Origin of the sequence: Methylobacterium sp. 391_Methyba4 (assembly GCF_029691625.1) — a bacterium.
Taxonomy (GTDB): domain Bacteria; phylum Pseudomonadota; class Alphaproteobacteria; order Rhizobiales; family Beijerinckiaceae; genus Methylobacterium; species Methylobacterium fujisawaense.
In genome coordinates this window covers 5,543,387-5,600,876 of sequence record NZ_CP121475.1, presented here as the reverse complement: position 1 = coordinate 5,600,876, position 57,490 = coordinate 5,543,387, and the positions used below count along the sequence as shown (strand labels likewise).

General features: G+C 68.7%; 47 protein-coding genes, 1 tRNA gene and 4 pseudogenes (2 of these 52 cut by a window edge). 34 read left to right on the top strand and 18 right to left on the bottom strand.

Features of this window, described 5'->3' with window-relative positions:
* The 3 genes and pseudogenes from P9K36_RS26330 to P9K36_RS26320 all read left to right on the top strand — a co-directional run.
* Positions 1–127, top strand: the 3' end of a protein-coding gene (locus P9K36_RS26330) for a hypothetical protein (protein ID WP_148311267.1). Its footprint begins 161 nt before the window's first position; only the last 127 of its 288 coding nucleotides appear in the window; its start codon lies off the left edge, out of view; its stop codon occupies positions 125–127.
* A gap of 132 nt (positions 128–259) precedes the next feature.
* A pseudogene (locus tag P9K36_RS26325) lies at positions 260–400 on the top strand (IS3 family transposase); the annotation flags it as partial.
* 372 nt (positions 401–772) lie between these two features.
* The gene (locus P9K36_RS26320; protein ID WP_335645394.1) at positions 773–1,666 is read left to right on the top strand and encodes a helix-turn-helix domain-containing protein; all 894 of its coding nucleotides are present in this window, start codon (positions 773–775) and stop codon (positions 1,664–1,666) included.
* 353 nt (positions 1,667–2,019) lie between these two features.
* Here P9K36_RS26320 and P9K36_RS26315 read toward each other — a convergent pair whose 3' ends face one another.
* Entirely contained in the window at positions 2,020–8,223 is a 6,204-nt protein-coding gene (locus P9K36_RS26315; protein ID WP_278306227.1) for an autotransporter-associated beta strand repeat-containing protein, read from the bottom strand.
* 788 nt (positions 8,224–9,011) lie between these two features.
* On the opposite strand from P9K36_RS26315, the gene P9K36_RS26310 reads away from it, so the two are divergent.
* From P9K36_RS26310 to P9K36_RS26300, 3 genes are all read left to right on the top strand, one after another.
* Positions 9,012–9,953, top strand: coding sequence for an AraC family transcriptional regulator (locus tag P9K36_RS26310; RefSeq protein ID WP_236961866.1), 942 nt, complete (start codon positions 9,012–9,014; stop codon positions 9,951–9,953).
* A 232-nt stretch (positions 9,954–10,185) separates the two neighbouring features.
* Entirely contained in the window at positions 10,186–10,644 is a 459-nt protein-coding gene (locus P9K36_RS26305) for an AAA family ATPase (protein WP_043759802.1), read from the top strand.
* A 16-nt stretch (positions 10,645–10,660) separates the two neighbouring features.
* On the top strand, positions 10,661–11,371 hold the full coding sequence (locus P9K36_RS26300) for a metallophosphoesterase (RefSeq protein WP_043759801.1): 711 nt from the start codon (positions 10,661–10,663) through the stop codon (positions 11,369–11,371).
* A gap of 12 nt (positions 11,372–11,383) precedes the next feature.
* Here the strand turns inward: P9K36_RS26300 and P9K36_RS26295 are convergent, their stop codons facing one another.
* Positions 11,384–11,698, bottom strand: a complete 315-nt coding sequence (locus P9K36_RS26295) for a hypothetical protein (protein ID WP_043759799.1) — start codon at positions 11,696–11,698, stop codon at positions 11,384–11,386.
* A 166-nt stretch (positions 11,699–11,864) separates the two neighbouring features.
* Positions 11,865–13,877, bottom strand: a complete 2,013-nt coding sequence (locus tag P9K36_RS26290) for a HAMP domain-containing methyl-accepting chemotaxis protein (protein ID WP_244447699.1) — start codon at positions 13,875–13,877, stop codon at positions 11,865–11,867.
* Positions 13,878–14,123: 246 nt separating this feature from the next.
* On the opposite strand from P9K36_RS26290, the gene P9K36_RS26285 reads away from it, so the two are divergent.
* Complete coding sequence (locus P9K36_RS26285) at positions 14,124–14,693, top strand: DUF1440 domain-containing protein (RefSeq protein WP_053609338.1); 570 nt, start codon at positions 14,124–14,126, stop codon at positions 14,691–14,693.
* Here P9K36_RS26285 and P9K36_RS26280 read toward each other — a convergent pair.
* Positions 14,642–14,954, bottom strand: a pseudogene (locus tag P9K36_RS26280) (IS481 family transposase); the annotation flags it as partial. The gene P9K36_RS26285 and the pseudogene P9K36_RS26280 overlap by 52 nt on opposite strands.
* A gap of 251 nt (positions 14,955–15,205) precedes the next feature.
* On the opposite strand from P9K36_RS26280, the gene P9K36_RS26275 reads away from it, so the two are divergent.
* The 4 genes from P9K36_RS26275 to P9K36_RS26260 all read left to right on the top strand — a co-directional run bounded on the left by P9K36_RS26275 (position 15,206) and on the right by P9K36_RS26260 (position 20,154).
* Positions 15,206–16,807 (top strand): sigma 54-interacting transcriptional regulator, encoded by a 1,602-nt coding sequence (locus P9K36_RS26275; RefSeq protein WP_278307329.1) that lies wholly within the window; start codon positions 15,206–15,208, stop codon positions 16,805–16,807.
* Between the two features lie 209 nt (positions 16,808–17,016).
* Complete coding sequence (locus tag P9K36_RS26270; RefSeq protein WP_278306226.1) at positions 17,017–17,568, top strand: OsmC family protein; 552 nt, start codon at positions 17,017–17,019, stop codon at positions 17,566–17,568.
* Between the two features lie 58 nt (positions 17,569–17,626).
* Complete coding sequence (locus P9K36_RS26265) at positions 17,627–18,823, top strand: acyl-CoA dehydrogenase family protein (RefSeq protein ID WP_278306225.1); 1,197 nt, start codon at positions 17,627–17,629, stop codon at positions 18,821–18,823.
* Entirely contained in the window at positions 18,820–20,154 is a 1,335-nt protein-coding gene (locus P9K36_RS26260) for an FAD-dependent oxidoreductase (RefSeq protein WP_278306224.1), read from the top strand. The genes P9K36_RS26265 and P9K36_RS26260 overlap by 4 nt, the downstream gene beginning before the upstream one ends.
* On the opposite strand, the gene P9K36_RS26255 is transcribed toward P9K36_RS26260, so the two are convergent.
* Positions 20,132–20,767, bottom strand: coding sequence for a hypothetical protein (locus P9K36_RS26255; RefSeq protein WP_278306223.1), 636 nt, complete (start codon positions 20,765–20,767; stop codon positions 20,132–20,134). The genes P9K36_RS26260 and P9K36_RS26255 overlap by 23 nt on opposite strands.
* Before the next feature lie 194 nt (positions 20,768–20,961).
* On the opposite strand from P9K36_RS26255, the gene P9K36_RS26250 reads away from it, so the two are divergent.
* From P9K36_RS26250 to P9K36_RS26235, 4 genes and pseudogenes are all read left to right on the top strand, one after another.
* Complete coding sequence (locus P9K36_RS26250; protein ID WP_043379219.1) at positions 20,962–22,317, top strand: CmpA/NrtA family ABC transporter substrate-binding protein; 1,356 nt, start codon at positions 20,962–20,964, stop codon at positions 22,315–22,317.
* Between the two features lie 3 nt (positions 22,318–22,320).
* Positions 22,321–23,160, top strand: a complete 840-nt coding sequence (gene ntrB / locus P9K36_RS26245) for a nitrate ABC transporter permease (RefSeq protein ID WP_043759789.1) — start codon at positions 22,321–22,323, stop codon at positions 23,158–23,160.
* An 8-nt stretch (positions 23,161–23,168) separates the two neighbouring features.
* A complete protein-coding gene (locus tag P9K36_RS26240; RefSeq protein ID WP_043759788.1) occupies positions 23,169–24,149 on the top strand; it encodes an ABC transporter ATP-binding protein in 981 nt (326 codons plus the stop codon).
* Positions 24,150–24,273: 124 nt separating this feature from the next.
* Positions 24,274–24,555: pseudogene (locus tag P9K36_RS26235) on the top strand (cyanase); the annotation flags it as partial.
* A gap of 77 nt (positions 24,556–24,632) precedes the next feature.
* Here the strand turns inward: P9K36_RS26235 and P9K36_RS26230 are convergent.
* Positions 24,633–25,538, bottom strand: coding sequence for an AraC family transcriptional regulator (locus tag P9K36_RS26230; protein ID WP_043759786.1), 906 nt, complete (start codon positions 25,536–25,538; stop codon positions 24,633–24,635).
* An 85-nt stretch (positions 25,539–25,623) separates the two neighbouring features.
* Between P9K36_RS26230 and P9K36_RS26225 the strand changes: the two genes are divergently transcribed.
* From P9K36_RS26225 to P9K36_RS26145, 17 genes are all read left to right on the top strand, one after another.
* Entirely contained in the window at positions 25,624–26,946 is a 1,323-nt protein-coding gene (locus P9K36_RS26225; protein WP_236952753.1) for an NADH:flavin oxidoreductase/NADH oxidase, read from the top strand.
* Between the two features lie 43 nt (positions 26,947–26,989).
* On the top strand, positions 26,990–27,253 hold the full coding sequence (locus P9K36_RS26220; protein ID WP_043379227.1) for a DUF485 domain-containing protein: 264 nt from the start codon (positions 26,990–26,992) through the stop codon (positions 27,251–27,253).
* 12 nt (positions 27,254–27,265) lie between these two features.
* Positions 27,266–28,852 (top strand): cation/acetate symporter ActP, encoded by a 1,587-nt coding sequence (locus P9K36_RS26215; protein WP_111473522.1) that lies wholly within the window; start codon positions 27,266–27,268, stop codon positions 28,850–28,852.
* Between the two features lie 1,437 nt (positions 28,853–30,289).
* On the top strand, positions 30,290–30,475 hold the full coding sequence (locus P9K36_RS26210) for a hypothetical protein (protein ID WP_124262961.1): 186 nt from the start codon (positions 30,290–30,292) through the stop codon (positions 30,473–30,475).
* Positions 30,476–30,522: 47 nt separating this feature from the next.
* Positions 30,523–31,929 carry an LLM class flavin-dependent oxidoreductase gene (locus P9K36_RS26205; RefSeq protein ID WP_075381105.1) on the top strand — a complete coding sequence of 469 codons (1,407 nt, stop codon included), beginning with the start codon at positions 30,523–30,525 and terminating at the stop codon, positions 31,927–31,929.
* 8 nt (positions 31,930–31,937) lie between these two features.
* Positions 31,938–32,708 carry an ABC transporter ATP-binding protein gene (locus P9K36_RS26200; protein WP_043759779.1) on the top strand — a complete coding sequence of 257 codons (771 nt, stop codon included), beginning with the start codon at positions 31,938–31,940 and terminating at the stop codon, positions 32,706–32,708.
* Positions 32,709–32,718: 10 nt separating this feature from the next.
* The gene (locus tag P9K36_RS26195) at positions 32,719–33,600 is read left to right on the top strand and encodes a branched-chain amino acid ABC transporter permease (RefSeq protein ID WP_043759777.1); all 882 of its coding nucleotides are present in this window, start codon (positions 32,719–32,721) and stop codon (positions 33,598–33,600) included.
* 4 nt (positions 33,601–33,604) lie between these two features.
* Positions 33,605–34,693: a branched-chain amino acid ABC transporter permease gene (locus P9K36_RS26190; RefSeq protein WP_043379245.1), complete on the top strand. Its 1,089-nt coding sequence runs from the start codon at positions 33,605–33,607 to the stop codon at positions 34,691–34,693.
* Positions 34,690–36,045, top strand: coding sequence for an ABC transporter substrate-binding protein (locus tag P9K36_RS26185; RefSeq protein WP_043759775.1), 1,356 nt, complete (start codon positions 34,690–34,692; stop codon positions 36,043–36,045). Before P9K36_RS26190 ends, P9K36_RS26185 begins: the two co-directional genes overlap by 4 nt.
* A complete protein-coding gene (locus P9K36_RS26180; protein WP_043379252.1) occupies positions 36,042–36,812 on the top strand; it encodes an ABC transporter ATP-binding protein in 771 nt (256 codons plus the stop codon). The genes P9K36_RS26185 and P9K36_RS26180 overlap by 4 nt, the downstream gene beginning before the upstream one ends.
* A gap of 43 nt (positions 36,813–36,855) precedes the next feature.
* Positions 36,856–38,112: an acyl-CoA dehydrogenase family protein gene (locus tag P9K36_RS26175; protein WP_043759773.1), complete on the top strand. Its 1,257-nt coding sequence runs from the start codon at positions 36,856–36,858 to the stop codon at positions 38,110–38,112.
* Complete coding sequence (locus tag P9K36_RS26170) at positions 38,112–38,279, top strand: hypothetical protein (protein WP_158498470.1); 168 nt, start codon at positions 38,112–38,114, stop codon at positions 38,277–38,279. The genes P9K36_RS26175 and P9K36_RS26170 overlap by 1 nt, the downstream gene beginning before the upstream one ends.
* Positions 38,280–38,541: 262 nt before the next feature.
* The gene (locus P9K36_RS26165) at positions 38,542–39,438 is read left to right on the top strand and encodes a LysR family transcriptional regulator (RefSeq protein ID WP_043379259.1); all 897 of its coding nucleotides are present in this window, start codon (positions 38,542–38,544) and stop codon (positions 39,436–39,438) included.
* A 163-nt stretch (positions 39,439–39,601) separates the two neighbouring features.
* Complete coding sequence (locus P9K36_RS26160; protein WP_043759770.1) at positions 39,602–40,327, top strand: PIG-L deacetylase family protein; 726 nt, start codon at positions 39,602–39,604, stop codon at positions 40,325–40,327.
* Positions 40,324–41,013 carry a 4-carboxy-4-hydroxy-2-oxoadipate aldolase/oxaloacetate decarboxylase gene (locus tag P9K36_RS26155; protein ID WP_043379263.1) on the top strand — a complete coding sequence of 230 codons (690 nt, stop codon included), beginning with the start codon at positions 40,324–40,326 and terminating at the stop codon, positions 41,011–41,013. Before P9K36_RS26160 ends, P9K36_RS26155 begins: the two co-directional genes overlap by 4 nt.
* A gap of 82 nt (positions 41,014–41,095) precedes the next feature.
* The gene (locus P9K36_RS26150; protein ID WP_236961874.1) at positions 41,096–42,424 is read left to right on the top strand and encodes an MFS transporter; all 1,329 of its coding nucleotides are present in this window, start codon (positions 41,096–41,098) and stop codon (positions 42,422–42,424) included.
* A gap of 41 nt (positions 42,425–42,465) precedes the next feature.
* Complete coding sequence (locus tag P9K36_RS26145; RefSeq protein WP_111473524.1) at positions 42,466–43,923, top strand: MmgE/PrpD family protein; 1,458 nt, start codon at positions 42,466–42,468, stop codon at positions 43,921–43,923.
* Here the strand turns inward: P9K36_RS26145 and P9K36_RS26140 are convergent.
* From P9K36_RS26140 to P9K36_RS26110, 7 genes and pseudogenes are all read right to left on the bottom strand, one after another.
* Entirely contained in the window at positions 43,883–44,122 is a 240-nt protein-coding gene (locus P9K36_RS26140) for an integrase core domain-containing protein (protein ID WP_278306222.1), read from the bottom strand. The two genes, P9K36_RS26145 and P9K36_RS26140, sit on opposite strands and share 41 nt — an antisense overlap.
* A 73-nt stretch (positions 44,123–44,195) precedes the next feature.
* A pseudogene (locus tag P9K36_RS26135) lies at positions 44,196–44,452 on the bottom strand (transposase); the annotation flags it as partial.
* 323 nt (positions 44,453–44,775) lie between these two features.
* Positions 44,776–44,852 (bottom strand) — tRNA-Arg (locus tag P9K36_RS26130).
* Positions 44,853–44,977: 125 nt separating this feature from the next.
* Positions 44,978–45,718, bottom strand: coding sequence for a nucleotidyltransferase family protein (locus tag P9K36_RS26125; protein ID WP_043379300.1), 741 nt, complete (start codon positions 45,716–45,718; stop codon positions 44,978–44,980).
* Positions 45,719–45,737: 19 nt separating this feature from the next.
* Positions 45,738–47,300, bottom strand: a complete 1,563-nt coding sequence (gene tsaE / locus P9K36_RS26120; protein WP_236961877.1) for a tRNA (adenosine(37)-N6)-threonylcarbamoyltransferase complex ATPase subunit type 1 TsaE — start codon at positions 47,298–47,300, stop codon at positions 45,738–45,740.
* A 177-nt stretch (positions 47,301–47,477) separates the two neighbouring features.
* Positions 47,478–48,761, bottom strand: a complete 1,284-nt coding sequence (locus tag P9K36_RS26115; RefSeq protein ID WP_278306221.1) for an EAL domain-containing protein — start codon at positions 48,759–48,761, stop codon at positions 47,478–47,480.
* A gap of 85 nt (positions 48,762–48,846) precedes the next feature.
* Entirely contained in the window at positions 48,847–50,712 is a 1,866-nt protein-coding gene (locus tag P9K36_RS26110) for a sigma 54-interacting transcriptional regulator (protein ID WP_052083925.1), read from the bottom strand.
* Positions 50,713–51,048: 336 nt separating this feature from the next.
* Here P9K36_RS26110 and cynS point away from each other — a divergent pair, with 336 nt between their 5' ends.
* Positions 51,049–51,537, top strand: coding sequence for a cyanase (cynS, locus tag P9K36_RS26105; protein ID WP_051044981.1), 489 nt, complete (start codon positions 51,049–51,051; stop codon positions 51,535–51,537).
* Between the two features lie 504 nt (positions 51,538–52,041).
* Positions 52,042–52,314 carry a hypothetical protein gene (locus P9K36_RS26100; RefSeq protein ID WP_043354893.1) on the top strand — a complete coding sequence of 91 codons (273 nt, stop codon included), beginning with the start codon at positions 52,042–52,044 and terminating at the stop codon, positions 52,312–52,314.
* A gap of 235 nt (positions 52,315–52,549) precedes the next feature.
* Here P9K36_RS26100 and P9K36_RS26095 read toward each other — a convergent pair whose 3' ends face one another.
* The 5 genes from P9K36_RS26095 to P9K36_RS26075 all read right to left on the bottom strand — a co-directional run.
* Entirely contained in the window at positions 52,550–55,822 is a 3,273-nt protein-coding gene (locus P9K36_RS26095; protein WP_043379305.1) for an efflux RND transporter permease subunit, read from the bottom strand.
* A gap of 341 nt (positions 55,823–56,163) precedes the next feature.
* Positions 56,164–56,598 (bottom strand): tellurite resistance TerB family protein, encoded by a 435-nt coding sequence (locus P9K36_RS26090; protein ID WP_043354888.1) that lies wholly within the window; start codon positions 56,596–56,598, stop codon positions 56,164–56,166.
* 93 nt (positions 56,599–56,691) lie between these two features.
* The gene (locus P9K36_RS26085; protein ID WP_043354886.1) at positions 56,692–56,892 is read right to left on the bottom strand and encodes a DUF3606 domain-containing protein; all 201 of its coding nucleotides are present in this window, start codon (positions 56,890–56,892) and stop codon (positions 56,692–56,694) included.
* A gap of 76 nt (positions 56,893–56,968) precedes the next feature.
* Positions 56,969–57,190, bottom strand: coding sequence for a YbdD/YjiX family protein (locus tag P9K36_RS26080; protein ID WP_043354884.1), 222 nt, complete (start codon positions 57,188–57,190; stop codon positions 56,969–56,971).
* A gap of 10 nt (positions 57,191–57,200) precedes the next feature.
* Positions 57,201–57,490, bottom strand: the 3' end of a protein-coding gene (locus tag P9K36_RS26075; RefSeq protein ID WP_043759762.1) for a carbon starvation CstA family protein. 1,771 nt of this gene lie beyond the right edge of the window; the window shows 290 of its 2,061 coding nt (coding positions 1,772–2,061); its start codon lies off the right edge, out of view; it ends in the stop codon at positions 57,201–57,203.

Here is a 57,490-nt window from a genome sequence, read left to right as displayed (position 1 = left end):
GGTAACCGCTGTTCTGCTGTCCCCTTTGTTTTTGATACCCATAACGCAAACCGATGAATTTCTGGCGCCCGTCATAAATTGGGTCAGGCGCGGGTTTCACGGCAATCCTTCCGACAACCCGCATTGACCAAGTAAAAAATTTCCAAAACTTGTTGCGCATTGGGGTAATTGGAATTTGATTTTGCGACCGTGAATAAATTATTGCGGCCAACAGTATATTCTATGAAGAGTGCGGATTGCGAACGACGCCGGCAGGCGGTGGCGGGATACCGACAACCGCGTCCGGCCGCATTCGTCCTCGGGCTACCGACCACCTGCGCCTGTCACCGTCCCGGATCTGGCCTTCCGGCTTCCCATGGCCCCGGCCCTGCAGCAGCCTCTCAATCAGCCTGGTCAATAATACTGGTCAACTCAGCGTCTATCGCACAATTAGATCGTATCTTCTAACAGTTCACGTTTAATGGAGATCACTTTTAGCGCTTAATAAAAGTCTTTAGTTTATAAAACTATTGACCGACCGCCTCACAACCTCAGCGATCATAGAAAAGGTATATTTGCCGATAACTCACTCTTAGATTTGTTTTTGGCTGAGATTTGTTAGATTTTGACATTACGCCATTTCCATACCATAAGCCACATTGCATCAGAGTTCGTCGAGAATTCATGCATTACTAGTGATGGTATATTTAAATATAGACAAAAATACATGCGGACACTATTTTCAACGGAGAAATTTCATCCTCGCGACAGATTTAGAAGCTGGCGCGATGCCATGTCTGACATGCGCGTGCCGGCCGAGCAGAAGCGCCTGACCGACGATCCATTCGATGCCAAGATAGAAGTTGCTACCGTCGGCTCGATCGAAGCGATACGCACCTCCCATGGCGCTTTACGCGCTGAGGCGACGCCCGACCTGGTCAGGAATCATGGCCAGGAGAATGCTGTCGGAATATTCTTCCGGCAGGCAGGAATTGCAAAGACCGGTCAATCCGACAGGACCTCGGTGCAACGGCCCGGCGATCTCATGGTGCTCGACTGTCGTCCGGCGGCGCAGGAATACAGCTCGGGCAGCCAGATGCTCACCCTCCACATCCCCCGCGAGCGGCTCGAGTCTGTCCTCGGTCCAGCTCGGCTCTACAGCGGGCTGACCATCGGTGCAGACCTCGGCAGCACCGCCTTGGCGACAGGCTTCCTCACTGAGCTGATGCGTGTCAGTGATAGCCTCACCCCGGCCGTGGCAGACCGCATGTCGGCCATCGGCATCGACCTGATCGCGGCCAGCATCGCCGAGCGCTTGGCACAGGAGGTGTCTCGCCCCTTGCATGAAACAGTCACGGTCCAGCGCGCCAAGACCTATGTCGAGGCTAATCTGGGTGACCCCGACTTCGGACCTCCTGAACTCGCCGCGGCTGTCGGCGTCTCGCTGCGCCGGCTACAGGAGATGTTTCATGAACGTGGCAGGCACGTGTCCGACTACATCTGGGAGCGCCGTCTTCTGAGGGCCGGGCACCAGCTGAGCAATATCGAGCATGGCCATCTGCCGATCGGCACAGTCGCGTATAGCTGCGGCTTCTCCAGCCAGGCCCACTTCTCCCGCCGCTTCAAAGCGCATCACGGCATGACGCCGAGCGAGTTCCGGCAGGCTGCTCTTGAGGTGGCCCGGTAAGGGCCCTCATCCGTTGACGATCCGGTCCTGGGTGGCGGTGGGAGCATCCCCGGCGCGCAGGTCGGGAAGGTCCGGTAGGCGCGATTCTCTGAACATGGAAAACCCGACGCGTTACTCCGACGCACACGGATGCGTCTCCAGCGGCTCGACGAGGGCTCGCCCAAAGGTCGGGAAAACGGTCGTCTTTCGAAGATGCAGTCGGATAGGACAATGTCGGCTTGGGGTGACGGCTGTGCGGGAACGCGTTTTGGTGTGTCGGTACGGAGTTGTGACAGCGCGCGCGGTGCCGCGTGCTCTTACGTCCCGTCGGCCCTCGACAGGTCGCCCACAGGCGCAGCCCGGGCCCAGCCGGCTCACCAGCGGTAGGAGAGGCTGCCCTTGACGGCATGGTCCTGCGCCCGCCGCCCGATCTGGCCGTCATAGGCCAAGCCCAGCCGCGCGCCCGGCGCTATTTCCCAGTCCAGCCCAGCCGACACCACCGCCGCGTCCTCGGCCAGCGGCCCACCCCCCGTGCGGAACGCTGTGCCCCCACCCCGGAACGCCAGCAGCGCTGCCGGCGCCACAGTCCCGAATGCCCGCCGGTAGCCGATCAGGCCCCGCGCCACGAGCGGACCTGCGCCTCCGAACAGGTCCGCCACAATCGCCTGCGCCTGCGCTCCCGCCGTGACTGTCTCCACCCCGTAGCTCCGGCCGAACACCGCCAGCGCCGCCGAACCGCCCGTTTCGGTCAAGCCGTCCTGGTGCAGCCGCAGCATCGCGACGCCCACGAACGGCTCGACGGAGCGCGCCGCTCCGCCCATCCGGTAGCCGACTTCGCTGAAGCTCTGCAGCGTCGTGCCCCCGGCCCGGCCCGTGATCGCCTGCGAAAAGCCCGGAAACAACACCGTCCGGTGGGTGTCGAGTGCGTCGCTGCCGGTGGTGGCCGTTGTGGTCACGGTCGGCCCGGCGCCGTTCAGGGCCTGGGCGAGGTTGCCCTGGTTGAGCGTGGTGGCCACGCTGGTGAGCGGCGCCGTCTGAGCGAAGCCCAGCGACACGCTGTGGCCGTCGTAGGCCAGCGACGGCGTCAGGAAGGCGAGATTGCTCGTTGTCTGCAGGCTGCTGAACTGGCCGGTGACGCCGCCGGAGGCGGTGAGCAGCGTGTAGCGCAGGGCCGGCGTGTAGGTGCCGGCGCCCGCCAGCACCTGCACGGTGCCGCCCTGGATCGTGACCGGGCCGGTCACCGCGGTGCGGTCGTTGGCGGTGGGCGTCACCTTGACCGTGTAGAACGAGCCCGGCGCGAAGGTCAGCGGGCCGGTGATCGACAGGGTGCCGATCGCCGTGGCGCTGCCCGGCGCCAGCCGACCGCCGGCCTCGATCAGCGGGTCGCCGATCTTGCCCGAGCCGGCCAGCGTGCCGCCGCTCTTCACCGTCACCTCCGAGGCGGCGAGCACGCCGTCGATCTGCAGGGTGCCGCCACGGATCGTCGTGGCGCCCGTATTGGTGTTGCGGCCGGTGAGCACGGTGGTGCCGCCTCCCGCCTGCGTGAGGCTGCCCGATCCGGAGATCGCGGGGGCAAAGCTCACGGCGTCGGTCCGGTCGAACACCAGGGCGCCGTCGTTGACGACCCCGGCGGTCGCCACGATCGCGCCGGCGGTGCCGCCGTCGCCGAGCCGCAGGGTGGCTCCGCGGCCGATCGTGGTGACGCCCGTGTAGGTGTTGGCGCCGGTGAGCGTGAGGGTGTCGCCCGCCAGGGTCAGGCCGAGCGGACCGACGCCGTCCCGGATCGTGCCGGCGAAGCTGCCGGCGCTCAGGCCGGCCACCGTCAGGACGGCCGGGCCGCCCGCGCTGCTGGTCACAACCGTCGCCGGCGAGGCGCTGACCAGGGCGCCGACGGTGTTGGCGGCGCCCGCGAGGTCGAGGGTGCCGGTGCCTGCCAGGGTATGGGGGGAGGCCGCCGCAAAGCCGCCCACGCCGCCCGCCTTCAGGACCGATCCGTCGCCGATCGTGGTGGCACCCGTGTAGGTGTTGGCCGTCGAGACGGTGGTGCCGTCGGTTGTGGTGAGCGTGGCGGGGCCGGAGATGCGCGCGACTGTTCCGCCCGCAGCGGTGACCGGGGCGGTGAGCGCGCCGTTCTGCAGGGTCGCGCCCTGGCCGAGGCTGACGGCGGCCTGGGTCTGGCGGGTGCCGCCGAGGTCGAGCACGCTGGTGGCGCCCGTGATCGTGGTGGTGGCCAGGGCGCTGCCGAGAGTGCCGGCACCGCCGAGGGCGAGGGTACCGGCCGCAACCGTGGTGCCGCCGCCATAGGTGTTGGCGGCAGTGAAGATCGCGGTGCCGGTGCCGATCTTGGTCAGGCTGGAGCGGTTGCCGCCATCTCCGATGCTGCCCGAGACGGTCAGGTTGCCGGTGCCGCCGAGCGCGATGTTGCCTGCCAGCGTGATCGCGCCGGAAACACCGGCCGTGCTGGTACCGGTGAGCGCGCCGACCCAGCCGGCTCCGGAGCCGGCGAGCGTCAGGGCATTGCCGAGGGTCACGCCGTTGACGTCGAGGGTGGCGCCAGCCGAAACGGTGGTCGCCGAGGAGCCGAGCGCATGGGCGTTTGCGACGCTGAGCGTTCCGCCGGAGAGGGTCGTGGTGCCCGTGTAGGTGTTGGCGCCGATCAGGATCGTAATGCCGGCGAGGTGATCGACGCGGCCCCGGCCGGTGATCGTCGTCGCGAAGGTGACGGCCGTGCCGTCCGGGTTGCCGGTATGGTTGAACACCAGGGCGCCGGTGCCGGCACCGAAATGCACCTCACTGGCCTGCACGGTGCCGGCGGCGACCGCCGCCTGACCCGCTCTTGCGCCGATGGTGAGCGTGCCGCTCGAGCCGTTGCTCCTGGCGAGCGTCACCGTGCCGGTTCCCCTTGCGCCGAATGAGACGCCTCCGCCTTGCGCCACGGTCAGCGCGCCTGCGCCGAACTGGCCGACCGTGAAGGTGTTTTGGGGCGTGAGGCGGGAGCCCGCACCGCTCACCGTGGCGGCGGCGCCGAAATCGATCCCGCCGCCGGCCGTCGTCAGCGTGCCGCCGCCTTCGAGCCGGAGGCGCGTGGCGCCCTCGACGCTCAGCCCGCCGCCGGGGGTATTCCGTCCGGTCAGCGTCCACGTGCCGCCGCCGGACACGATCAGGGCGGCGAGGCCCCCCGTGATGTTGCCCGTGAGGAAGCCGCTGCCCGGCCCGCTGAGGCACAGAGAGGGATTGGCGCCGGCGGCGCCCGCGATGGTGCCGGACAACGTCAGCGTGTCCGCCGCGACGGTGATCGTGCTGGTCCGGTTCAGCGTGATCGCCCCGGCATAGATGTTGTCACCCGAAACGCTGCGCAGGGCGCCCCCACGGCCGATCCCGGAGCCCGCGAGGGACAGCGGCTCGTCGCCCACCGCGATCCCGCCCTGCAGCGCCAGGGTCGCCCCCGAGGCGACGGTGGTGCCGGTCGCCGCCGTGCCGTCCGCAGCGCCCAGAGCCGCGCCGTTCTCGATGACGAGGGTGCCGGCCGAGACCGTGGTGGTCCCCGTGTAGGTGTTGGCGCCGATGAGCCTCTGGGTGCCGCCCCCCAGGGTCAGGCCGCCGGCGCCGGCGATCGTGCCGCCGAAGCGGCCGCTGGCGTTGGACAGCGTCAGGATCCTGGCGCCCAGGGTGACGGCGCCGGCCTGGCCGGGAGCCGTGTCGGACAGGCCGGCGATCGCGGTGCCGGCACCCGAGACGCCGGAGATGTCGAAGGTCCCGCCCGTGGCCAGCGCCACGCCGCGCGACGCCGCGATCGACCCCGTGGCCGCCAGGGCCAGCGTGCCGCCCGCGATCGTCGTGGCGCCCGTGTAGGTGTTCGCGGTCAGGAAGGTCTGCGTTCCGCCGCCCAGAATCAGGCCGCCGGTCCCCTGGATCACGCCGTCGAAGGCGCCGCGGGCCCGGCTCAGCGTCAGGGTCTTGTCGCCCAGCTCCACCCTGCCATCACCCAGGGTGCTTTGCTGGGTCAGGGTGGCTATGGAGGTTCCGGTGCCGGCGATGCCCGAGATGTCGAGGGTCGCCCCGGCGGCGATCGCCATCTGGCTCGACGCGGCGATCGAACCGGATCCGACCAGCGCCAGCGTACCGCCGTACACGAAGGTGAGGCCGGTGTACGTGTTGACGCCCGCCAGCGTCAGCAGGCCGGTGCCCTCCTTGAACAGGTCCCCGGTCCCAACGATTGCCCCGGAGAAGGCGGTCGAGGCATTGTCGCCGCCGGCGTGCAGCGTTCCCGAGCCAAGGGCGACGGTTCCGGCTCCGGCGAGGGAGCCGATGGTCTGGCTGAAATTGGCAAGGTCCAAATTGGCCCCGCCCGCGACCGTGACCGCCGAGGCCGGCGCGAAGGAGCCGGCCGCCCCCGCCCGCAGGGTCCCACCCAGGATCGTCGTGGCGCCCGTGTAGGTGTTGGCGCCGGTCAACGTCTGGGTGCCGCCCGCCAGCGTGAGGCCGCCGCTGCCCGAGATGGTGCCGCCGAAGCTGCCGTTGGCGTTGGTGATCGCCAGGGTCTTGGCCCCGAGGGCGACAGTGCCGGCCTGGCCGGGGGCGGTGTCGGTGAGGGCCGTGATCGCGGTGCCGGCGCCGGTTAGGCCAGAGATGTCGAGGGCGGCGCCGGTGGCGAGCGCCACCCCGCTGGAGACGGTGACCGCGCCGGCTCCCGACAGGGCGAGGGTGCCGCCCGAGATCGTGGTCGCCCCCGTGTAGGTGTGGATGCCCGACAGGGTCAGCGTGCCGGTGTTCACCTTGGTCAGGCTGCCGCTTCCGAAGATCGTGCCCGCGTAGGACGCGGCGTCCGATCGGTCGAAGACCAGGGCCCCGGTATTGGCGATGTCGGCCGTGAGCGATCCGGCGGTGGCGCCATTGCCGATCGTGAGCGTGGCCCCCGCCGCGACCGTCGCGCCGCGCGCGTAGGTGTGGTCGTCCGTGAGTGCCCAGGCGCCGCCCTTGACGTTCAGCACCTCGAAATTCACGACGTTCGCCAGCGTGCCGGTGCCGGGCCCCGTGGCGGCCTTGTCCAGGTTGAGCGTGTCGGTGCCGGTCCCGCCGTCGATCCGGCCGGTAATGGTCGAGCCGGTGATGGTCGAGCCGGTGAAGAGGTTGAGGATGTCGTTGCCGCCCTCCAGGCTGATCGCCCGGCCGCTGTTGCCGGTGATCGTGCCGTAATTGGTCAGGACGTCGTCGCCCTCGCCCATCTGGATCGCCGCGCCGTCGCCGCGGATGAAGCGGGCCGCGCCGGTGCCGGTGTAGCGGACGCCGTCGAGGGTCCCGACCGAGCCGCCGTCCACGCGGCCGTCCTTCAGGAGGACCACCCCGCTCGGATCCGGGATCGTGCCGTTGCCGATGATCGTGCCCTTGTTGACGATCGTGTCGGCGTCGGCCGCGGTGCCGGTCTTGTTCTCCAGGCGGATCGCGTAGCCGCCCTTGCCCTCGATCGTACCGCCGACGTCGTTGGTGATCGTGGTCGCGGCGGCGCCGGAGCGGCTGTTGTCGGGGTTCGAATCGTTGTTGACCACGATGCCGTAGGCGGCGCCCGAGATCGTGCCGGAATTGGTGATGGTGCCGCCGCCCAGCGAGATGCCCTCGCTGTTGTTGGCCCGGCCGTTCTTGTCGTAGCCGCCCGCCCCGGTCCCCTTGATGGTCCCGTGATTCCCGATCGTGCCGGCAAAATCGATGTCGACGCCGTCGCCGTCGCCGTCCTGCGTGCCGTTGCCGGAATAGGCCCCTTCGATCGTGCCGTAATTCGTGACCGTCCCGCCGGCGTCGGAGCCGACACCCGAGCCGTTGCGGCCGGTGATGGTGGCGTTCGCCGCGTTGTTCACCGTCACGGAGCCGGCGCCGTTGCTGCCGCTCAGGGTGACGCCGTGGCGGGCGCCGGAGATCGTGCCGCTGTCGTTGTTGTTCACCGTCCCGGCGGTAGCGGCCTTGAAATCGATGCCGTCGGCCTTGTCGGCGGCCTGACCATTCGTCCGGATCGTGCCGGAATTGTTGACCGTCGCACCCTGGCCCGGCCGGATCGCGTCGTCGCCGCCGGACGTGATCATCCCGGTGGCGGCGTTGTCGATCGTAACCGTGGCGGCGCCGCTGGCGGCGGCCTCGAAATCCAGCGCCCGCTTCGTCGATGACTGTATCGTTCCAGCGTTGTTCACCGTCACGGTGCCGCCGGTCGGGTTGACGTTGATCCGGAACGCGTCGCTGTCGGATTTGATACGCGCGCTCGTCTTGTTCTCCAGCGTCAGAGTGCGGGTATTGTCACTGCCCGTCGCGTCGATCGCCCGGCCGCCGGCCTTGGTCGATTCGATCGTGCCGGCATTGGAGATTTGCAGATCGCTGGACGCATCGTTCCAGTTGATCGCCGCCTTCTTGTTGACGGAGAGCTTGCCGCCGGGTTCGATCGAGAGTCGATCCGTGCCCGCCAATGTCTCGGTGTCGGTGTACGTGTTCCCGCCCGAGATCGAGTAGTCGGCCGCGCCTGCCGGCAGGATCCAGGACTCGGCGGACAGCGCCGCCAGAGCGGCAACACCGATGCGGACCTTGCGCTGTCCCAAGATAAAATTCCCCCGCCTAAGGCGCAGCAATAATTTTATATGATGACGAAGCTGCGACGCTTCGTATTTTGTCTTTGAAAACAATCAATGATCATTATATCAATATTTACTTTTATTGAAGTTTACTGTATTATTATAATGTGTTTCCGCAATCTATAGTGCAAATATCTGCAGCCGTCTGAGTCTGCGCCGGTGCCGGGAGCGACCCTCGGCCACTCCGCGGGCTCCTGACCCGCGCAGGCCTCGCGCAGGGCAGCCGCCCCGACGGTTCCGGCGCTCACGATCTGCCGGACGCGCCGGCCCCGCCCCCACGGCACGCGTCGAGCGCCCGCTGCACCTCTCGGCGTAGGGCGACACGGTGAGGGGCGCGGTCTTCGGGATCGGGCAGGTACCGGCGGGCGACGCGCTCGACCGCGGCGCAGGGACTCTCGGGCGACCCGCTCGGCCCCGGCGGGCGCGCCCCGCTGTCACCGGCTGGTGGGACCGGCACGCCCGGACCCGCCTGCGGGACGGGCCCGTTGCCCGGATCCGCAGCCGCTCGACCGATCGGGGCGCAGGCGGCGATCAGAATGCTTGCAGCAACCGCAGAGCGGCATACGGCCCGTCGATGAATCATCCTCGCCCCCCAAAGTCTCGAAGGCGCCGTGCGCAGTGATCGACGGCCTGCACAAGCATTGCCGCAGACCCCACAAGCTTTTACAGCTCTCGCACGACTCTTCCTGCAGCCTAGCTGCGACGCAACGACTTGACTTGATCAAACTTGCGATCCGGCTTCGCATGGAGGGATTGTGGCCGAGGACCTGAACGACCAGATCTCCTGGGAGCGAAATCTTCTCACCCGGGATCCGCGGATCGCCCACCGCCCGAGCAGCTCACCCAAACGGCCGCCGCCGACGATGCTGGACGACCCCAGGATCGCCCGCGCAATACGGCTCATCGAGCGTAGCCCGGCTGAGAAGATCGGCCTCTCCGACATCGCGCGCCATGTCGGGCTCAGCCTGTTTCACTTCCAGCGCCTGTTCCAGGCCGTGATGGGTGAGACGCCTTCCGCCTACATGCGCCGGACGCGCCTCGACCGCGCCGCCATGAACCTGCAGATGAGCCGCCAGCCCATCACGGACGTCGCGTTGAATGCCGGCTACGCCAGTCACGAAGCCTTCGTGCGCGCCTTCCACCGCCAGTTCGGCGCCGTGCCGTCACAGTACCGGATGGTCGCCCAGCAGGCCCTGCCGTTGAAACCGGCGGCCCCGATCGCGGGCGGCGAGGTGGCCCGGGTCGAGGAGCGGCCGGCCTGTACCCTGCGCGCGGTGCGGTTCCATGGGCCGTATCCGGCCTTCGAGGCGCACTGGACGGCCTTTCACGGCTATCTCGCGTCGATCGGGATCGATCCAGCGGACGTGGAGGCGGTCGGCATCACCTACGACACACCGTTGATCACCCCGGACGCTGTGTTCCGTCATGATTGCGCGATCGTCGACCGCGGCCTGACTGTCGCGGACGAGCTGCTCCAACCCGTCGCGTTCCGGCCGGGCCGCTACGTCCGCATGCGCCACCGGAAGCCGTTCCGCGCCATCCTGCAGACCTATGCGGCCCTGAGCCTCGACTGGCTCCCCCGCTCGGGGGAAACGTTCCTGCCGGACGGGAACGGGGGCTACAAGGTCTACCATAAGCCGCCTTGGACACGGGTCGGGCAGGTCCACGACCTCAGCGTGGTGCTCCCGCTCGCCTGAGCCGGGGCAGCCGTTGGACGACACGCCGGTTGATCCGCCCCACTCAAGGGGCCCGCCCTGAGATATGGCTTTCGGACCAGGACGAGGACGAACAGGTGGGAACGACGCGGCACAAGCCCGAGGACGTTGTCGCCAAGCTGCGGCAGGCCTGCAGCCGCTCGCTGTCGAACGGCCGCGCCTGGCGGTTGTCGGTGCGCGGATCGTGCCCCGTTCGGCTCGGAGCGTGGGGCGCGTGATCATCGATCCGGATCGGTTCCTCGAGACGCCCGCTGGCCGCCTCTGGACGCCGGAGCTCAACCGCCAGGCCTGGGCGGCCGCCTTCGATACCCTCGATGCCGCCCTCGCCGCGGCGACGCCGCCCGTGCAGGTGATCGTCGTGTGCGGCGTGCAGGGGGCGGGCAAGAGCACCTGGGCGCACGCAGCGGCCCGCGATCACCCGAACGCCATCGTCTTCGATGCCGCGCTGCCCGGTCGCCGGCACCGCAAGCCGATCATCGACGCGGCCCGGCGCCACGGTGCCCGGGTGTCGGCCGTCTGGATCGACACGCCGCTCGCCACCGCGCTGGGCCGGAACGCGGCACGCTCCGCCGACAGGATCGTTCCCGAGGCCGCTTTGCGTGCCGTGGCCGAACGCTTCGAGCCGCCCAGTCCCGATGAAGGCTTCGACGCCGTGCGCATCGTGCGCCCCTGAGAGCGCGGGAGATCCCTTGGCCAAGCTCTGGATCCTGTCCGACCGGCACCTCGAGACGGTGCTGTATCCGGATCAGTTCCGGTCCGAGCCGCCCGCCTTCGACCTGCTGGTCGCGGCCGGCGATATGTGGGAGGCCGACCCCCGGCAGACGTTCAGGGTCCTGCGCCGCCTCGCCAATGACGAGCCCGTCGTGTTCGTGATGGGCAACCACGAGCACTGGCACGACATCGTGCCCGCGGATCTCGCCCGCGCTCAGATCCTGGCCGGATGCCGGTTCGTCGGCACCACCCTGCGGGGCGATTGTCGGTTGGCCGGACAGCTCGATCCCAACACGCCGACCGGCAAGCCGATCGATGTCGCCCATGACGGCGGCCATCACCTGCTCACGGTCGGGGACGCCGCGGCCCTGCACCGTCACGCCCGCGCCGAGCTGGCTGCGCTCATGGACGAGGGTGATGGGGCGCTGCCGCTCATCGGGGTCACCCACCACGCCCCGCATCCGGACTGCATCGCTCCCGCTTGGCGCGGCACCTGGAACGCAGGGAGCTTAACCTTGGACCTGTCCGCCCTGACCGATACCGGCCGCACGGCTCTGTGGATGCACGGCCATGTCCACCACAGCCTCGACCTGGTTCGGCCCGGCGGAGCCCGGATCCTGTGCAACCCGGCCGGTCCCCGCTTCGCCAATCCCGCCTTCGACGCGGCTCGGGCGATCACGATCGGCTGATCTCACACGGGCTCAAGCCGAGGGGGCGTCGCGTGTCAGCCCTTGGACGAACAGCTCGGCCTGATCGACGAGCAGGTTCAGATGCGCCACGCTGTCGCTCATCTGGCCGACCAACGCCGCGGTGAGCTCGGTCAGCCGGGTCTCGGCACTCGGCTGCACGCTCTGCAGATTGGCAATCTGGGCCTTCAGCTCGGTCCGTCTCCGACGCAACAGCTGCAGGAGCGTCTCGATCCGCGCCACGACCAGATCGGCGGCGAGCGCGTCCGTCCGTGATCGGAGGGCGGTCTCATCCTCCTTGGAGCCCAGCGGGATGTTCGTTCCGGTCATGGCGGCTTTGTTCTGCCTCAAGGTGAAGCAGCTTAGGCCGTGACACATTCCTCAGGCTGACCGGCGTCGGCGATGACGCTCGGATGGCCGAGCCCCGTATCGCACCCGATCCAGCCGCCTGCACGCAGTCGGGCGAGCGGGAGGGGGCTCGGAGCCCGCGCCAGTCTCAGGCGGCTCGGACGGTGGCGAGGAAATGCGCCACCTCCGCCCCGAGATGCTCGGACTGGCGCGACAGCTCGTCCGCCGCGCTGAGCACCTGGGCCGCGGCCGCGCCCGTCTCCTCGGAGGCCTCGGCCACGCCGGTGATGTTGCTCGTCACCTCGGCCGTGCCGGTGGCCGCCTGGGCGACGTTGCGCACGATCTCCTGCGTGGCGGCGCCCTGCTCCTCGACCGCCGCGGCGATCGAGGCCGCCACGCCATTAATCTCCCGGATCCGCGCCGTGATCGCCCCGATGGCACCGACCGCCTCGGCCGTCACGCCCTGAACACGCGTGATCTGGCCTGAGATCTCCTCGGTGGCCCGGGCGGTCTGCCCGGCGAGTTCCTTGACCTCGGCAGCGACCACCGCGAAGCCGCGCCCGGCATCGCCGGCGCGGGCTGCCTCGATCGTGGCGTTCAGCGCCAGCAGGTTGGTCTGCCCGGCGATCGAGGAGATCAGCCCGACCACGTCGCCGATCCGCGCGACCGTCCCGCTCAGCTCCTGCACCAAAGCCGCCGTCTGATCCGACTCGTCCACCGCCGCTTGCGCGAGCTTGGAAGAGCCGTCCACCTGCCGGCTGATCTCCTGCACGGACGTGCCCAGCTCCTCGGCGGCGACCGCCACGGTGTTGACGTTGCTCGCGGCCTGTTCGGCGGCGGACGCCACGGTCGTGGACTGGCCGGCCGTCTGGGTGGCGGTGGCGGTCATGGCCTGGGCGGTGGCCTGCAGGTCCGTGGCCGAGGACGAGACTTGGCCGACGATGCTGCCGACCGCCCGCTCGAACTCGTCGGCCAGCTCCAGCATGGTGCGCTTGCGCTGCGCCTCGGCGGCGGCCCGCGCTTGAGCAGCCTCCAGCTCCAGGTGCCGGCTCCGGATCAGATTATCCTTGAAGACCTGCACGGCCGCCGCCATCGCGCCGATCTCGTTCTTCGTGGCCGTGTCGGGAACGACGAGGCTGGTGTCACCGTCAGAAATCCGGCTCATGACCTGTGCCATGCGGCGGATCGGCATCGAGATCCTCCGGACGCAGACCACGATCACGCCGCCGCACATCACGAGCACCGCGCCACCGCCCAGCAGGAAGAGGACGAAGCGCGTCCGGGCCGCGGCGATGCGCGCCTTGATCAGGTCGAAAGCCCGGACGAACAATCGATCGCGAAGTTCGACGATCGCGCTCATGGCCGGGACATAACGGGCGGCAAAGTCCTGCACCGTCAGGGTCGCGGCCTGACCGGATAAGCTTTGGGCCACGAGATCGGCGGCCAATTTCTGGCCGCCTTCGATGTATTGCGCCCGCATGGTCCTGATGAGCTCATCGACACCCGCATCGTTGCCGATTTTCCCACGGGCGAGCAGGATCTGCCGCATCTGTGCGTCGACATAGCCGCTCAATCGATTGTATTGCCCGATCTCCTCGTCCGTCATACGCCGCCTGGTCACGAGAGCAGGGGTGAACACGGATCCGATCTGACCCGCGAAGTCACGCAGCTCCGTCGCGGTCCGGGCCATCGTCAGCCAGGAGCCCAGGCTCGGATCGGCCGACATCGTGGCATCGTCCACAGCATTCAACGCCTGGTCGAGCACTGGCGGGACGGCGATCAAGGCCTTCACGATCCCCGCCACCGCGTCCTGGGATCGCTGTGCCTGAACGTGAGCCGTCACGGCATCGGCCTGCTGCCGCACGGTGGCGAGGTGCCGAACGGTCTCGGAGACGGCCTCGGCAGCCTTGGCTCCCCATCGCTCTGGCAATGTGGACACGGCGAGGCTGGCCTCTCGTAGGGCCGCATCGGTGTCGGTGCGAGCGTCGCTGAGCGCCTGCTCGACAGCGCGTTGCACCGGTCTCTCACTGCCGAGACTGCTGTTGGTGGGCCCCCGTTCCTGCGCGATGCGGGTCGAAGCGCCCAGGATCTTCAACGACGCGGAAGCACCCGTCAGCGCATTGACGCTATCGCTGTATGATTTGTACTCGTCGATTTCCATCTTCGCAGTAACAGTCACGCACAGCGCACCGACACATCCCGACACAGCGACGATCAAAGTCGATATTTTCACAACAACCTCCGCAATCGACCAAAATCTCTAGGTTAAATCATATTACGATTTTGCAAATTTTTGGTTTAAAACTGTGATATAGGCAGTTGATCGATCCGTTTTTTGGATCTATGTCCGCAAACCTAAGAAGATTGGAATTCCTAGGGAGATTGTACGGACGAAATAGAATTACATATGGAGGACAAATTGGGGACAAATTCGAAAAACGATGGTATTGTCGATTACGGATACGCGGCGTGGGCGGGATTCCTAGGCGGAAATCTTTCGAGCTTCGTCAAGTGGGGATCCGAGATCCCTTTCCCGCCCCGGGAGGCCGGCCGCATCTCGCCACCCTTCGCCATCCTCAAAGCGCTTGGCCTAAACGCCGAGGACATGACCTACGTCTTCACCGGTCACGTCATCAATTACGGCGTCGCCCTGGTGCACCAGGGCTTCTCGATCGTCTTCGGCCTGCTCTATTGCCTGCTCGCAACGGCATGCCCGCTCGTGACGCTGGGGCAAGGACTGGCCTTCGGACTGATCATAACCCTCCTGTTCCACGCCATCCTGCTGCCGCTGGGCGGCTGGGCGCCCCAGGTCTGGGACATTTCCGCCCATGAGGTGTTCTCGGAGGTGTTCGGGCACCTGCTCTGGGCTTGGACGATCGAGATCGTCCGGCGCGACATGGTGAGGATGCGGTTCGCGTCAGCGTCCACCTTGGCGAAAGCCAGCTCTGAAGTTCGATCGATGGCAACGAACAGGTAGAGGGTGCCATCTCCCGTCCAGACCTCTGCGAGATCGATGTGGACATAACCGATGACATCATCGGCAAAGCGCGTCGTCTTGCGCTGATCGCCTTTTCGGCCCTTCGCCGCATCGGCCGCCGTCTGCCGAGCTCGCCACGTCTGGCGTTGTCGGGCTGACGCCGCAGCGTCCGGCGGCGGCCCTCACACCGTCTTGACGGCGCTGTCTTGCGCGACGGAGCGCCTCCGTCGTGCGGGCGCTGCCGTGGCGCCTTCGGCCCAGCGCGCATCCCAAGGGATCCAGCACCCGATCTCAGGGGTCTGCCCGCAGCATCGCCGACATGGCGGGGTCCGCGGGAATGTCGGCTTCCGCCGCCTCCGGGGAGGACGGGAGCGGGCCGCTTTCAGCCTTTGCATCGGTTGCCGCTCATCCAGCGCGTCTTCGGGGACGCGGTGCTGGCGTGTCTCGCACCTCTCCTTGCACAGGGCTTGCAGGTTGCCGACGGCAGTCGGGCAACTGAGGTGCGATCAGCCATGGAGGAGCGGGCAGGCAACGCAACGTCGAGCACTTACTGGCGCACGCAGGAGATGTTCCTCATCCAAGAGGTCATGAACCTCGTCGGTAAGGGCCTGCACCTCGACCAGGTCGCCCGCGAGATGCTGCACCTGCTCTCGGAGATCGTCGGGCTCAACCGTGGACGCATCGTCCTGAAGGACCCTGACGGCGCCGGCTATCGCATCGCCCATTCCTACGGCCTGACCCGCGAAGAGGTCGCCCGCGGCCGGTATGCGCCGGGCGAGGGCATCACCGGGCGTGTCATCCAGGACGGCCACCTCGTCATCGTCCAGGACATCGACAATGACCCGGTCTTCCTAGGGCGTGCGGTCGAGCGCGCGCGACTGCCCCGTGGCGCGGTGTCGTTCCTGGCGCTCCCGATCCGGGTCGAGCAGAGAACTGTCGGCGCCATCGCCTGCCACAGGATCCGCCACCGGGAGCGACCGCTCTCCGACGACCTCACCCTCCTTCGCATCATCGCCACGATGGTCAGCCAGTTGCTGACCCTGAACGAGCGGGTCGAGCGGAAGACACGCGCGCTCGAGGAGCACAACGATATGCTCGCTCGCGAGTTGCGCATCAAGCGGGCCCGCTACGGCATCATCGGCACCTCGCCCGCACTGCTGCGCGCGCTCGTACAGGTCGAGAAGGTCGCGGACGCGACCGCGAGCGTCCTGCTGCTCGGCGAGTCCGGCACCGGCAAGGAACTGTTCGCTCGCGCGCTCCACCTCGCAAGCCCCCGGCGGGACCGGCCGTTCGTCAAGGTGAACTGTGCGGCCATTCCAGAGAGCCTCTTCGAATCCGAACTGTTCGGCCACGAGCGCGGCGCGTTCACCGGGGCGGTCGCGGCACGCGCCGGCTGGTTCGAGCAGGCGAGCGGCGGCACCATCTTCCTCGACGAGATCGGCGAGATGCCGGCGATCCTCCAAACCAAGCTGCTGCGGACCCTGCAGGAGGGGACGGTCGTTCGCCTCGGTGGCAAACGGGAGATCCGCGTCGACATGCGCCTGGTCGCCGCGACCAACCGGGACCTCGCGGCCGAGGTCGCCCACGGCCGCTTCAGGGAGGACCTTTTCTACAGACTCAACGTCATCCCGATCACCCTGCCGCCCCTGGCCGAACGGCGAGACGACATTCCGGACCTCGTGCTGCATTTCCTGACGCAGGCGAACCAGGCCAACCAGCGCAACGTCAACCTGACCCGGTCGGCCGTCGCACATCTCGCGCGCCAGCCCTGGCCGGGCAACATCCGCCAACTCGCCAACTTCATCGAGCGGCTCGTCTTGCTGGCCAGCGAGGGCGTTCTCGACGTCCACGACCTGCAGCCGATGCTTGGGGGCGTGACTGTCTCGGGGGCGGTTGCGCCGGGGCCGGCACGGCACATCGTGCCGTCGGGGGGAGACCCGGTCCATGCGATGGGCGGCCTTCGGCCCTATCTGCCCGCCGACTCGCACGATGGCGAGCAGTTGCGCCTGGCCCTCACGCAAGCGGGTGGCAACAAGACCCGCGCCGCGCAGAGGCTTGGCCTCACCGAGCGCCAGTTCTCCTACCGCTGGCGGAAGCTCCAGCCGATGGCCTAACCAGCCTCGCCCAAGTCCGACAATGTCGACACAATGTCGACATTCACTGTCGCAACCGGGCGATCAAATCACCGCGGCCCTCACCTAAGAATTTGGAAAACCTGGATTTTCAAAGATAGTTCCCGGTTCGGCCATCCTGGCATCTGCCTTGCGCAAGTCCTTCCGAGCCGCCCCCGACAATTGCGGGGCTGAGCCGGAAGGAACACCAGATGAGCGCGAGCGCCGCCCCGAAGACCGTCACCACCTACCTGCGTCCGATCAACCGCGACGGCCTGATGCAGTTCGCCGAGAAGGGCCGCTGCAATCCCGGCTCGCGCGGCACCAACAAGGTGCACACGGTCGTCGACGGCCAGTACCGCACCCTCAGCTACGTCGGCGACCATGCGCCCGTCGTGGTCGACGAGCCGCTGCATCTGTTCGGCGAGAACACCGCGCCGGCGCCCGGCGAGATCGTGCTCTCCGCCCTCGGCGGCTGCCTCGCGGTCGGAATCACCGCGGTGGCGACCTGGAAGCAGGTGCGCCTCTCCCGCCTGGAGCTCCACCTCGAGGGCGACATCGGCAACCCGGCCGCCTGGGGCGCCGGCGGGGCGGAGAAGAAGCCGGAGGATATGGGCTTTCAGGAGATCCGGGTCGCCGTGACCATCGAGGGCGACGCGACCCGCGAGGCGCTCGACGAGATCGTGCGCCACGCGAACCACTTCTCGCCGGTGGCCAACACCCTGCGCAACCCGGTCCCCTTCAAGATCGGCCTGGCCGATTGAGCGCGTCGGCGGGACCCGGCGGGCCCGCCCCCTTTCCCCTTCCTGAGGAGATTGCACGATGTCGAGCGCCCTCGCCCTTCCACCGGCCGGGCCCTCCGTGACGGAGGCGCCGTTCGCGAGCCCGGCCGGCCGCACGTGGACGGACGAGACCGTCCTCGCCGAGACGACGGCCATTGCCGACGGCCCCCTGGGCGCGGCGGCGAGCAAGATCGACCACGGCGCGTACCCGCTCGACATCATGGGCAGGCTCGGAGACGCAGGCGCGCTCGGCGTCCACCTCGACCGGCACGGCGCGCGCGTCGGCCTGGCCATCGCCGCCATGCAGGCGGCGAGCCGGGCCTGCGGCGCCACCGGCTTCCTGATGTGGTGCCACGATGTCTGCGGCCTCTACCTGGAGCGCTCGGGCAACCCGGCGCTCTCCGGCGCATTCCTCGACGACCACGTCGCGGGCCGCACCTTCGGCGGCACGGCGCTCTCCAACCCGATGAAGGCGTTCGCCGGGATCGAGCCGATCCTGCTGCGCGCCCGTCGCGTGCCCGGAGGCTACCAGGTCAGCGGCATGCTGCCCTGGGTCAGCCACATCGGCGCCGGCCAGTACTGCGGGGCCATCGCGGGCGTCCTCGGCGCCGGCGACGCCATCAGCCACGAGATCATGTTCCTGCTGCGCTGCGACCGCGCGGAGCTGCGGCCCTGCCCGCACTTCTCCGGCATGGAGGGCACCAGCACTTGGGGCGTGCGGCTCGACGAGTACTTCGTCGGGCAGGACGACCTGATCGCCGATCCGGCCCGGCCCTTTATCGGAGGGATCCGGGGCGCCTTCATCCTGCTCCAATGCGGCATGGGGCTCGGCGTGGCCGAGGGAAGCCTCGACGCCATGCTGGCGGTTGAGGAGACCCTTGGGCACGTCAACCAGTTCCTCGATGACCGCCCCGACACGGTCGCGGCCGAGCTCGCGGAGCTCCGCGCCCGGGTGATGCGGCTCGCCGAGACGCCCTACGATGGCTCGACCGACTACCTGATCGACGTCCTCGACGCCCGGGCCCAGACCGCCGAGCTGGCCCTGCGCGCGTCGCAGTCGGCGCTCCTGCATCAGGGCGCGCGCGGCTACCTGATGTCGGCGGCCCCGCAGCGCCGCGTCCGCGAGGCGCACTTCATCGCCATCGTCACGCCGGCGATCAAGCACCTGCGCTGGGAGATGGCGCGCCTGTCCCGAGAGGTGCTGCCGAGCGGCACCGGCGTGGGAGGTCGGGCATGACCGTCCTGGAACCCACCGACGGCCTCGGCCCCTGGAAGCAGTTCCTCTGCCGGGCCTGCGGGCTGATCTACGACGAGGGCGAGGGCGATCCCGACAGCGGCCTGGCGCCCGGAACCCGGTTCGCCGACATCCCGGACGACTGGGCCTGCCCGATCTGCGGGGTGACCAAGTCCGACTTCGAACCGTACCGGCGGCGGGCCCCGGTCGCGCCGGTGCCGGCGGCCGCGGCCGCGCAGCGCCGGCCGGGCGTAGTGATCGTCGGCGCCGGTGCCGGGGGATGGGCGGCCGCGGAGGCGATCCGGGCCGAGGACACCCAGGTTCCGATCACACTGGTGACGGCCTGCGGCGGCGACGTCTACCACAAACCGGAACTCTCGGTTGCGCTGGGACGCGGCCTGTCGCCGGACAGGCTGCGTCGGGAGACGGGCGCCGCGGCGGCTGCCCGCCTGGGCCTGCGCCTGATGGCCGACACCGTGGCCGTGGGCCTTTCCCCGGAGCGGCACAGCCTGCGCACCACGCGCGGCACCCTGGGGTACACCGCCCTCGTCCTGGCCCACGGCGCGCGTCCGGCGCTGCCGGCCTGCCTCGACCCGACCCTGTGCTGGCGCGTGAACGACCTCGCGGCCTGGGCCTCCCTGCACGCCGAACTCGCACAGGGCCCCCGTGCCGTCGCGGTGATCGGCGCCGGCATGGTCGGCTGCGAACTCGCGGAGGACCTCGCCCGGGCCGGACACGCCGTGACGCTCGTCGGGATCGGGGCGCTGCCGCTGCCCGAGCTCCTGCCGGACGTGGCGGGCCGCCGGCTCCTGGCCGGACTCGAAGGGCTGGGCGTGCGCTACCGGGCCAACGCCGTCGTGCGCGGCCTCGGCCGCCGGCCGGACGGCGAGGTTGCGCTCACGTTCGCGGACGGGACGATTCTGGTCGCCACGACGGTGATCGCCGCGACCGGGCTCGCCACGCCCTCGCGGCTCGTGCGCGGTGCCGGGCTCGCCTTCGACCGCGGGATCGTCGTCGATCCGGCGACCCTGCGCACGAGCGGACCCGACATCTTCGCGCTCGGCGACTGCATCAGCATCGCGGGGCGACCCTGCCGCTTCATCGAGCCGATCGCCCGCCAGGCCGAGGCCATCGCCCACGCGATCCTGGGCCGGGAGCATCCGGGCTACGCGCACGCTTTACCCGTCATCCGTCTGAAGACGCGTTCGACACCGATCGCGCTGCACGGCGCGCCGCTCCCCGGGGAGCCCTGGCACATCGTCGAGCACACCGAGAGCCGGCTCGCGATGGAACAGCGGCGCGACGGCGAGGTCACCGCCTGGCTGGCCGCCTGAGGCGCTGACGATGACGAACGATTTTCACGCAACCGATCCCGCCTTGGCGCAGGCGCACGGACAGGTCGAGGCCAGCCTCTCGGCCACGACCCCGCGCCCCGCCGTGAACGGCCTCATCGACGAACCGACCCACACCGCAACCTTCGCCATGCACGATCCCCGGAGCCGCGCCGCGGCGGCGATCGACAGCGTGCTCGCCCAGGTCGGCGAACAGGGCCGGACCGTCGCGTGGATCCTGGAGACCCCCGGCCACGCCGACCCCCTCTCGGCCGCGCCGCACCTCCGGGAGGGTCTTGGCGGCCGGCTCGGGATCGGGCGCGGCATCCTCCAGGTGCAGGACGCGTGCGGCACGCTGTTCAACGCGGGGACTGAGGTCGCCCGCCCAGGCGCCGCGTTCGACCGGTTGTTCGACGAGGGTGACGGCTTCCGTGACGGTCGGGACGGGAGCGTTCGCGATCGCGGGCGTCTCCCGCGTCTCCCGCGTCTCCCGCGTCGACTGAGCCCCGGTCCCGGCCTTCGCGGAAGGCGCCGGCAGCGGCCGCTCCGGCCTTCCCCGGCCCTCCGCCCGTGCAACCCGCAAGAGCCCGCTCGACACGGTGCCGGGAAGGCTCATCGGAGGTGCCGGCCTCGCGATGCTGCTCCGGTGATCCGGCACGGTTCGACGCTGTCGAGAGACCGTCACCGGCCCACCGTCTCGACCTTCGCCAGCCAGGCGGGGGGATGCTGATCCGAGCGAAGATTTCATGATGCGGCGCGCTTGGCGCGACAGTTGCTGCGAATTTCAAGACTTCAACGCCGGAGTTCTCGATGGCCCGTTCCGACAATCCTTTTGATGCCCGGCGCAGGCTCGGCGGCTGCTCCTGCGGTGCGCATGCGGACCAAGCCGCGCACGAAGCCTCTCTCCCGTCGGGCGACGCCGCGGTCGTGCGCGTCGTCGAGGCGGCGATGCTGCGGGCGCTGTTCCCGCATGATGCCGGACGCCGCGCCTTCCTGAAGAGCGTCGGCGCCGCGACCGCCGCAGCGGCGGTCGCCCAGTTCCTGCCCACGCAGTTCGTGGCCGAGGCGTTCGCCGAGGCCGGCAGGCCGGAAAGGGCGGATCTCAAGGTCGGCTTCATCCCGATCACCTGCGCCACGCCGATCATCATGGCCAAGCCCATGGGCTTCTACGAGAAGCAGGGCCTGAACGTCGACGTCGTCAAGACCGCCGGGTGGGCGGTGGTGCGCGACAAGACCCTGAACAAGGAATACGACGCCGCCCACATGCTCGCGCCGATGCCGATCGCGATCACGCTCGGCCTCGGCTCGAATCCCGTTCCCTTCGCGGTGCCGGCGATCGAGAACGTCAACGGCCAGGCGATCTGCCTCGCCAACAAGCACAAGGACAATCGCGATCCGAAGAACTGGAAGGGCTTCAAACTCGCCATCCCGTTCGACTACTCGAACCACAACTACTTGCTGCGCTATTACTTGGCCGAGCACGGCATCGATCCCGACACCGACGTGCAGCTCCGCTCGGTGCCGCCGCCGGAGATGGTCGCGAATCTGCGCGCCGACAACATCGACGGCTTCCTGGCGCCGGACAACATCGTCCAGCGCGCGGTCTACGACGGCGTCGGCTTCATCCACGTGCTGTCGAAGGAGATCTGGGACGGGCATCCCTGCTGCTCGTTCTCGGTCGCGCAGGACACGATCCGCGAGATGCCGAATGCCACGGCCGCGCTCCTGCGCGCCATCCTCCAGGCGACCGCCTACGCCTCGCGGCTGGAGAACCGCAAGGAGATCGCCGCCGCAATCGCGCCCGCGAACTACCTGAACCAGCCGCTCACCGTCGTGGAGCAAGTCCTGACCGGTACCTACGCGGACGGCCTCGGCAGCGTCAGGAAGGATCCGCGGCGGGTCGCCTTCGACCCGTTCCCATACGAGAGCTTCGCGATCTGGACGCTGACCCAGATGAAGCGCTGGGGCCAGATCAAGGGCGATGTCGACTACGCCGCCGTAGCGAGGCAGGTCTACCGCGCCACCGATGCCGCCAAGCTGATGAAGCAGGACGGCCTCGCCCCGCCGGAAGCCACCACGAAGACGTTCGTGGTGATGGGCAAGCCCTTCGATCCGGCCAAGCCCCAGGAATACCTGGATTCCTTCAAGATCAAGCGCGCGAGCTGAGTCATGCAACGCACCCTGACCCTGCGCGCCGGTATCCTCTCCCTGGCGCTCCTCGCGGTGATCCTACTCGGCTGGCAGGTCGCGGTGAGCGGCACGGCCAAGACCGAGGCGATGGATCCGGAATACGCGGCCCTGATGGGTCAGGCGGCCACCACCGGCAAGTCGGCCATGCCCGGCCCCCTGGATGTCGGGGCGACCATCTGGGGGCACCTGAGTGACCCGTTCTACGACCGCGGCCCGAACGACAAGGGCATCGGTATCCAGCTCGCCTATTCGATCGGGCGCGTGGCGCTCGGCTACGGCTTGGCGGTGCTGGTGGCGATCCCGGTCGGCTTCCTCATCGGCATGTCGCCGCTGATGAGCCGGGCGCTCGATCCGTTCATCCAGATCCTGAAGCCGGTCTCGCCGCTCGCCTGGATGCCGCTCGCCCTCTACACCATCAAGGACTCGGCCCTGTCGGCGATCTTCGTGATCTTCATCTGCTCGCTCTGGCCGATGCTGATGAACACCGTGTTCGGCGTGTCGAGCACGCGGAAGGAGTGGCTCAACGTCGCCCGGACCCTGGAGGTCGGGCCGGTGCGCCGGGCGTTCACGGTGATCCTGCCGGCCGCCGCGCCGACCATCCTCACCGGAATGCGCATCTCCATCGGCATCGCCTGGCTCGTGATCGTCGCGGCCGAGATGCTCGTGGGCGGCACCGGCATCGGCTACTTCGTCTGGAACGAGTGGAACAACCTCTCGATCACCAACGTGATCACCTCGATCTTGGTGATCGGCGTCGTCGGCATGGCCCTCGACCAGCTGCTGGCGCGCGCGCAGCGCCTCGTCACCTTCCCCGAATGAGGCACCCGATGAGCAAGCTGCTTCCCTTCGTGCGGCGCTCCAGCCGTGCCGCCCCCGCTCCCGTTCAGGCCGGGACCAGCCGCATGTCGAACGCAGAGAAGTTCATCTCCATCGAGGGGATCGCGCGGCGCTATCCGGGGCCAGGGGGCAAGACGGCCACGATCTTCGAGGACCTGTGGCTGCCCATGCGCCGGGGAGAGTTCGTGTGCATGATCGGGCACTCGGGCTGCGGCAAGACCACGGTGCTCAACATCCTGGCGGGGCTCGAGGCCCCGTCCGAGGGCGTCGTCATCGTGGATGGGCAGGCGATCGAAGGAACCAGCCTCGATCGGGCGGTGATCTTCCAGGGCCACGCCCTGCTGCCCTGGCGCAGCGTGCTCGGCAACGTCGCCTACGCGGTCTCCGCGCGCTGCCGGACGGCGCCCAGGGCCAAGGTCGAGGCGCGCGCGAGGAAGGCCATCGCCACGGTGGGACTGGCGGGCTCCGAGCACAAGCGCCCGTCCGAACTGTCGGGCGGCATGAAGCAGCGCGTCGGCATCGCCCGGGCGCTCTCGATCGAGCCGAAGATCTTGCTGATGGATGAGCCCTTCTCGGCGCTGGACGCGCTGACCCGGGGAACCCTGCAGGACGAGGTCCGCCGCATCTGCGTCGAGACCGGCCAGACGGTGTTCATGATCACACACGACGTCGACGAGGCGATCTATCTCGCCGACCGGATCGTGCTGATGACCAACGGACCCCGAGCGAGGGTCGCGGAGATCGTCGAGAACCCGCTGCCGAAGGACCGTGATCGCACGCAGCTCCACCATGCACCCGGGTATTACGCCCTGCGCAACCACCTGATCGACTTCCTGGTGACCCGCTCCACGACACTGCGGGACGCGATGCCGGACGGGTACGACCCGCGCCATCCGCCGGTCGTGCGGCCTTCCCTGAGCGAGGCGGACGCGGCAGCCGGCGCCGCCGAGCCTCCAGCCCGCCGGGCCTGATCCGCGGCCATCGCCCACGCGGCGGGATAGCCGCCGCCGGATCGCGCGGAAGGCATCGGCAGTCCCGACGCTAAACCGCTTCGCCCGTCGCCCTCCCCCGGTGCGCGAACGCGAGGCGTGACTTGCCGAACTCCTCGGCCTCACCGAGGCGGAGGAGCGGATGCTCAACGAGCCGCTGATCTACCGGTTCTACGAGCGGGTGATGGTCTACGGCACGACCTTCGAGGAGCTGATCCAGGAGGGGTTCGGCGACGGCATCATGTCGGCCATCGACTTCAACATGGACATGGCCCGCGAGGCCAGCAACAAGGGCGACCGGGTGCGGCTCACCATGTCGGGCAAGTTCCCGCCGCACAAATCTTACGGCAACAACGACGATAGGCCGGAATACGGGCTCAAATCATAATGAAATCAGGTCCGACCGGCGGCTCTCAATGTGGTGTAAATGCTTCCAGTATAATTACGACCAGAACAACTTGAGATTTACGATCTGCCAATGAGCCTGTAATGTTTCGGTGTGAGCCCGGTCAACCGCCGAAAAGCCGTTGCCAGATGGCTTTGACTGGAGAAGCCCGTATCGAAGGCAATCGCCGTGACGGCAAGGTCGGTCGAGAGGAGCATGGTCTTGGCCCGCTCGACACGGCGTGAGAGGACATACTGGTGAACCGTCGTTCCCCATTGCTTGAGGCACACGCGGGATAGGGTGCGAGGGGATACGCCGATCTCGGCGGCAAGCGCCTCGAGGGAGAGGTCCTCGGCGAGCCGCTCTTCGATCAGGTCGCGGATGCGCCGCATCTCGCCGCGATCCAGCGCATCGTTCTCCAACGCCGTCCGTGATGAGCGACCGTTCGCCGTATAGGCCCGGACAAGGCGCACGACCATCGCGTGGACCAGCTCGTCGACATAGAGCGCCGATGAGGCATCGGGCTCCTCCCGCAGGATCTCCAGGATGGCCAGGGCCAGCTGCTCGAGGAGCGGATCAGACGTTCCGAGCGGAATGTCGAGCTCGACCCGTGGCGCCGTCGCACTCCACATCTGGCGCGCGGTCTCGTCGATCAAGCCCTGGCGGAGATGCATCGCAAGCATCTCGGAGCGTCCGCGTCTTTGCCACTCGCTCTTGTCGTGGGCGGGGATCAGGTGGAACTGCCGGGGGCGCAACGTGCTCGCCTCGGTCGCGCCGCCGCGCCCGATGCGTCGACGGATCTGGGCCGGACGCGCGACGCAGTAGCCGAGGCAGGGATTGCCGACCGGATCGAGTGTCCCCGTCCACGGCTCGACGGCGACGTGCTGCGCGTGAATGTCCCGCCAGCCCCGCCCCGTGCTGCGGGCCAGCGCGATATTCTTCGGCCAGGAGCCGATGTCACGCGTCTGCATCGTCGCGCTCGTCATGTCCCCGACCCTGTCGGCACGTCCCGCCAGCCTCCGCGCTGCACGCTGTCCGGAATCTGTTCGAGCCCGGCCCGAATTTGGAAGAGTGCCGTCCAAAGCTAAGGGCAGTCTAGGGCTTGAACAAGTCATCACTGGCGGACAGCTCGGCATTCGACTGCTCGTTCCGCAACTGTATTGGCTCAATTTCGAGCAGATAGCTCGCTTCTCCGGCAGGATGTTCGGCTGGACGGAGCGTGCGTGGAGAGCGGGCACGATGTCCTCATTGTTCAGCGAACTCCGGGTCCGCGATGTCACGTTGCGCAACCGCATCGCGGTCTCGCCGATGACCCAGTTCTCGTCGCCGGACGGCCTCGTGAACGATTGGCACTTGGTCCATCTGGGCTCGAAGGCGGCGGGCGGCGCCGCGCTCGTGGTGGTCGAGCAGGCGGCCGTGTCGCCGGAAGGCCGCATGTCCACGCAATGCGCGGGCATCTGGAACGACGAGCAGGGTGAAGCCCTGGCCCGGATCGCCCGCTTCGTCTCGACCGTCGGGGCCGTGCCCGGCATCCAGCTCGGCCACACGGGCCGCCGGGGCTGCGTCGAGCCTCCGTGGAAAGGCGGCGGCCATCTGCCGGAAGATCACCCCGACGCGTGGGAGATGATCGGCCCCTCCGCGGATGCGTTCGGCGGGGTCATGCCGCGCATCCCGCGGGCCATGACGCACGACGATATCGCGACCGTCACGCGCCAGTACGCCGAGGCCGCACGCCGGGCGCGGGACGCCGGCTTTCAGTGGCTGGAGATCCACTGCGCGCACGGTTTCCTCCTGTCGAGCTTCTTTTCGCCCCTCGCCAACCGGCGCACCGATGAATACGGCGGCGATTTCGCCGGGCGCAGCCGGCTGCTTGTCGAGGTCTTCGAGGCCGTCCGCTCGGAATGGCCCGAGCGGCTGCCGCTCTCCATGCGGTTCGGCGTGACGGAATTCGCACCCGGCGGCCAGACCATCGACGAGTCGGTCGAACTGGCCCGCCTTCTCGCCCCCCGGGGACTCGACCTCGTGGACGTCTCCTTCGGCGGCAACTCGGGCCGCGCCCAAACGCCGTGGGACGAAGAGGGCTTCATGGTCCCGGCGGCGCAGCGAATCCGCAAGGAGGCGGGGGTCCTGACCGCCGCGAACTGGAACCTGGCTGATCCCGTCTTCGCGGAATCGATCGTCAGGGAGGGCCAAGTCGACATCGTCATGCTCGGCAGGCCGATGCTCGCGAACCCCCACTGGCCGGTCTACGCGGCGATGGTTCTGGGCGAGGCGCGCCCCTACGACATGCTGCCTGTCCAGTTCAAAACTTGGCTCAACAAGTATCAACGCAGCCGCGTCAACAACGGATTCGGCCACGTGGTCGCCGATGCCGCATCGAAGGCTGCCGAATAACCGCCCGATATAACATCAACGCGTCGAAGCCGGAGGTCGAACGGTGTCAGCAGAGGAAACACATCTCGAAGTCCCGAAGAACGATCTGCCGCAGGCCCGACTCGGATGGATCATGGCGTGCATTCAGACGGTGATCTACGGCAGCTTCGTCGGCACCTTCATCGTTTCGCCCGCCACCATGACGCGGCCGATCGCGCCCGGGATGGCCGTGACGGTCGCCACCGTCGGCGGCCTCCTCGCCATCCTGTCCACCATGATCCTGACGGGACTCTACGTCCTGCTCGCCAACCGTCTCACCGCGCGCTGAGGAGGCGACCCCATGCGAAGATCCCTATTGGCCACCCTGCTGCTCCTGGGCGCGACCGCCCCGGCGCTCGCGGGCGATCCCGGCGGCGGCCTGAACGCCGCGGCGATCGGAATGTTCGTCGGCATCGTCATCGTGACGCTGGGCATCACCTACTGGGCGGCCCGGCGCGCTCAATCCGCCGATCAGTTCTATGCCGCCGGGGGCCAGATCTCCGGCTTCCAGAATGGCATCGCGCTGGCCGGTGACATGATATCGGCCGGCGCGCTCCTCGGCCTCGCCGGATTGATCTGCTCCTCCGGCTTCGACGGCCTGATCTTCGCCGTCGGCTACGCGACCGGCCTGCCCTTCGTCGTCTTCCTGGTGGCCGAGAGATTGAGGAAGCTCGGCCGCTACACGGTGGCCGACGTCCTCGCGACGCGCCTGTCGGAAACGCCGATCCGCATCTTTACTGCCATCGCCACCCTCGTCATCGTGATGTTTTACCTCATCGCCCAGATGGTCGGGGCGGGACAGTTGATCCGACTGCTTTTCGGGCTGGACTATCTCTACGCGCAGATCCTCGTGGGCGCGCTGATGATCTGCTACGTGATGTTCGGCGGCATGGTGGCGACGACTTGGGTGCAGATCGTCAAGGCGACGCTGCTGCTCGCCGCCGGCGTCGCGATCGCGCTGCTCATCCTGGCGCGCTTCGGATTCGACTACGACAGCCTCATCGCCCAGGCCATTGCGGTGCATCCGAAGCACGCCGCCATGATGATGCCCCAGGTCTATTCGGGCAGCGTGTGGCAGTCGATCTCCCTTGGCATGACCCTGATGCTCGGGGCGGCAGGCCTGCCGCATGTCCTGATGCGCTTCTTCACCGTCCCGGATACCCGTGCCGCCCGCGTGTCGGTGTTCTGGGCGGTGATGTGCCAGAGCGGCTTCTTCGCCCTCATCTTCGTCATCGGCTTCGGAGCGCTGGCCATCATAGGCGGGGACCCGGCCTATCTCGACGCCAAGGGCGCCATCCGCGGCGGCGGCAACATGGCCACCGTCCATCTGTCGCACGCCTTGGGTGGCGACACGCTCATGGGCCTCGTCTCCGCCGTGGCGTTCGCCACGATCCTGGCGGTGGTCGCAGGACTGACGCTGACGGGAGCCTCGGCGGTTTCGCACGATCTCTACGCCCGCATCATCGGCCGGGGCCGGGCAACGGAGCGCAGCGAGATCCGCGCCTCGCGGCTCGCCACGGTCGGCCTCGGCATCATCTCGGTACTGCTCGGCATCGCCTTCCAGACCCAGAACGTCGCCTACATGATCAGCCTCGCCTACGCGGTCAGCTGCAGTTCGACCCTGCCGCTGCTGATCCTGGCGCTGTACTGGAGCGGCCTGACGACCCGGGGCGCCATCGCGGGAGGGGTGACCGGGCTCGTCGGCGCGACCGTCCTGACGGTTCTCGGCCCGCCGGTCTGGGTGAAGGTGCTCGGAAACGCCGCACCGATCTTCCCGATCGATCCGCCCACGATCGTGACGATGCCATTGGCATTCCTCACGGCGTTCGTGGTCTCGGCGATGGACCGCAAGTCCGCGCCCGCGGCGGCGATGTCGCCCGCGACCTAGCGCTACTCCTGCGGGGCCTCGCGATCTCGACCGTTGCGAGCCCCCCCCCTTGACGGTTCCGCCATGGGCACGCGCCGGTCAGGCATAGAAGCAATCCATCGCGGAACGATGAAAGGTCCGCGTCCCAAGTATAAGGTTCACAAAGCGGGAATTCTGCTTCCGGCCATGACCGCCGGATCGTGGGCGCTTCAGAATGACTGGGTTGGGTGCTTTCCTGCCCATCGGCTTTCGGCGGCCGAATCCGTAAGTTCGCCCGTTCGCCCGGATCGTGTCGGTCGACGGATGCGCGCCCATTTGGGTCGTCCAAGTCCCCCAAGGCAGTGCCCGAAAGCGGCACGCGACATGACGGCGTGCGCCGGCTTGCGCGCATGACAACGGCAGCCAACCGAGACCAGCCAATATGCCCCACGGATCGTTGCGGGCGGGCCCCTCTGCGCAACGCGAACCTGTCCCATGGTGACGCTTGTCGCCCCAGGACAGGACGGCAGCGTCGAAGATCGAGCAGAATGGCTTTGAGCCGCGCGGTCACACGACGATGGCGTGCACGGTCGGGTCCGTCGGGGCCAAGGTCGAGACTGGTCACGCTTGCTGCCAGGGCCAAAATCCAAGTGCCGGCTCTTCGGCAGCAGCCTCAAGGTGCTTCTGAACCAGCCGAACAGAACTGCACTTGAGACGGGCGAATATTTAGGGATCTCGAAACCAGGAAACATGGACATCGTTCCAGGTCGAGGGTCGTGCGCTTCACCGGCCGGACCGGTAGCGCGCTGAACGCGCCGCGATCGAAAAATGGCGGCTCAAGCGAGGATCTGCGCCCCCGACGCAACGCCGCTCGCCGACGAAGCAAGTCACACGAACAACATTCCAACCGGCCGACCCTCGCCCCCAGTGCGTTCGGTGCGCAGATCCGAGGCGCTGCAGGCTAATCGAAGAGTCCTTCCACCCGCCCTCGACGAAGCGGAATCTTAGCCTCGTCGCCTCAAGTAAAATGGCATTCTGTTTTCTTGAACGACGATATCGTTTGCGCATAATTTCTTTGCCTGAGGGGACACAAGCGATCTTTCCCCGAAAAAATATAAACAATATGATTCTTTACTGGGGCATCACTTCGGATGTCCTTGCTATACCGAGACGACTCGCCGATGCAGTTTGCACCTTCCGCCATCTCTCGCAGAGTCTCATCCCGGCTCGGGGTTCGGCGAGGCTGTCTCGCACTCCTTGCCCCTCTCTCCGCCGAGGCCCTGTCGCCGAGCGCCGTCGAGACCGTCACGGGCGAGGCGGGCCCGCAGACGGATGCCGGCGCGATCGGCGGCGCCCCTCATGGCGGCGTCAAATGGCATGGGCCGCGGGCGCCCGACGCGGCCTCGCTGGCTGCGGCGGGGTTGTCAGGCCGACCTGATCTCAGGAGGCACCGGCGGCGCCTGTTCTCGCGACAAGCTCGTGTTCGAGGTCTACGCTCATCTTGCCGTAGGGAACGGTATCTTCTTCGAGCCGGTGGTCCAGTACGTCGTGAACGGTGATCCGTACTGGAATCCGTACGCGGCCAATCGCTCGAAAGACGGCGTTGACGTTGACGCCACGCGGATCGTCCCGCTGGCGGCGATCTTCGGCCTCGCTCCGGGCTGAACCGCCCGACCTTCCCGCCCTCACCACACCGACTGCGACGCGCTGCCATGCCCGGCCAGACCATTCGCTTCAACGCCTTCGCCATGAATTGCGTCGGCCATCAATCGCCCGGCCTTTGGGCCCACCCGCGAGACCGTTCGTGGCGATACAAGGACTTGGAATACTGGCAGGATCTCGCTCGGACTTTGGAGCGGGGCATCTTCGACGGTGTCTTCATCGCGGATGTCGTCGGATACTACGATGTCTACAAGGGCTCCAACTGGCACGCCCTCGAGCAGGCGGCCCAGATCCCCGTGAACGATCCGCTGCAGCTGGCCGCGCCGATCGCCCTCGCCACGGACCATCTCGGGATCGGCATCACTGCATCCACGTCCTTCGAGCATCCCTACACCTTTGCAAGGCGCCTCTCGACGGCGGATCACCACACCAAGGGCAGGATCGGATGGAACATCGTCACGTCCTACCTGGAGAGCGGAGCCAGGAATGTCGGCCAGAGCGGCCTGCAGCGCCATGACAACCGCTACGAGGTCGCGTCGGAATACGTCGAAGTTCTCTACAAGCTCTTCGAGGGGAGTTGGGAGGATGGGGCGGTCCTGCGGGACCGGGATAGGCGGATCTTCACGGACCCGTCGAAGGTCCATGAGATCGGCCACCGCGGGCGGCACTTCACGGTCCCCGGCTATCATCTCAGCGAGCCCTCACCGCAGCGCACACCCGTGCTCTACCAAGCCGGCGCGTCGGGCCCCGGCAAGGCCTTCGCGGCAACGCATGCCGAATGCGTCTTCGTGGCCGCGCCCCTCAAGGCGATGCTCAGGGCCTATGTCTCCGATGTCCGCGCCAAGGCCGTCGCCGCGGGGCGGTCGGCTGAGGACATCCTGATCTACAACCTCACGACCGTGATCGTCGCCGAGACCGACGAAGCCGCGCAGAGGACGTTCGAGGACTATCAAAACTACGCATCCTACGACGGCGCGCTCGTCTTCATGTCGGGCTGGAGCGGGATCGACTTCGGGCAATACGCACCGACCGATCTCGTGAAGAAGGTCGAGACCAACGCCATCGTCTCGATGGTCGAGACCTTCACGGCGGACGAGAAACCCTGGTCGATCGCCGAGTTGGCCCGGTGGGGCGGCATCGGCGGAATCGGGCCGGTCTTCGTCGGCTCGCCGACGACCGTCGCCGACATCCTGCAGGAATGGGTCGAGGAGACCGGGGTCGACGGCTTCAACCTCGCCTATGCGGTCACGCCCGAGACCTTCGAGGATACGGTCAACCTGCTGGTGCCGGAACTGCAGCGTCGCGGTGTCTATCCGAAGGCGTACAGGCCCGGGACCCTGCGCGAGAAACTGTTCGGACGCGGCGCCTACTTGCCCGAGTCCCATCCGGCTCACGGCTACCGGGACATCGAAGCCGTGAAGGCGCGCGAGGCCGCGGGCCTTGCGGCGGCCGAGTGAGGGCGGCGATGCCCGAACCTCTTCTCGACGTCTTGGACGTCTCACTCTCCTTCAGAGGCCTGAAGGCGCTCGACGCGTTGAGCTTCTCGGTGACGCGCGGCGAGATCTGCGCCCTGATCGGTCCGAACGGCGCGGGAAAGAGTTCGGTCCTCAACATCCTCAACGGCGTCTATCGCGCCGATGGCGGGGCGATCGTGTTCGACGGCGGCCGCCTGGGACAGATCCGTCCGGTCACGGCCGCGCGGCGGGGCATCGGGCGGACCTTCCAGCACGCGGCCCTGTTCGGCGGCCTGAGCGTGCGCGACAACGTTCTCGCCGGCCTGTCGCGCAAGAGCCGGACGACGCTCCTCGACGATGCCCTGGGCCTGCCGCGCGCGCGCGCGGAGACGCGCGGATGTCTCGCTGCAGCCGACGAGATCCTCGGCTTCCTCGATCTCGCTCCCCACCGCGACCGCCTCGTCTCGACCCTTCCCTACGGCCTTCAGAAGCGCGTCGATCTCGGGCGGGCGCTGATCGCGAAACCCAAGCTCCTGCTTCTCGACGAGCCCATGGCCGGGATGAACGGCGAGGAGAAGCGGGCCATGGCGCGTTTCATCAGGTCCGCGCGCGACACGCTCGGGACGACGATCGTCCTGATCGAGCACGATATCGGCGTGGTCCTCGGTCTCTCCGACCACGTCGTCGTCCTCGATTACGGGCGCAAGGTCGGGGACGGCCCACCGTCCCAGGTCCGCAGCGATCCGGCCGTCATCGCCGCCTATCTCGGCAAGCCGCAGTGAGGACCGCGCGATGAGCTTCTTCCTGGAGACGCTCGTGGGCGGAGTGCTCGCGGGCGTGATGTATGCCCTCGTCGCGATCGGCTTCGTGCTGATCTACAAGGCGTCCGGCGTGTTCAACTTCGCGCAGGGCTCGATGGTGCTCTGCGCTGCGCTGACCTTCGTGACCCTGACGGAGAAGGGACTTCCGTTCTGGCTCGCCGGTCTCGTCACCTTGGCGATCATGGTGACGCTCGCGGTGGCGGTCGAGCGGGTGGTGCTGCGCCCGCTGGTCAACCGCTCGCAGGTCACCCTGTTCATGGCGACGCTCGGCCTGTCCTACATCATCGAGGGCGGCTCGCAGTTTCTCATGGACGCGCGCGTCCACGAACTCGACCTCGGGATCGCCGACCTTCCGGTCGCGCTCGGACCGATCCAGGTCAGCTCGTTCGATCTGGTGGCCGCCGCCAGTGCCGGCGCGCTGGTCCTGGGTCTCGCCCTGTTCTTCGAACGCACCCGGATCGGCAAATCCCTGCGCGCCGTCGCGGACGACCCACAGGCCGCGCTCTCCGTGGGAATCCGGCTTCCGGCACTCTGGGCGGCCGTCTGGGCCGTGGCCGGGTTCGTCGCGCTGGTGGCGGGACTGCTCTGGGGCGCACGGCAGGGCGTCCAGTTCTCACTGACCTTCGTGGTGCTGAAGGCGCTGCCGGTGCTCATCATCGGCGGATTCACCTCGATCACCGGCGCCATCGCCGGCGGCCTCATCGTCGGGGCGGGCGACGCCCTGGCCGAGATCTATCTCGGGCCGCTCCTCGGCGGATCCGTCTCCACGTGGTTCGCCTACGGGCTTGCGGTCGCCTTCCTGCTGGTACGGCCGGCCGGATTGTTCGGCGAGCGGCCGATCGAAAGGGTCTGACGCGATGCCTCCCGCTGCCGCGGCCCTCGACGGCCGCGCCCTCGCCGCGACGTCCACGCCGGCCGGTTCACCGATCCGGGCAGCGGGCATTCTCGCCGCCCTTGCCATCGCCGCCGTGGCGGTGCCGGTCGTCGCGGACGACTACTGGTACAACGCGATCCTGATTCCGTTCCTGATCATGGCGCTGGCGGGCCTCGGCCTGAACCTGACCATGGGCTTCGCGGGCCAAGCGTCCCTCGGCACGGGCGCCTTCATGGCGGTCGGCGCGTACGCAACCTACAACCTCCTGCTCAGGGTGCCGGTGCTCCCGCTGCCCTTCAGCCTGCTCGGTGGAGGGCTGATCGCCGGCCTCGTCGGCCTCGTCGTCGGCCTGCCGAGCCTGCGGATCAGGGGGTTCTACCTCGTGGCGCCGACTTTGGCGGCGCAGTTCCTGATCGCGTGGACCTTCAATCAGGTCGGCTGGTTCTCGAACTACGCCACGTCGAGCGCGATCTCGGCCCCCCATCTGGCCTTGCTCGGCCGCGATCTGTCGAGCCCGGCCGGGCGTTACGCCTTGACGCTCGCGAGCGTCGTCGTCGTCACGGCCGTGGCGTGGCGGCTGGTGCGGAGTCGGACCGGCCGCGACTGGCGCGCCGTACGCGACGGCGAGACGGCTGCCGCGATCATCGGCGTCCCGGTATCCCGAGCGAAGCTGTCGGCCTTCTTCGTCGGGGCTGCCGTGAGCGGCGTGGCCGGCGCACTCTGGGCCTTCGCCTATCTCGGCACGGTCGATGCCCGAAGCTTCGATCTCGATCGCTCGTTCCAGGCGATGTTCATCATCATCGTCGGCGGTCTGGGCAGCCTGTCGGGAAGCTTCCTCGGCGCAGCGTTCATCGTGCTCACGCCGATCCTGCTCTCGCACCTGTCCGGCACGATCCTGGGAACGGGCCTCGACGGCGGGCAGATCGCCAATCTCCAGCGCGTCGTCTTCGGCGCCCTCATCATCGGCTTCCTGATCAAGGAGCCGAACGGCCTCGCCGCGCTCCTCGGGAGCCTCGTAGACCGCCTGCGCCGTCTGGCCCACCGACCTGACCCTCTCGGAGAAGACAGATGACCCGCCTCGCACGGACCATGCGCATCGTTGCGCTGGCCGCCCTTCTCGGAACCGGCACGGTCACCACGGCCCCGGCCGGAGACGCGGCCCGGCAATACTTCCCGCTCCCAACATTCCGCGTGGGCGCCTACGCCTCGTCCGGCATTCCCGTCTGGGCCGGGACCATCGATTACCTTCGCTACATCAACGAGGTCGAAGGCGGCATCAACGGCGTCAAGCTGTTCTGGGACGAGTGCGAGACCGAATGGGCGGTCGAGAAGGGCGTGGAGTGCTACGAGCGGGTGAAAGGCGGCCGTGACGGCTCGCCCGTGCCCCTCTTCCTGCCCCACGGCGATCCGGTCTCGAAGGCGCTTACCGAGAAGTCGGTGGCCGACAAGATCCCCCTCGTGACCACCGGCTACGGCCGAACGGAGGCCATCGACGGCCGCGTGTTTCCCTACAGCTTCACGGTTCTGTTCAGCTTCTGGAGCGAGGCCTCCTCGGCAATCAACTATATCGCCGAGCAAGTGGGCGGGAAGGACAGGCTCAAGGGCCTGAAGATCGCCACCGTCTACCACGACAGCCCGTATGGGAAGGAGACGCAGATCCCCCTCGACCTTCTGGCCAAGACCTACGGCTTCGAGAATATCCAGATCGCGGTGCCGCATCCCGGCAACGACCAGTCCGCGCAATGGGCGCGGATCCGGCAGATCAAGCCGGATTGGGTGTTCCTGCGGGGATGGGGCGTGATGACGCCGGTGGCGATCAAGACCGCCGCCAAGACGGGTTTCCCCGTCGATCACATCATCGGCGGGATCTGGTCGGGCTCCGAGGAAGACGTGCGCCCGGCCGGCAGCGTCGGGAAGGGATATCGCGCCATCACACCGTTCCCGGCGGGGCAGGACTTCGAGATCCTCAAGAAGATCAAGGCCGCCATCGTCGACAAGGGCCTGAGCGACCTGAAGGACCCGAAGAGCTTCGGATCGGTCTACTACAATTCCGGCGTGATCGAAGCGATCATCGCCGTCGAGGCCATCCGGACGGCGCAGGGGCGCTTTGGCCGCAAGCCGATCGACGGCGCACAAGGGCAATGGGGCCTGGAGCACCTCGTCCTCGACGAGCCCCGCCTGAAGGCGCTGGGCGCGGAAGGGCTGGTGCAGCCCCTCCGTCTCTCGGTGAAGGACCATGAGGGAGGCGGCGCCGGCAAGGTGCTGCAGTGGGACGGCACGCAATGGGCGGTGGTCAGCCACGGCTGGGTGAAGTCCGACCGGGACCTGCTCCTTCCGCGCATCTACGAGCGCGCCGCGGCCTATGCCCGGGAGAAGGGCATCACGCCCCGCAGCGAGGAGACCGCCGAGGCGATCGCGCGATGACGGCGCCGGCTGCCTTTCTCGAGGTGGACGGCATCGAGGCCGTCTATGGGAACGCCATCCTGGCGCTGAGGGACGTCTCCCTTTCCCTCGGTGCAGGAGAGATCGTGGCGTTGCTCGGCGCGAACGGCGCCGGGAAGACCACGACGCTCAGGGCGATCTCGAACCTGCTCGGTGCGCAGCGCGGCTCACTTCGCCGCGGCCACGTCCGCTGGCAGGGGGAAGCGACCGCGCGGCTCGATCCGGCCAGCCTCGTCCGAAGGGGCTTGGTGCAGGTGCTCGAAGGCCGGCACGTCTTCGGCCAGCTCACGGTCGAGACGAACCTGGAGATCGGCGGCTATCTCCGCCGACCGAGCCGAGCGCAACTCGCCCGCGATCTGGAGCGGATCTACGCGTGGTTCCCACGCCTCAGGGAGCGCCGGCATACGCGGGCGGGACTGACCTCGGGAGGCGAGCAGCAGATGGTGGCCATCGGCCGCGCCCTGATGACGCGTCCGAAGCTGCTCCTGCTGGACGAGCCCTCCATGGGCCTCGCCCCCCGCGTCGTCGCCGAGATCTTCGAGAGCCTCGCTCGCCTGAACCGCGAAGAGGGGCTGAGCCTCCTCATCGCCGAGCAGAGCGCTCACCTCGTCCTGGAGCACGCCCACCGCGCGGTCGTGCTCGAGAACGGGCGCGTCGTCGCGACCGGGAATGGCCGCGACCTCTCGGCCAGCGGCCGGCTCGACGCTCTCTACCTCGGTGAGCCGGGCGCCACGCCGACACGCCACTGACCCACGCCCGGCTCCCATCGCATCCGGAGGACACGAGACCGCCATGACTGCTTCGGAACGACAGGGATCTGCCCATTGGGGGGTCGCGCCGAGCCCGCGCTACGAGGCCCTCGCGGGGCGATTTCGGCCGCTCTTTGCCCAAATCCGCGAGGGCGCCATCGAACGGGAACGGAACCGAGACCTTCCCTATCCGGCCTTCGCCGCGTTGCGGGACGCGAAATTCGGTGCCCTTCGGGTCCCCGAGGCCGAGGGGGGGTTCGGGGCGAGCCTGCCGGACCTGTTCGCGCTCCTCGCCGAGTTGGCCGAGGCCGATTCCAACCTGCCTCAGGCGTTGCGAAATCATTTCGGCTTCGCGGAGGACACCGTCGGCAGCCCGAAAGACGAGCGCCGCGCGCGGTGGATCCAGCGTCTGACGGCGGGCGACCTGTTCGGGGGAGCGTGGTCCGAGACCGGCCCGGCCAAAGTCGGCGTGTTCGAAACCCGCATCCATCGCAGCGGTGCGGGGTGGGGCGTGACGGGTCGGAAATTCTACACGACCGGCTCTCTCTTCGCGGACTGGATCGACGTGGTCGGCACCGGTCCTGATGGCGAAGAGACCTCCGCCATCGTCGCGGCGAAAGGACCGGGCCTCGAGATCGTCGACGATTGGGACGGCTTCGGCCAGCGGCTCACGGCCAGCGGTTCGACCGTCTTCGACGATGCCGACGTTCTAGGGGATCCGCTTCCGACCGCCTCGCGGTTCTCCTACGGGCCGGCCTTCTTCCAGGCCGTCCATCTCGCCACCCTCACCGGCATCGCCCGGGCCGCGGCCACGGAGGTGACGAGCGCCGTCCGGGACCGCAACCGGACCTATTCCCATGCGGCGGGGGCCCGGCCGCGTTCCGATCCGCAGGTGCTCCAGGTGGTCGGGCGGGTCCACGGCCTCGCCTATGCCGCCGGCGCCATCACCCTGCGGGCTGCGGAGGCCGTCCAGCGCGCCTACGACGCCCGCATCGGTGCTGTGCGGGAGGAGGAAGCCCATGCGATCAACGTGAGGGCGGAGATCGAGTTGGCGCAGGCCCAGAGCGTTCTCACCGGACTCGTCCTGGACGCAGGAACGATCCTGTTCGACGCCCTGGGCGCGTCGGCCACCCGGTCCGGTCTCGCGCTGGACCGACACTGGCGCAACGCCCGGACGATCGCGTCCCACAATCCGCGGATCTACAAGGACCGCATCGTCGGGGATTTCGCCGTGAACGGCACCGAGCCCCCGTTCCAGTGGAAGATCGGTCGATCGCCCGCTCTGTCCGGCGGCACGTAATGGGCGAGTACGATGCCCGCGGGCACGGCCAGGTCGGACAGGCGGCGCAGGCCGCGGTCGCCCGGCCGCCGCTGCAGTCCTGCAGCGGCGTCAGCCCCGACGAGGCGGCGCACGGCCGACCGGAGCGGAAGCGCTCCAGCGCCAATGCCTGCTTCGCAAAGCTCTGATGCGAAGCAAAGGTCTGACGCGGAAATCAGACCGGCTTGAACGCCGGCACAGCTGTCATCCGCAGGGCCTTACCCACCGATCGCCGGTGCAGCGAATGGGCCAGTGTCTCCGCCGATGCGCAAACGCGGCATCGTGCCCGTGCGATGGGCTTGGCCGCATGATCCGGTCCCGAGCGTGCGGACAGGGGCAGCTTCTCGCCGAGCCGCAAGCATGTCACTCCGCACGATGGACAGCGCGGTCGCGCGTGGGACGTAGGGCACGATGGAGCGCGTGGACTTCCTGGGGCTCCAAGCCTTTCTCAGCATCGCCAACTGGGGAAGCTTCAACCGAGCGGCGGCCAGTCTCAACCTGTCCCAGGCCGCCTTGAGCCATCGCCTCAAGAAGCTGGAGGACGAACTCGGGGTGAAGCTCGTCGCCCGCACGACGCGCCAGGTCACCTTGACCCCCGCCGGTGTCGACCTGCTGCCGAGCGCTCAGCGCATCGTCGAGGAGCTGTCCCAGATCTTCGGAAAGCTGCGCGCGCAGGGGCGCGAGAGCCAGGACCTCGTCCGCATCGGGTGCCTGCCAACCATCGCGAGTTCTCACCTGCCCCTCATCCTGCAGCGCTTCGGCCAGCGCGACCCAGGGGTGCTCGTACGCATTCTGGACCATTCGGCGACTGCCATCGTGGAGCGCGTGCGGGCGGGCGAGGCGGAGTTCGGCGTTACCATCATGTCCGCCCAGCACTACGACCTCGACATCGCTCCGATCCATCAGGAGCCCTTCGTGCTCGTCTGTCGTGCCGGTCATCGGTTCGCGGGGGAAAAAGCGGTTACATGGAGCGATCTGCGCGACGAGCGCTTGGTCAAGATCGGCGAGCAGACCGGCAACAACCTGCTCATCGCGGCCGGGCTCGGCGGGCGCTATGCCGAGATGGGCTGGACATACGAGGTTCACCGCGTCGCCACGGCGATCGGCCTCGTGCTCGGCGGCCTCGGCATCACCGTGGTCCCGCGCCTTGCCTTCCAGACGGCACCCGGCAGCGACCTCGTCGCCGTGCCGCTGCGAGGGCCCAGCATCTCGCGCACGATCGGCATCGTCACTCGCCGCGGCCACACGCTGTCGTCGCCGGCCGAACGTCTGGCGCGGATCTTCCGCGAGTATTTTCAGACGGTCTGAGCGGGGACGGCGGGCCGTGGGATCGCACCCATTTATCGATTTTATGCAATAAAAACTGCAATCATTTCATTTGTCTCATACATGGGCGTTTACTAGTCATCGATCCTGAAGACAGCGCGCAGGTCCTGCCTCGCCGCTGGAATGAGGGAGGACACCGACGGCCATGACGTCAGTTCCCAAGTCAGGTCTCGTGGTGACCGCCCACCCCGGCGATTTCGTCTGGCGAGCAGGCGGGGCCATCGCGCTCCACGCAGCGAAGGGCTACCGCCTCAAGATCGTTTGCCTCTCTTACGGTGAGCGCGGCGAGAGCCAGTGGGCCTGGAAGTCGGCCGGCGTGCGCCTCGACGATGTGAAGGCGCAGCGGCGTGCCGAGGCGGAGGAGGCCGCCGCGATCCTCGGCGCCGAAATCGAGTTCTTCGACGTCGGCGATTATCCCCTGCGCGTGGGCGAGGCCGAGCTCGACCGCTTGGTTGATGTCTACCGCGAGTTGAATCCGGCCTTCGTGCTGACGCACGCGCTGGAGGATCCCTACAACTTCGACCATCCAGTCGCCGCCCATCTCGCCCAGGAAGCGCGGGTCATCGCACAGGCCGCCGGCCATAAGCCGGACCACGAGCGCCGCTACAGCGCGCCGCCGGTCTTCCTGTTCGAGCCGCACCAGCCCGAGCAGTGCAACTTCAAGCCCCAGGTGATCCTCAACATCGATTCCGTCTGGGCGACGAAGCAGCGGGCCTTCCGGGTGCTCGCCGCCCAGCGCCACCTTTGGGACTATTACGAGCGCGTCGCCCTCAACCGCGGCGTCCAGGGCGGCCGGAACTCCGGCACGGCGATGACGTACGGCGAGGCCTACCAGCGGCTCTTCCCGATGGCGGCGGAGGTGCTGTCATGAGGAACGTCGTCGTCCGCAACATTCCGCGCCTCGCGCCCGAGGTGGCGCAGCGGCTCGCCGGGCATGGCGTCTCCACCGTGCACGAGGCCCAGGGACGCACGGGCCTGCTGAAGCCGTACATGCGTCCGATCTGGGAAGGTGCTGCCATCGCCGGCAGGGCCGTCACGGTGCTCGCCCAGCCCGGCGACAACTGGATGCTGCACGTCGCCATCGAGCAGTGCCGGCCGGGGGATGTCCTCGTCGTCGCCTGCACCACCGACAACACCGACGGCATGTTCGGCGATCTCCTCGCCACCTCGCTGAAGGCCCGCGGCGGGATCGGCCTCGTCATCGACGCGGGCTGCCGCGACGTGCGGACCCTCAAGCAGATGGGCTTCCCGGTCTGGTCGCGCGCGATCTCGGCCAGGGGCACCGTGAAGGCGACCCTCGGCAGCGTGAACGTCCCGGTGGTCTGCGCCGGCGCCCTGGTCCGGCCGGGCGATGCGATCGTGGCGGACGACGACGGCGTCGTGGTCGTGCCTTGCGCCGACGCGGCCGCGGTGGCGGAGAAGGCCGACGCCCGGACCGCCAACGAGGAGGCGAAGCGCGCCCGCCTCGCCGCGGGCGAACTCGGCCTCGACCTCTACCGGATGCGCGAGACCCTCGCGGCCGCCGGCCTGGAATACGTCGACGATCCGCAGGACTGACGCCCCCGTACCCGGGCGCCCGGCAGACCGCCCGAAAGAGGCGGCGCAGGGCACGATCCGTCGTGCCAGGAGGAAACGCACCATGATGAAGCTCGGCTGGTACCACGACCTCGACGATACGGAGCGGCGAACCTACTGGGCCTGCTTCGCGGGCTTCGGCCTCGATGCCATGGACACGACGATCTACGCGCTCGTCATTCCGGCCCTCATCGCAACGCTCGGCCTCACGCAGGCCGAGGCCGGCTACCTCGCCACTGCCTCCCTCGCGGGCGCCGCGGTCGGCGGCTGGGCCGCCGGCATCCTGGCCGACCGAATCGGCCGGGTCCGGATTCTCCAGCTCACCATCCTGATGGTAGCCGGCTTCACCTGCCTCGCCGCGTTCATGAGCGATTTCTGGTCGCTCGCCGCCGTCCGGTTCCTGCAGGGCGTCGGCTATGGCGGCGAGGCGGCCGTTGGCGGGGTGCTGATCAGTGAGGTCATCAGGCCAGGCCTTCGGGGCCGGGTCGCGGCCTCTGTCCAGAGCAGCTACGCGGTCGGCTACGCGATCTCGGTCAGCCTTCTGCCGGTCATCGCCGCGCTCTTCTCGGAGGAGATGGGCTGGAGGGTGTTCTTCGCCCTCGGCATCGTGCCGGCCGGCCTCGTCTTCTTCATCCGCCGGCTCGTGCCGGAATCCGGCATCTACATGCAGGCAAAGGCCGCGCAATCCGACGGCGCGGTGTCGCCGCCGGTCTGGACGATCTTCACGGGCCGGCATCTGCGCCGCACCTTCGCGGCAGCGGTGATGTCCACCGGCATCTTCGGGGGCGCCTACGTGATGATCACGTGGCTGCCGACCTATCTGCGGACGGCCCTCGGCCTCTCGATCAAGTCGAGCACCGGCTATCTCGCGATGAACATCCTGGGCTCCCTCGTCGGCCCGCTGCTCTACGGCTGGCTGTCGGACCGGATCGGCCGCCGTCCCGCCTTCATGACGTTCCTCGTCCTGCAATCGGGCAACGTCGCGATCCTCCTGCTCGCGCCGATCGGCCTCGGCACCACGATCGTGCTGAGCTTCTTCCTGGGCGCGTTCCAGGGCGCCCTGGCCGCCGGCATGCTGCCGACCTTCGCGGAGCTGTTCCCCACGTCGATCCGGGCGAGCGGCCAGGGCTTTTGCCTCGGTGGCGGACGCGGGTTCGGCTCGGTGGTGCCCGCCACGGTCGGCATCCTGGCGGCCAGCCTGCCGCTCGGCACCGCGATGGGCGCCTGCGCCCTCTGCGCCTACGGCGTCGCCTTCTGCGCGACCCTTCTTCTCCCGGAGACCGCCGGCGCGGATCTGCACGGTGACCCGGGCGCCCGGGACCCGCGCCCCGTTGCGCCCGGCCGGGCAGACGGTCACGCCGTGACGCCCCATCTCGCTCGAACCGACGCATGAGGGCCACGCTGCCCACGGCAGGGCTCAGGGAGCAGCACGGCATGGCCCAGGACACCGCGGCACGCGGAACGAGCCGGAGAAGGATTCTGCAGGCGGCGGGCGGCCTCCTCGCCACCGCCGCCGTGCCGGCCCGGGCGGCCCCGGCCGGGGCGGAGATCACCGGACGGCTCGCCCGCTACATGGTCGAGGCACGCGACAGGCCGCTTCCGCCGGATGTCGTGCTGGCCTGCAAGCACCGCATCCTCGACACGTTCGGCGCCATGATCTCCGGCGCTCGCATGCGGCCAGGCGAGATGGCGACGGCCTATGTCCGCAGCCTCGGCGGCATCGATCAGGCCACCGTCGTGGCCTCGGATCTGCGCACCACCGCGATCAACGCGGCCCTCGCCAACGCCATGTGCGCCCATGCCGACGAGACGGACGATTTCGAGCCTGTCACCAAAGCGCATCCCGGCTCGGCCACCGTGCCGGCGGCTCTCGCGATGGCTGAGAAGGAGGGCCGCTCGGGTCAGGACATGATCCGCGCCGTCGTTCTCGGCTACGATCTGTGCTGCCGTCTCCTCCTGGCGCTCGGGCCGGATCTCGTCCGGGGCTCCCACCGGAGCGCCGAGGGAACGAGTTCCACCTTCGGGGCCCTGGGCGCAGCGGCCGCGCTCGCCCGCCTCGACGAGCGGCGCACGCGCTTCGCGCTCTCCTATGCGGCCCAGCAGGTCTCCGGGCTCTGGAGCTGGGTCAAGGACGAGGACCATATCGAGAAGGCCTTCGACTTCGCCGGGATGGGCGCCCGCAACGGCGTCACCGCGGTCACGATGGTCCAGGCCGGCCTGACTGGCGTCGCCGACGTCCTCGACGGCACGCACAATCTGTTCATCGCGCTCTCGACCGACCCCAAGCCCGAAGCGATGCTGGATGGGCTCGGAAGCCGGTATTTCATCTCGGAAACCGCGATCAAGACCTTCTCGGTCGGGTATCCGATCCAGTCGCCCCTCGATGCAATCCTGACCTTGCGCGAGCGCCACGGCCTGCGCGCCGCAGATGTGCAGCGGATCGTCGTGCACCTGCCGACCGACGCGGTTGGCATCGTCGGGCACAGCGCCATGCCGGATGTGAACTGCCAGCATCTCGTCGCCCTGGCGCTTGTGAGAGGAGCCGTCTCCTTCACGGACAGCCATGATGCGAGCCTGATGCAGAATCCTTCGATTCGGTCCGCACGCGAGAAGGTGGAGGTGGTGGGCGATCCCGGCCTGATGACGCGGGAGGCCCCGCGCAGCGCGCGGGTCGAGGTGACCCTCACCGACGGGAGGAGGCTGGAACATTTCACGAAGTTTCCGCCCGGGACCAAGGAGAACCCCCTGAATACGGAGCGGGTGAACGCGAAGGTGCGCGACCTCATCACGCCGGTGCTCGGTGTGCCGCGCGCCGACGCGCTGATCACGCGTCTCAACGACCTTGAAAACCTCACCGACGTTCGAGGGCTGCGGAGTTTGATCGCTTCCTGATGGGGGACCTTGCCCCCTGTTTGCCCTCGTTCATAACCAGAGCCCGTTCCGGTTCTGGTCGTGCTCGGACCGGGTTGCAGATGCGTTCGGGGTTGAGCCCGCCGAAGCTCGTGTGAGGGCGGCAGGTGTTGCAGTCTGCCCGCCACACCTCGGCCATGGTCCGAGCCGCCGGCAGGCTCCGGAACAGCTGCTCGCTCAACCACGCGTCGCGCAAGCGGCCGTTAAGGGCCTCGACGAAGCCGCTCTGCTGCGTGCACTGGACGTCAGAAGGTTTTCTCCAGAGCCTCGCGCAGCGTGGCCACGTCGAGCCTCGCCTCGACCAGGAGCGTCTTGCGCTTACGGCTCTCCTCGTCGAGCGCCTTCAGCCGGCGCGCATCCGAGACCTCCGTGCCGCCCCAGCGCGAGCACCACGTGTAGAACGTCGCGTCGCCGATGCCGCGACGGCGGCAGACCTCAACAACCGGCAATCCGGCCTGCTGCTCCTTCAGGATCCGATGCTCTGCGCTTCGCTGAACCGGCTCTTCTTCATCGTCCGTCCCCTGATCGACGGACTCTCGCTTCAGAACGAGGGCAAGCCAGCGGCCAAAGGAGGAGTCGCATTTCGCGATCTCCCTGGCATCCACGCCCGCCCGCTACGGTCGGAGGTGTGGCGAGGCGAGCGTGGAAGGTCAGTGGGGGCTTAGGCCACCGACAAGCTCGGCAGTAGCAAGCGAGCTTTGCCGGATCATGTCCCGACCTCACGAACGCCGCTCGCGCATCCGGTGCAGGCGTCCGCCGTTACCGAGTGGTTCCACTGTTACCCACAGCGTTAACCCGGTGCGTTCGGGAATGTATTGAGACTTAGCTAGGTGATGGCGCGCCCGAAAGGATTCGAACCTCTGACCCCCAGATTCGTAGTCTGGTGCTCTATCCAGCTGAGCTACGGGCGCCTGACACGGCGGCGGGGTCTTGGCCCGCCGGTGTGAAGGGGCTTCTAGAGGCTCGGATCCGGCTTGGCAAGACACTTTGGACAACGACTTGCGCGGCCCATGCGTCCCACCTCGCTCCCCCGGACCTACGGAGTCCGCGCGCTCGCCCGCACGCGCTCCTCGGCGGCCCGGATCGCCTCGGGCGTTCCGACATGCAGCCACTGGCCGTCGAGCCGCATCCCGAAAAGCCGCCCCGCCGCGATCGCCCGGTCGAACAGCAGGTTGAGGGAGAAGGCGCCCGTCGGCGTGTCCGCGAACAGGCTCGGCGTGAGGATCGCCACGCCCGCGTAGATGAAGGGCGCCACCTCACGCTCGCCGCGCCGCTCCAGGCGCCCGTCCGGGTCCATCACGAAGTCACCGGCCCCTTCGTAGCCGAGGCTGGTGGCGGTGGGGGCCACCAGCAACAGGCCATCCATGCGGTCCCCATCCCAGCTCTCGATCAACCGGCGCAGGTTGGAGGCCGGCCCCTCGAGCCAGAACGAATCCGAGTTCAGCACCACGAACGGCCCCGCGCCCAGGAGCGGCAAGGCCTTGCGGATGCCACCGCCCGTCTCCAGCAACGCTCCACGCTCGTCGGACACGAGCGTGGCCGGCCCCTCGGTCCGGCCCGCAAGATGCCCCTCGATCAGGTCGGCGAGATAGTGGACGTTGACGACCGCGGTCCCGATTCCGGCCTCGGCGACCCGGTCCAGGGCGTGATCGAGCAGAGCCTTGCCGGCGACCTCCACCAGGGGCTTCGGCACCGTGGCGGTCACCGGCCGCATGCGCTTGCCCAGGCCCGCGGCCAGGACGAAGGCGCGGCTGACGGCGGGGGCGGGCTCGCTCATGCGGTCGGGAATCCGATGGTCAGGGTTCGGGAGCCGGAGCGACGAGGCCCGGCAGATGATCCGCGTGCCACGCCCGCAGTCCGGCGAGCGCCGGATGGGCGAGGTTGCGGGCGAGATAACCCTCGATCCGCGGCAGATGGGCGAGATAACCGGGCTTGCCGTCGCGCCGGTCCAGGCGCGCGAAGATGCCGAGGATCTTTGTGGCCCGCTGGGCCGCAAGCAGCGCGTAGGCGGTGGCGAAGGCCCCGACATCGAAGGCCGGGTCCCGGCCGCGGCGCTCGCGGGCGTAGAGGCCGAGCAGCCGCAGCTCGAACTCGGCGCTGGAATCGACCCGGGCATCCTGCAGCAGCGACGCGACGTCGTAGGCCGGGTGGCCCATCACGGCGTCCTGGAAGTCGATCAGCCCGACCCGCTCCAGCCCGTCGCGCTCGGGCAGCCAGATCAGGTTCGGGGAGTGATAGTCGCGCAGGGTCCAGGTCGGCCGGTCCGGGATCGCGCCCTGAAGCGCCTCCCGCCACAGGTCGACGAACGCCGCCCGCGCTTCCGCCGTCAGGCGGACGTTCCGGATCGCCGGCGCGTACCATTCGGGCATCAGTTCCGCCTCGAACAGCAGCGCCTCCATGTCATAGGGCGGCAGCACGTGCTCGATCCCGTCCTCCACCGGCAGGGCCGAGGGGAGCGGGTTGGCGTGGAGCTTGGCGAGCACGCGCACGGCCTCGGCGTAGCGCTCGGGCCGCGGGGCGCCCCCCTCGATCACCGGCTCGCTGCCGAGATCCTCGAGGATCAGCAGGCCCTCGGCGAGGTCCTCGCCGTAGATTTTGGGCGCCGAGAGGCCGAGCGCCCGCAGGCCGCGGTCCAGGGCCACGAAGGCGTGGACGCTCTCGGCGAGGTGCACGATCGCGCTGTAGGGCTTGCCGTCCCGCACCGGGGGCCCGTCCGGCCGAGGCGGCGCGATCATCAGCACGGCGCGGGTGCCGTCGGGCTTGGTCAGACGCTCGTAGGCGCGGGAGGAGGCGTCCCCCTGCATCAGCGTCCGCTCGGCGATGTCCCACCCGCTGCGGTCGAGGAGGCGGCGCACCGCCCGGGCCCGATCGAGGCGGGCGCGCATGCCGCCGGTGCCGTCGATCCGGGCGAGCCGCGCCTCGGGGCCGAACTCCGCCCGCAGGGACAGGTCGACGGTCAGCACCGGACCGTCGCGGGGCGGCATCCGGTCCGGCCACTCGACCAGGGTGATCGCGCCCTCGGCCATCTCGTCGAAGCCGAGTTCCACCAATTCGTCGGGGTCGCGCAGCCGGTAGAGGTCGGCATGGATGATCGGCCGACCATCCCGGGCCGCATAGGGCTGGATCAGCGTGAAGGTCGGGCTCGGAACCTCCAGCTGCGCGTCGCCGGCGAGTTCGCGGATCACCGCGCGGGCGAGCGTGGTCTTGCCGCCGCCGAGGCCACCCGACAGGGCGACGACGTCGCCGGGGAGCAGAAACTCGGAGAGGAACAGGCCGAGATCCTCCGTGGCCGTCTCGTCCGGCAGCACGAATTCCCAGGGCACCGGCCGCGCGGATGCGCCTGCCGCCCCATCGGCCATCTGCCCGTCCCGCTCGTCTCCGCCCAAAGCCCGCCTCCGAGACCCGAAGACGCATGGTCCGAAAACACGCACCGGATGCAAGCGTTTCCGCCCGGAGCCGCGCGCTTCCCGCCGGCCCGGTGCATCGAAACCACGCTCGCGGAGGCGGCAAACGTCGCCGCCGAGGCCCGGACTCCCTCAGATCTGGGCGCCGTGGCCCCCCTGCCGCCCGGAATCGGCCAATTCGGCCGGCCCGCACCGCCAGCGCAGGGCATCCCAGGCAGCCGCCGCCGCAAAGGCATCGGCCTGCGGCATCGGACGACCGAAATGGTAGCCCTGGCCCAGGGCGCAGCCCATCGCCGCCAGGGCCTCCGCCTCGGCGCGGCCCTCGATGCCCTCCGCGACCGCCGCGACCCCGATCTCCTCGGCGAGCCGCAGGATGGTCTGGACGATCCGGCGATCGCGCGGCTCCGCCAGCATCGCCCGGACGAAGGCCCGGTCGACCTTCAGCGTGGTGATCGGCAGGGCGCTGAGATGACTGAGCGAGGAATAGCCCGTGCCGAAATCGTCCACCGCGATGCCGAGGCCGGCCGCGCGGCAGCGCGCGAGGGCGGCGGCGGCGCCGGCCGGATCCTGCATCAGCGTGCTCTCGGTGATCTCGAGCTTGAGGGCCCCGGGGGCGATACCGGTCCGGCGCAGCATCGCGTCGATCAGGCCCGGAATGTCCGACCGGGCGAGGTCCTGGGCGGTGACGTTGAAGCTGACGAACAGGGAGGTTTCGACGGAGGCGGGGGCCTGCAGGCCGGCCTGCAGGATCGGGGGCACGATCCGGCCGATCTCGCCGATCACCCAGGCGGTGATGGCGACGATCAGGCCGCTCGCTTCGGCGGCCGGGATGAAGGCCGCGGGCGGCACGAGCCCGCGCTCGGGATCGTGCCAGCGGATCAGGGCCTCGAAGCCGGCGAGCCGCCCGGTGGCGAGCCGCACGATCGGCTGCAGGAACAGCGCGAACTCGTCCTGGGCCAGGGCCCGCCGCAAGGCGCGCTCCTGCGCGAGGGCGGCGACAGTCGCGTCGAAATCGGCTCGGGCGGCCGGCGACAGCGCCGCCGGCCGGCTCCCCGCCACCGCCGGTCCGAGGCGCGGCAGGGTCTCCCGGAACCGGGCGATGAGCCCCTCGAGGCAGAGGCGCAGGATCGGATCGGCGCCGGCGAGCCGCTGGCGGATCTGCGCCGCCCCCACGGGCACGAGCACGCAGTCCTCCTCGGCGCGGACGCCGGCGGAGCGCGGGAGGGCGTCGAGGATGGCCATCTCGCCGAAGAGCTCGCCGGCCCCCCGCCGGCCGAGCACCGACTCGCCGCCGTCGCGCCGCTGGAAGATCGCGATGCGCCCGCTCAGGATCAGGTAGGCAGAGTGCCCGATCGCCCCCTCCTCGAACAGGACGGCGCCGGCCGGGAGGGTGACGGGCTCGGAGAGATCCTGCATCGGCCGGGGCGCTGCGACGTCGACGGGGAAGGCCGGAGCGAGCCCTGGCACAGCGATCTTAAGATCGGATCAAGGACCTGCCGGATCAGCCGCGCGGGATCCCGTGGGCCTTGATCCGCGAGGCGAGCGTCGTCGGGCGCAGGCCGAGCAGCTCGGCCGCGCCGCCCGGCCCGGAGACCCGGCCGCCCGCCAGGGACAGGGCGGCGACGATCTCGGCGCGATCCCGGGCGCGGCGCTCGGCCTCCGTGGCCGGCCGGCCGCCGGGCGCCGCGGCCGGTGCGGCCGGGTCCGTGGGCCCGGTCGCCTCGCCGTCGGGCAGATCGAGGCGGAGCCGGCCCCCGGCGGAGAGGATCACCGCCCGCTCGATCACGTTCTCCAGCTCGCGGACGTTGCCGGGCCAGGGATAGCGGCAGAGGCGGCGGACATCGCCCTCCGAGAGCCGCGGCTCCGGGACGGTGAGGCGGCGCGCGGCGACCCGGAGCAGGTGCAGGGCGATCGGCGGGATGTCCTCGGGCCGCTCGCGCAGGGGCCGCGCCTGGATCGGGAAGACGTTGAGGCGGAAGTAGAGATCCTCCCGGAAGCGGCCCGCCCGGACCTCGGCGCGCAGGTCCCGATTGGTGGCCGCGACCACGCGCACGTCCACCGCGCGGGTGCGGGCCTCGCCGACCCGCTCGAAGGAGCGCTCCTGCAGGACGCGGAGCAGCTTGCCCTGGAGGTCGAGGGGGATCTCGCCGACCTCGTCGAGGAACAGCGTGCCGCCATCGGCGAGTTCGAACCGCCCGATCCGGTCGCGCAGCGCCCCGGTGAAGCTACCCCTGACATGGCCGAAGAACTCGCTCTCGAACAGCTCGCGGGGGATCGCCGCGCAGTTCACCCGGATCATCGGGCGCGCGCTGCGGCGGCTCGCCTCGTGGATCGCCCGGGCGATGAGTTCCTTGCCGGTGCCGGATTCGCCGGTGATCAGCACCGTGGCGTCGGTTCCGGCCACGAGGTCGACTTGGCGCAGCGTGGCCGCGATGGCGGGGGAGCGGCCGATGATGCCCTGGTGCTGGCGCTCGGCCCGGATTTCCTCCTTGAGATAGGCGTTCTCCAACTCGAGGCGCTCCCGAAGGGAGTCGACCTCGGCGAGCGCGCTCGTCAGCCGGGCCTCGGCCTCCCGGCGCTGGCTGATGTCGCGGAACACGATGACGGCGCCGAGCAGGCGCCCCCGGTCGCGGATCGGCGTCGAGGTGTACTCGACCGGGAAGGACGTCCCGTCGGCGCGCCAGAAGACCTCGTGATCGACCTGATGCACGATCCCGTCGCGGAACGCCGCGTAGATCGGGCAGTCGCGATGGGGGTAGTGGCTGCCGTCGGCGCGGGTGTGGTGCACGGCGGCATGCATGTCCCGGCCGACGAGGTCGGCGGCCTCGCAGCCGAGCATGCGCGCGGCGGCCGGATTGACGAAGGTGGTCACGCCCTCCGCGTTGACACCGTAGATCCCCTCCCCGGCCGCGCGCAGGATCAGCTGGTTGCCCCGCTCGATGTCGCGGAAGATCCGCTCCATCCGCTGCCACTCGGAGAGGCCCGCGCGCATATGGGCCTCGGCCTCGCCGTCGACCTGACGGCGGTGGAGGGCGTCCGGATCCGCGAGCGCCACGACGAGGCGCATCTGTTCGCCCGGAAGCGGGAAGGCCACGGTCTCGACCCGCAGGTCGCGGCCCGCCGCGTCGCGGGGCGCCAGGGTCCGCGTCCACCAATGCCCTTTCGCCAGGACGGCCTGGGTGAACGCCGTGAGGGCCGCGAGCTGGCCCGGAAACAGCGCGCTGGCCCGGGCCCGCCGCAGCGCCGGACGCCCGTGACCGAGCAGACGCGCCGCCGCCGCGTTGGCGTCGGCGATCCGGTCCTCCTCGGGCAGGAGCACCAGCAGGGGATCCGGGCTCGCCTCGAAGACTGCTCCGAACGCGCCCATCTCGCCGGTGTCACGATATGTCGTCATGGTCTGACGATATCTCGTTTCCAACGAGATGTCGTGATTCTCGCACTGGCCGGCCAACCTCCTGCCGGCGCTGGCGATTCCGGAATTTCCGCGGCTGGCATACCGCTTGCGCCGTGGAGGGGGTCCGCCCGTCGGCCGGCGCCGCTCCCGATAGCGGCCAGGCCGATGATCGGCGGATGTCCGCGTCCGGTCGCGACCGTATCCCCTCACCGGTCGCGATCCGGACGCGCACCCCGCATCGGGGTGGGTGGGGCCGCGGACGACGCGGCCTCACCGAACCCATCGCAGATTGAAACCCAGGAGCCGACCATGAAGCGCGAGGACCTCACCGAGAAGCTTCTCGACATCAAGCGCGAGAAGGGCTGGACCTGGAAGCACATCCACGAGGCGATCGGCGGCCTGTCGCCGTTCCTGATCACCGCCGCGTGCCTCGGCCAGATGAAGCTGCCGAAGGCCCAGGCCAAGCGGGCGGCCGAACTCTTCGGCCTCACCGAGGCGGAGGAGCGGATGCTCAACGAGCCGCCCTACCGCGGCTCGATCCCGTCGCTGCCGCCCACCGACCCGCTGATCTACCGGTTCTACGAGCTGGTGATGGTCTACGGCACGACCTTCAAGGAGCTGATCCAGGAGGAGTTCGGCGACGGCATCATGTCGGCGATCGACTTCAACATGGACATGGCCCGCGAGGCCAACAACAAGGGCGACCGGGTGAAGCTCACCATGTCGGGCAAGTTCCTGCCGTACAAGTATTACGGCAACGACGACGACACGCCGGAATACGGCTTCAAGGAGGGCTGAGGACATTCGTGCGGTCCGCACGGCGCAGCGGTGTCCGGGCGTGGCGGTTCCGAACCGACGCCCGCCGCTCCTCTCCCCCTGCGGACCACCGGATCCACACCGCTCGGTCTGACACCCCGTTCCGACAGGGCAGCGCGCATCCCCTCCCCCTGCCGGGAGGGGTCACGGGTGGGGCGGTGCAGAAGGCACCGCACCGCCTGATCCTGCGCCCCCACCTCCAACTCCACCCCGCAAGGGGGCGGAGCGCGGCTCCGGCAAGCGATGGCGTGGATCTCGTCGCCCCGGAGGCCGCAGGGCGCGCGCGGCGTCCGTCAGGGCCTGAACCTGATCGATCCCGTCAATCCGCCGGACGCCTCCGATCCGCGACGATCCCGACTGCGCTGTCGCGCCCTGGCGTGCGCCGCATTCCGTTCGGATTGTCTCCGTCGATCAAGCAGCGCACGAAAAATCCGCAAGACTGCGAGGGTCGGTCCTGACGGCAACGACCAAGCGAGGGAGAGGGCGATGTCGCATCTGAAGTTGGCGGGGTTTTCCGTCGCCGCAGCCCTCGCGCTCGGCCTGGGAAGCGGTGCGATGGCAGCGCCCTTCGGCACATCTCGGCCTGCGGTCGAGGCGGCCGGCGTCGCAGACGGGTTGATCCTCAAGGCGCAGACCCTCGGCATGGAGCGTCGGCACGATCGCAGGATGGATCGACACGAGCGACGCATGGACCGGCAGGTCAACCGGCAGGACCGGAGGATGGACCGGCACGAGCGACGGATGGAGCGGCGCTACTGATCGGATAGGCACCGCACGACGCCACCACGCCGGCCCGAGGCTGTTCCTGCCGTAGACGTATCACGGCAACGCCGACGACACGCCGGAATGCGGGTTCAAGGAGGGGTGAGCCGTTTCCCCTCCTCCTTATGGGGTGGGGCTCGGGAAGGTGCAGGATCGAGCGTCCCGGCGCCGCCTGCACCCCCACCTCCAAGGCCTCCCCACGCGAGGGAGGCGAGAGCCGCGCGTCCGGCGCTCAGGCCGCCGCCGGTCGCCCCTCCGGCTCCAGGTAATCCTGCACCGGCCGGGCCGGACCGCCGCGCATCAGCACGTAGAGGAACGGCACCAGCAGCAGGGTCGCGGGCGTCGCGAAGGCGATGCCGCCCATGACGGCGCGGGCCAGCGCCGCGTTCTGCTCGCCGCCCTCGCCGGTGCCCAGCGCCATCGGGATCAGGCCCAAAAACATCGCCGAGGCGGTCATCAGCACCGGCCGGAGCCGGGTCTCGCCCGCGGTGATCGCCGCCTCCAGGGCGCTGCAGCCCGTCGCCTCCCGGTGCTCCTTGGCGAAGGTGACGAGCAGGATCGAGTTCGCCGAGGCGATGCCCACCGACATGATCGCCCCGAAGATCGACGGGATCGAGAAGGTCGTGCCGGTGACGAACAGCGCGAAGGTGATGCCGCAGAACGCCATCGGCAGGGCCGCGATCACCACGAACGGGTCGCCCCAGCTCTGATAGTTCACCGCCATCAAGAGGTAGACGGCGATCAGCGCGATGCCGAGGCCGATCTCCAGGCGGAAGAAGGCCGAGCGCATGTTCTCGATCTGGCCGCGCACCACGATCTTGTCCGGCGCCTCCAGGTTTTTCTGCTCGTCCTGGACGATGGCGTCGATCGCGCGGGCCACCGTGCCGAGGTCCCGGTCCTGCACCGAGGCGAAGATGTCGAAGGTCGGCTGGATGTTGACGTGGCTGATCATGGTCTGCGTCGGCGTCCGACGGATGTCGGCGAGGCTCGAGAGCAGGGTGAGCACGCCGGGGCCCGAGCCGGAGGTGGCGGCCGCCCGCACGAATATCGGCGTGTTGCGCAGGTCGGTGAGTGAGCTGTTGCGGTATTCGGGCGTCTGCACCCAGAGCTGGTAGGGGATGCCGGTCTTCGGGTCGGGCCAGAAGTTCGGCGTGACCTGGTAGCTGCCCGACAGCGAGATGTTCATGTTCTGCGCCACCTGCTGCTCGGTGAGGCCGAGTTCGGAGGCGAGGCGCCGGTCGACGTCGACGTAGAATTGCGGCGCGTTGACGATCTGTTGCAGGTGGACGTCGACGAGGCCCTTCGTGTGCTTCAGCCGCTGGACGATGCGCTGGGCGACCTCCAGATCCTTCTCCTTGTGCCGGCCTGAGACCTGCACGTCGATCGGCGTGAGGACGCCGAAATTCAGGATCTGGGTGATCATGTCGGCGGGCTGGAAATAGACGGTCACGTCGGGGAAGCGCTTCATCAGCACGTCGCGCAGGCGCTTCATGTAGCCGGCCACCGGGCCGTGCCCCTCCTTCAGGCTGATGAGCATCTGCCCGTCATTGTAGGAGACGAACGAGCCGTCCGAGAACGCGAAGTTGTAGTTGTTCGACGGCAGGCCGAGATTCTGCAGGATCTGATCGATCTCATCCGCCGGGATCACCTCGCGGACGGTACCCTCGACCTCGGCGAAGACCTGCCGGGCGGTCTCGATGCGCATGCCGGTGCGGGTGCGCAGATGCAGGGTCATCTGGCTCGCCTCGATCTGCGGGAAGTAATCCTGGCCCACGAAGGCGAACAGCACGCCGGTCAGCCCGAGCACGCCGCCGACGACGCCGACGGTGACGATCCGGTGGCGCAGCACCGCGTGGAGCAGGCCGACATAGCCCCGGTGGAACCGCGCGAAGCCGCGCTCGAAGTGGCCATGGATCCAGCCGGCGAGCCGCATCACGGGGGCGCCGACGAGACCGGCGGCCCGGGCGATCCGGCCCCGGCGGGGGGCCTCGTGCTCCGCCCGGTCCTTGGCGTGCTTCTGCCGGTATTCCGGCGCCACGATCACGTCGATCAGCAGCGGCACCAGGGTGCGCGAGAGCAGGTAGGAGGTCAGCATCGCGAACACGACCGCGAGCGCCTGCGGGGTGAACAGGTATTTCGGCGTGTCGGTCAGCGCGAACACCGCCGTGAAGGCCGCGCAGATCGCGAGCGTCGAGATCAGCGCCGGCTTGGCGATGCCGGCGGCGCCGTGGACCACGCTCTCGCGGAACTCCTCGCCCTCTTCGAACAGCCGGTAGGTGTTCTCGATCGCCACCGTGGCGTCGTCCACCAGGATGCCCACCGCCAGGGCGAGGCCGCCCAGCGTCATCACGTTGATGGTCTCGCCGAGCGCCGCCAGCACCGCGAGCGAGGTCATCACGCAGAGCGGGATCGAGATCAGCACGATGATGGTCGAGCGCCAGGAGCCGAGGAACAGCAGGATCGCCAGCCCCGTCAGGGCCGCGGCGGTCAGCGCCTCGTGCAGCACGCCCTCGATGGCGTTCGACACGAAGACCGACTGGTCGAACAGCGGCTTGATCGACAGGCCGTCGGGGGCGGCGGCGCGGATCGTCGGCATCGCCGCCTTGACGTTGTTGACGACGTTCAGCGTCGAGGCGTTGCCGTTCTTGATGATCTGCATCAGCACGGCCTGCTGGCCGTCGGCGCTGACCACGTTGACCTGCGGCGGGCCGCCGTCGCGGACATAGGCGACGTCGCGCATCAGCACGGGCTGGCCGGCCACAACCTTGATCGGCGCGAGGTTCAGGGTCTCGATCGAGGGCGGGGTGCCGTTGAGCTGGACCGGGTATTGCTGCTCGCCAATCTTGGCGAGGCCGGACGGCACCGTCAGGTTCTGGGCCGTCATGGCGTTGGTGACGTCGAGCGGCGTCAGGCCGAGCGCCTGGAGGGCATTGAGGTCGAGATCGACCATGATCTGCCGGGGCGCACCGCCGAACGGCGACGGCAGGGTCGAGCCCGGGACCTGCGCGAGGGTCTGGCGGATCCGGTACTGGGCGTAGTCGTAGACCTCGTTGAGGCTCTGCTTGGCCGAGGTCAGGGCGAGCTGGATCACCGGCACCGAGGAGGCGGAGTAGCGCACGATCACCGGCGGCTGCGTGCCGGTGGGCATCACGGCGCGGATCGAGTTGGTGGAGGAGACCACCTGAGCGATGGCGAGATCCAGGCTGACGGACGGGTCGAAGTAGATCCGCTGAACCGCCGTGCCCTGGAGCGTCGTCGACTCCATCCGTCGGATGCTGTTGACGTTATTGGAGATCCCGTATTCGGCGTAGGTCGTGATGCGCTGTTCCATCTCCGGCGCCGACAAGCCGGTATAGGTCCAGACCACCACGACGACCGGGATGTCGACGACCGGCAGCACGTCCTTGGGCGTGACAAGGATCGCGCCGACGCCGCCGAGCATCATCAGCACGGCGAGCACGTAGGTCGTGATCCGGAACTTGAGGGCGTAGAGGACGAGGCCCATGCGGTCTCCGCCGGCCGGCCGCGGGCCGGCAATTCCGCGCTGTGTACCGGCTCACCGGCTAGACCCGGATTGTTTCGCGATCACGTCCGGTCAAGCAAGGGCCGGACCGCATCGCCGCAGGGTTGCGGTCGCCCCCCCCTCTCATGCCCCGCATCCCGCTGCGCCGTCATCCTGCGGTGCCCGCGTCGCGGGACTCGAAGGCGGGCGCCAGGGATCGCGGCGCCGACTGGCGGTCTGCTTCGAGGCCTCCGCGGCGCTCCGGCCCTTCAGGATGAGGGGGCGGGTTGGCGAGACATCTCGGCGCAGCGTCCCCGCGCCTGCCGGGCGCTGCGCCCTCTGGATCACCGCAGCAGCGCGGACTTGTCGACCTGCAGCGCGGCGGCGATCTCGTCGAGCGCCTTGTGCTCGACCGCGCTGATCCCGTCGATATCGGCCACGTCGGCGCCGATCAGGAACACGTCCTGGCGCTGCTCGATCGGCCGTTCCGCGATGGCGCCGACGTGGCGCAGGTTCTCAATGCGCCCGGCCCGGGTCTTGGCTCGGGCGATCGCCTCATAGAGCTCCTGCTCGACGCGCAGCGTGTCGTACGACTTCTCGAGGATCGGGTTGGCGCGAATGCCGGTGATGGCCGACTCGATCTCCTCCTCGCCCACGTCCCCATCCGCCACGATGACGTTGGCGGCGGACGAAACCGCAGCCTGCAGGAAGACCGCGTCGCCCGCATACGACATGATCGTGCGGCCAAACCGAAGGATGGCGTCCTGGAAAATGCTCATGCCGACCTCCCGTCGGGCCTGAGATGGCGGATATTGTGGCCGCCGAGTCAAGATGCGGCCGAGCTTAAGCCCGGGATCGTGGAGGACGAGCGCTCAGGTGGCGGGCTCGTGGCCCGGCCAGTCCCGCCCGAGATGGGCCGCCACGCGGGCCGGATCGTCGCCGACCGCCGCCACGGCGGCCTCGACCTGCTCCACCGGAACCATGAACCGGCGCGCCCAGTAGGCCCGCTCCCAGGCATGGGCGATGTTGACGGCCCGGGGCTCGATCGGGGCCTGCACGCTCTCGTCGGTCATCGGTGCTCCGCGTCTCGCGAGGGCGGGGCGGCCCTCCGGCCTGAAGAACGCCGGCCGGGCCGCATCGGGTCCGCGTTCAGCAGCAGCGGAAGCCCGCGGTGTTGCCGACGCCGAAGCGGGCGTTCTCCCGGTTGCGGAAGAACTCCACCTCGGTCATCGGCGCCTGGTCCGGATGGGTGCGGCGGACATGCTCGGCATAGGCCGCGTAGTCCCCCTGCCCCACCATCAGCCGGGCGCCGTCGCAGACGCATTTGGACAGCGTCCGGAGGCGATCCCGCAGGTTCGACGGCTGCCGCATGGCCCTCCCCCTACTCCGCCGGGACCATGTGGGGCTCGGTCTCCAGGGCAGTCCAGCGATCCGCGCGCCACGCCTTCAGGCAGGCGGCGATGCCGAAGCCCGCGATGGCGACGACGAGGCCGATGAACAGGGCCGCCAGCACCGCGTCGATCCGGTCGTTGAGGATGATCTGGCTCATCTGGTCGGCGTTCTTGGCCGGGGCCAGGATCTTGCCCTCCGCGGCGGCGGCCGCGTAGCGCTGGGCGTGCGCCAGGAAGCCGATCTTCGGATCGGCGGAGAAGATCTTCTGCCAGCCGGCCG

Coding starts and splice junctions, on each gene's coding strand:
- P9K36_RS26290 (WP_244447699.1), bottom strand. CDS start 13,877: ATGGAAATCGACGAGTACAAATCATACAGCGATAGCGTCAATGCGCTG.
- P9K36_RS26085 (WP_043354886.1), bottom strand. CDS start 56,892: ATGACCGACGAGAGCGTGCAGGCCCCGATCGAGCCCCGGGCCGTCAAC.
- P9K36_RS26155 (WP_043379263.1), top strand. CDS start 40,324: ATGAGGAACGTCGTCGTCCGCAACATTCCGCGCCTCGCGCCCGAGGTG.
- P9K36_RS26090 (WP_043354888.1), bottom strand. CDS start 56,598: ATGAGCATTTTCCAGGACGCCATCCTTCGGTTTGGCCGCACGATCATG.
- cynS (WP_051044981.1), top strand. CDS start 51,049: ATGAAGCGCGAGGACCTCACCGAGAAGCTTCTCGACATCAAGCGCGAG.
- P9K36_RS26150 (WP_236961874.1), top strand. CDS start 41,096: ATGATGAAGCTCGGCTGGTACCACGACCTCGACGATACGGAGCGGCGA.
- P9K36_RS26145 (WP_111473524.1), top strand. CDS start 42,466: ATGGCCCAGGACACCGCGGCACGCGGAACGAGCCGGAGAAGGATTCTG.
- P9K36_RS26265 (WP_278306225.1), top strand. CDS start 17,627: ATGTCGAGCGCCCTCGCCCTTCCACCGGCCGGGCCCTCCGTGACGGAG.
- P9K36_RS26205 (WP_075381105.1), top strand. CDS start 30,523: ATGCCCGGCCAGACCATTCGCTTCAACGCCTTCGCCATGAATTGCGTC.
- P9K36_RS26190 (WP_043379245.1), top strand. CDS start 33,605: ATGCCTCCCGCTGCCGCGGCCCTCGACGGCCGCGCCCTCGCCGCGACG.
- P9K36_RS26255 (WP_278306223.1), bottom strand. CDS start 20,767: ATGAGCCTTCCCGGCACCGTGTCGAGCGGGCTCTTGCGGGTTGCACGG.
- P9K36_RS26295 (WP_043759799.1), bottom strand. CDS start 11,698: ATGACCGGAACGAACATCCCGCTGGGCTCCAAGGAGGATGAGACCGCC.
- P9K36_RS26175 (WP_043759773.1), top strand. CDS start 36,856: ATGACTGCTTCGGAACGACAGGGATCTGCCCATTGGGGGGTCGCGCCG.
- P9K36_RS26215 (WP_111473522.1), top strand. CDS start 27,266: ATGCGAAGATCCCTATTGGCCACCCTGCTGCTCCTGGGCGCGACCGCC.
- P9K36_RS26100 (WP_043354893.1), top strand. CDS start 52,042: ATGTCGCATCTGAAGTTGGCGGGGTTTTCCGTCGCCGCAGCCCTCGCG.
- P9K36_RS26200 (WP_043759779.1), top strand. CDS start 31,938: ATGCCCGAACCTCTTCTCGACGTCTTGGACGTCTCACTCTCCTTCAGA.
- P9K36_RS26095 (WP_043379305.1), bottom strand. CDS start 55,822: ATGGGCCTCGTCCTCTACGCCCTCAAGTTCCGGATCACGACCTACGTG.
- P9K36_RS26195 (WP_043759777.1), top strand. CDS start 32,719: ATGAGCTTCTTCCTGGAGACGCTCGTGGGCGGAGTGCTCGCGGGCGTG.
- ntrB (WP_043759789.1), top strand. CDS start 22,321: ATGCAACGCACCCTGACCCTGCGCGCCGGTATCCTCTCCCTGGCGCTC.
- P9K36_RS26230 (WP_043759786.1), bottom strand. CDS start 25,538: ATGACGAGCGCGACGATGCAGACGCGTGACATCGGCTCCTGGCCGAAG.
- P9K36_RS26125 (WP_043379300.1), bottom strand. CDS start 45,718: ATGAGCGAGCCCGCCCCCGCCGTCAGCCGCGCCTTCGTCCTGGCCGCG.
- P9K36_RS26240 (WP_043759788.1), top strand. CDS start 23,169: ATGAGCAAGCTGCTTCCCTTCGTGCGGCGCTCCAGCCGTGCCGCCCCC.
- P9K36_RS26260 (WP_278306224.1), top strand. CDS start 18,820: ATGACCGTCCTGGAACCCACCGACGGCCTCGGCCCCTGGAAGCAGTTC.
- P9K36_RS26110 (WP_052083925.1), bottom strand. CDS start 50,712: ATGGGCGCGTTCGGAGCAGTCTTCGAGGCGAGCCCGGATCCCCTGCTG.
- tsaE (WP_236961877.1), bottom strand. CDS start 47,300: ATGGCCGATGGGGCGGCAGGCGCATCCGCGCGGCCGGTGCCCTGGGAA.
- P9K36_RS26080 (WP_043354884.1), bottom strand. CDS start 57,190: ATGCGGCAGCCGTCGAACCTGCGGGATCGCCTCCGGACGCTGTCCAAA.
- P9K36_RS26320 (WP_335645394.1), top strand. CDS start 773: ATGTCTGACATGCGCGTGCCGGCCGAGCAGAAGCGCCTGACCGACGAT.
- P9K36_RS26165 (WP_043379259.1), top strand. CDS start 38,542: ATGGAGCGCGTGGACTTCCTGGGGCTCCAAGCCTTTCTCAGCATCGCC.
- P9K36_RS26185 (WP_043759775.1), top strand. CDS start 34,690: ATGACCCGCCTCGCACGGACCATGCGCATCGTTGCGCTGGCCGCCCTT.
- P9K36_RS26270 (WP_278306226.1), top strand. CDS start 17,017: ATGAGCGCGAGCGCCGCCCCGAAGACCGTCACCACCTACCTGCGTCCG.
- P9K36_RS26285 (WP_053609338.1), top strand. CDS start 14,124: ATGGAGGACAAATTGGGGACAAATTCGAAAAACGATGGTATTGTCGAT.
- P9K36_RS26160 (WP_043759770.1), top strand. CDS start 39,602: ATGACGTCAGTTCCCAAGTCAGGTCTCGTGGTGACCGCCCACCCCGGC.
- P9K36_RS26275 (WP_278307329.1), top strand. CDS start 15,206: ATGGAGGAGCGGGCAGGCAACGCAACGTCGAGCACTTACTGGCGCACG.
- P9K36_RS26250 (WP_043379219.1), top strand. CDS start 20,962: ATGGCCCGTTCCGACAATCCTTTTGATGCCCGGCGCAGGCTCGGCGGC.
- P9K36_RS26115 (WP_278306221.1), bottom strand. CDS start 48,761: ATGCAGGATCTCTCCGAGCCCGTCACCCTCCCGGCCGGCGCCGTCCTG.
- P9K36_RS26170 (WP_158498470.1), top strand. CDS start 38,112: ATGGGCGAGTACGATGCCCGCGGGCACGGCCAGGTCGGACAGGCGGCG.
- P9K36_RS26180 (WP_043379252.1), top strand. CDS start 36,042: ATGACGGCGCCGGCTGCCTTTCTCGAGGTGGACGGCATCGAGGCCGTC.